The sequence below is a fragment of the Erwinia persicina genome (assembly GCF_014838825.1).
Lineage (GTDB): Bacteria > Pseudomonadota > Gammaproteobacteria > Enterobacterales > Enterobacteriaceae > Erwinia > Erwinia persicina_A.
This window is the reverse complement of sequence record NZ_JACYMO010000001.1, coordinates 1,087,964-1,145,240: the sequence shown is the minus strand read 5'-3', so window position 1 is coordinate 1,145,240 and position 57,277 is coordinate 1,087,964. Positions and strand designations below refer to the sequence as shown.

General features: G+C 57.9%; 49 protein-coding genes, 1 pseudogene and 1 riboswitch (2 of these 51 cut by a window edge). Of the genes and pseudogenes, 18 read left to right on the top strand and 32 right to left on the bottom strand.

What is annotated here, in order from left to right; all coding sequences use genetic code 11:
* On the bottom strand, positions 1 to 809 hold the 5' portion of the coding sequence (gene nfo / locus IFU29_RS05195; RefSeq protein WP_191932946.1) for a deoxyribonuclease IV. Its footprint begins 40 nt before the window's first position; the window shows 809 of its 849 coding nt (coding positions 1-809); the start codon lies at positions 807 to 809; the stop codon falls past the left edge of the window.
* 64 nt (positions 810 to 873) lie between these two features.
* A complete protein-coding gene (locus IFU29_RS05190; RefSeq protein ID WP_191932945.1) occupies positions 874 to 1,935 on the bottom strand; it encodes a YeiH family putative sulfate export transporter in 1,062 nt (353 codons plus the stop codon).
* Positions 1,936 to 2,094: 159 nt separating this feature from the next.
* On the opposite strand from IFU29_RS05190, the gene yieE reads away from it, so the two are divergent.
* The 4 genes from yieE to IFU29_RS05170 all read left to right on the top strand — a co-directional run bounded on the left by yieE (position 2,095) and on the right by IFU29_RS05170 (position 6,664).
* Positions 2,095 to 2,961: a DNA-binding transcriptional regulator YeiE gene (gene yieE, locus IFU29_RS05185; protein WP_191932944.1), complete on the top strand. Its 867-nt coding sequence runs from the start codon at positions 2,095 to 2,097 to the stop codon at positions 2,959 to 2,961.
* Between the two features lie 234 nt (positions 2,962 to 3,195).
* Entirely contained in the window at positions 3,196 to 4,662 is a 1,467-nt protein-coding gene (locus tag IFU29_RS05180; protein WP_191932943.1) for an amino acid permease, read from the top strand.
* 134 nt (positions 4,663 to 4,796) lie between these two features.
* Positions 4,797 to 5,879 (top strand): FecCD family ABC transporter permease, encoded by a 1,083-nt coding sequence (locus tag IFU29_RS05175; RefSeq protein WP_191932942.1) that lies wholly within the window; start codon positions 4,797 to 4,799, stop codon positions 5,877 to 5,879.
* Positions 5,879 to 6,664 (top strand): ABC transporter ATP-binding protein, encoded by a 786-nt coding sequence (locus tag IFU29_RS05170; protein WP_191932941.1) that lies wholly within the window; start codon positions 5,879 to 5,881, stop codon positions 6,662 to 6,664. Before IFU29_RS05175 ends, IFU29_RS05170 begins: the two co-directional genes overlap by 1 nt.
* A 78-nt stretch (positions 6,665 to 6,742) precedes the next feature.
* Here IFU29_RS05170 and fghA read toward each other — a convergent pair whose 3' ends face one another.
* The 3 genes from fghA to ptrR all read right to left on the bottom strand — a co-directional run bounded on the left by fghA (position 6,743) and on the right by ptrR (position 9,664).
* The gene (fghA, locus tag IFU29_RS05165; protein WP_191932940.1) at positions 6,743 to 7,585 is read right to left on the bottom strand and encodes an S-formylglutathione hydrolase; all 843 of its coding nucleotides are present in this window, start codon (positions 7,583 to 7,585) and stop codon (positions 6,743 to 6,745) included.
* 11 nt (positions 7,586 to 7,596) lie between these two features.
* Positions 7,597 to 8,724: an S-(hydroxymethyl)glutathione dehydrogenase/class III alcohol dehydrogenase gene (locus tag IFU29_RS05160; protein WP_191932939.1), complete on the bottom strand. Its 1,128-nt coding sequence runs from the start codon at positions 8,722 to 8,724 to the stop codon at positions 7,597 to 7,599.
* Between the two features lie 61 nt (positions 8,725 to 8,785).
* A complete protein-coding gene (gene ptrR / locus IFU29_RS05155; protein ID WP_191932938.1) occupies positions 8,786 to 9,664 on the bottom strand; it encodes a putrescine utilization regulator PtrR in 879 nt (292 codons plus the stop codon).
* Positions 9,665 to 9,764: 100 nt separating this feature from the next.
* Between ptrR and IFU29_RS05150 the strand changes: the two genes are divergently transcribed.
* The 7 genes from IFU29_RS05150 (at position 9,765) to mglC (ending at position 18,122) form a co-directional block, all read left to right on the top strand.
* Entirely contained in the window at positions 9,765 to 10,898 is a 1,134-nt protein-coding gene (locus IFU29_RS05150; protein WP_191932937.1) for a YbfB/YjiJ family MFS transporter, read from the top strand.
* A 127-nt stretch (positions 10,899 to 11,025) separates the two neighbouring features.
* On the top strand, positions 11,026 to 11,691 hold the full coding sequence (gene folE / locus IFU29_RS05145) for a GTP cyclohydrolase I FolE (protein WP_062742877.1): 666 nt from the start codon (positions 11,026 to 11,028) through the stop codon (positions 11,689 to 11,691).
* A gap of 118 nt (positions 11,692 to 11,809) precedes the next feature.
* Positions 11,810 to 12,988 carry a DUF418 domain-containing protein YeiB gene (yeiB, locus tag IFU29_RS05140; protein WP_191932936.1) on the top strand — a complete coding sequence of 393 codons (1,179 nt, stop codon included), beginning with the start codon at positions 11,810 to 11,812 and terminating at the stop codon, positions 12,986 to 12,988.
* Between the two features lie 135 nt (positions 12,989 to 13,123).
* On the top strand, positions 13,124 to 14,164 hold the full coding sequence (gene galS / locus IFU29_RS05135; RefSeq protein ID WP_191932935.1) for an HTH-type transcriptional regulator GalS: 1,041 nt from the start codon (positions 13,124 to 13,126) through the stop codon (positions 14,162 to 14,164).
* Between the two features lie 319 nt (positions 14,165 to 14,483).
* Positions 14,484 to 15,479, top strand: a complete 996-nt coding sequence (mglB, locus tag IFU29_RS05130) for a galactose/glucose ABC transporter substrate-binding protein MglB (protein WP_062742875.1) — start codon at positions 14,484 to 14,486, stop codon at positions 15,477 to 15,479.
* A 92-nt stretch (positions 15,480 to 15,571) separates the two neighbouring features.
* Positions 15,572 to 17,092: a galactose/methyl galactoside ABC transporter ATP-binding protein MglA gene (gene mglA, locus IFU29_RS05125; RefSeq protein ID WP_062742874.1), complete on the top strand. Its 1,521-nt coding sequence runs from the start codon at positions 15,572 to 15,574 to the stop codon at positions 17,090 to 17,092.
* Between the two features lie 19 nt (positions 17,093 to 17,111).
* Positions 17,112 to 18,122, top strand: coding sequence for a galactose/methyl galactoside ABC transporter permease MglC (gene mglC / locus IFU29_RS05120; protein ID WP_191932934.1), 1,011 nt, complete (start codon positions 17,112 to 17,114; stop codon positions 18,120 to 18,122).
* Between the two features lie 121 nt (positions 18,123 to 18,243).
* Here mglC and sanA read toward each other — a convergent pair whose 3' ends face one another.
* From sanA to metG, 6 genes and pseudogenes are all read right to left on the bottom strand, one after another.
* The gene (gene sanA, locus IFU29_RS05115) at positions 18,244 to 18,957 is read right to left on the bottom strand and encodes an outer membrane permeability protein SanA (RefSeq protein WP_191932933.1); all 714 of its coding nucleotides are present in this window, start codon (positions 18,955 to 18,957) and stop codon (positions 18,244 to 18,246) included.
* A gap of 144 nt (positions 18,958 to 19,101) precedes the next feature.
* The gene (locus IFU29_RS05110) at positions 19,102 to 20,799 is read right to left on the bottom strand and encodes an NAD-dependent malic enzyme (protein ID WP_191932932.1); all 1,698 of its coding nucleotides are present in this window, start codon (positions 20,797 to 20,799) and stop codon (positions 19,102 to 19,104) included.
* A gap of 127 nt (positions 20,800 to 20,926) precedes the next feature.
* A complete protein-coding gene (gene cdd, locus IFU29_RS05105) occupies positions 20,927 to 21,817 on the bottom strand; it encodes a cytidine deaminase (RefSeq protein WP_191932931.1) in 891 nt (296 codons plus the stop codon).
* Between the two features lie 126 nt (positions 21,818 to 21,943).
* Positions 21,944 to 22,636, bottom strand: coding sequence for a CidB/LrgB family autolysis modulator (locus IFU29_RS05100; protein WP_191932930.1), 693 nt, complete (start codon positions 22,634 to 22,636; stop codon positions 21,944 to 21,946).
* A complete protein-coding gene (locus IFU29_RS05095; protein ID WP_191932929.1) occupies positions 22,629 to 23,024 on the bottom strand; it encodes a CidA/LrgA family protein in 396 nt (131 codons plus the stop codon). Before IFU29_RS05095 ends, IFU29_RS05100 begins: the two co-directional genes overlap by 8 nt.
* A gap of 114 nt (positions 23,025 to 23,138) precedes the next feature.
* A pseudogene (gene metG / locus IFU29_RS05090) lies at positions 23,139 to 25,250 on the bottom strand (methionine--tRNA ligase); the annotation flags it as partial.
* Positions 25,251 to 25,418: 168 nt separating this feature from the next.
* On the opposite strand from metG, the gene apbC reads away from it, so the two are divergent.
* Complete coding sequence (apbC, locus tag IFU29_RS05085) at positions 25,419 to 26,531, top strand: iron-sulfur cluster carrier protein ApbC (protein ID WP_191932927.1); 1,113 nt, start codon at positions 25,419 to 25,421, stop codon at positions 26,529 to 26,531.
* Positions 26,532 to 26,573: 42 nt separating this feature from the next.
* Here the strand turns inward: apbC and IFU29_RS05080 are convergent, their stop codons facing one another.
* The 5 genes from IFU29_RS05080 to IFU29_RS05060 all read right to left on the bottom strand — a co-directional run bounded on the left by IFU29_RS05080 (position 26,574) and on the right by IFU29_RS05060 (position 29,703).
* Entirely contained in the window at positions 26,574 to 26,822 is a 249-nt protein-coding gene (locus IFU29_RS05080) for a hypothetical protein (protein WP_194710584.1), read from the bottom strand.
* Between the two features lie 32 nt (positions 26,823 to 26,854).
* Positions 26,855 to 27,472 (bottom strand): trimeric intracellular cation channel family protein, encoded by a 618-nt coding sequence (locus IFU29_RS05075; protein ID WP_191932926.1) that lies wholly within the window; start codon positions 27,470 to 27,472, stop codon positions 26,855 to 26,857.
* A 106-nt stretch (positions 27,473 to 27,578) separates the two neighbouring features.
* Positions 27,579 to 28,001 (bottom strand): GNAT family N-acetyltransferase, encoded by a 423-nt coding sequence (locus IFU29_RS05070; RefSeq protein WP_191932925.1) that lies wholly within the window; start codon positions 27,999 to 28,001, stop codon positions 27,579 to 27,581.
* A 105-nt stretch (positions 28,002 to 28,106) separates the two neighbouring features.
* Positions 28,107 to 28,703 carry an NAD(P)H:quinone oxidoreductase gene (wrbA, locus tag IFU29_RS05065; protein ID WP_191932924.1) on the bottom strand — a complete coding sequence of 199 codons (597 nt, stop codon included), beginning with the start codon at positions 28,701 to 28,703 and terminating at the stop codon, positions 28,107 to 28,109.
* A 115-nt stretch (positions 28,704 to 28,818) separates the two neighbouring features.
* On the bottom strand, positions 28,819 to 29,703 hold the full coding sequence (locus tag IFU29_RS05060) for a pirin family protein (protein ID WP_191932923.1): 885 nt from the start codon (positions 29,701 to 29,703) through the stop codon (positions 28,819 to 28,821).
* Between the two features lie 143 nt (positions 29,704 to 29,846).
* On the opposite strand from IFU29_RS05060, the gene IFU29_RS05055 reads away from it, so the two are divergent.
* Entirely contained in the window at positions 29,847 to 30,773 is a 927-nt protein-coding gene (locus tag IFU29_RS05055) for a LysR family transcriptional regulator (RefSeq protein ID WP_191932922.1), read from the top strand.
* On the opposite strand, the gene IFU29_RS05050 is transcribed toward IFU29_RS05055, so the two are convergent.
* On the bottom strand, positions 30,770 to 31,093 hold the full coding sequence (locus IFU29_RS05050; protein WP_191932921.1) for an AzlD domain-containing protein: 324 nt from the start codon (positions 31,091 to 31,093) through the stop codon (positions 30,770 to 30,772). The two genes, IFU29_RS05055 and IFU29_RS05050, sit on opposite strands and share 4 nt — an antisense overlap.
* On the bottom strand, positions 31,093 to 31,752 hold the full coding sequence (locus IFU29_RS05045; RefSeq protein ID WP_191933132.1) for an AzlC family ABC transporter permease: 660 nt from the start codon (positions 31,750 to 31,752) through the stop codon (positions 31,093 to 31,095). Before IFU29_RS05045 ends, IFU29_RS05050 begins: the two co-directional genes overlap by 1 nt.
* Before the next feature lie 105 nt (positions 31,753 to 31,857).
* On the opposite strand from IFU29_RS05045, the gene IFU29_RS05040 reads away from it, so the two are divergent.
* Positions 31,858 to 32,406, top strand: a complete 549-nt coding sequence (locus tag IFU29_RS05040) for a helix-turn-helix domain-containing protein (protein WP_191932920.1) — start codon at positions 31,858 to 31,860, stop codon at positions 32,404 to 32,406.
* A 206-nt stretch (positions 32,407 to 32,612) separates the two neighbouring features.
* Here the strand turns inward: IFU29_RS05040 and IFU29_RS05035 are convergent, their stop codons facing one another.
* A complete protein-coding gene (locus IFU29_RS05035) occupies positions 32,613 to 33,491 on the bottom strand; it encodes an aldo/keto reductase family oxidoreductase (protein ID WP_191932919.1) in 879 nt (292 codons plus the stop codon).
* Between the two features lie 122 nt (positions 33,492 to 33,613).
* On the opposite strand from IFU29_RS05035, the gene IFU29_RS05030 reads away from it, so the two are divergent.
* The 4 genes from IFU29_RS05030 to fbaB all read left to right on the top strand — a co-directional run bounded on the left by IFU29_RS05030 (position 33,614) and on the right by fbaB (position 37,564).
* Positions 33,614 to 34,546, top strand: coding sequence for an AraC family transcriptional regulator (locus tag IFU29_RS05030; RefSeq protein WP_191932918.1), 933 nt, complete (start codon positions 33,614 to 33,616; stop codon positions 34,544 to 34,546).
* Between the two features lie 91 nt (positions 34,547 to 34,637).
* Positions 34,638 to 34,734, top strand: a riboswitch (TPP riboswitch).
* Positions 34,735 to 34,769: 35 nt separating this feature from the next.
* Complete coding sequence (thiM, locus tag IFU29_RS05025; protein ID WP_191932917.1) at positions 34,770 to 35,558, top strand: hydroxyethylthiazole kinase; 789 nt, start codon at positions 34,770 to 34,772, stop codon at positions 35,556 to 35,558.
* Positions 35,558 to 36,358 carry a bifunctional hydroxymethylpyrimidine kinase/phosphomethylpyrimidine kinase gene (thiD, locus tag IFU29_RS05020; RefSeq protein ID WP_191932916.1) on the top strand — a complete coding sequence of 267 codons (801 nt, stop codon included), beginning with the start codon at positions 35,558 to 35,560 and terminating at the stop codon, positions 36,356 to 36,358. The genes thiM and thiD overlap by 1 nt, the downstream gene beginning before the upstream one ends.
* 153 nt (positions 36,359 to 36,511) lie before the next feature.
* Positions 36,512 to 37,564 carry a class I fructose-bisphosphate aldolase gene (gene fbaB, locus IFU29_RS05015; RefSeq protein ID WP_191932915.1) on the top strand — a complete coding sequence of 351 codons (1,053 nt, stop codon included), beginning with the start codon at positions 36,512 to 36,514 and terminating at the stop codon, positions 37,562 to 37,564.
* Positions 37,565 to 37,662: 98 nt separating this feature from the next.
* Here the strand turns inward: fbaB and IFU29_RS05010 are convergent, their stop codons facing one another.
* The 13 genes from IFU29_RS05010 to IFU29_RS04950 all read right to left on the bottom strand — a co-directional run.
* A complete protein-coding gene (locus tag IFU29_RS05010) occupies positions 37,663 to 38,349 on the bottom strand; it encodes a GntR family transcriptional regulator (protein ID WP_191932914.1) in 687 nt (228 codons plus the stop codon).
* 92 nt (positions 38,350 to 38,441) lie between these two features.
* Positions 38,442 to 39,905, bottom strand: a complete 1,464-nt coding sequence (locus IFU29_RS05005) for a mannitol dehydrogenase family protein (protein WP_191932913.1) — start codon at positions 39,903 to 39,905, stop codon at positions 38,442 to 38,444.
* A gap of 48 nt (positions 39,906 to 39,953) precedes the next feature.
* Positions 39,954 to 41,237, bottom strand: a complete 1,284-nt coding sequence (locus IFU29_RS05000) for an MFS transporter (RefSeq protein ID WP_191932912.1) — start codon at positions 41,235 to 41,237, stop codon at positions 39,954 to 39,956.
* 92 nt (positions 41,238 to 41,329) lie between these two features.
* Complete coding sequence (locus tag IFU29_RS04995) at positions 41,330 to 42,340, bottom strand: Zn-dependent oxidoreductase (RefSeq protein ID WP_191932911.1); 1,011 nt, start codon at positions 42,338 to 42,340, stop codon at positions 41,330 to 41,332.
* 9 nt (positions 42,341 to 42,349) lie between these two features.
* Entirely contained in the window at positions 42,350 to 43,564 is a 1,215-nt protein-coding gene (gene manD / locus IFU29_RS04990; RefSeq protein WP_191932910.1) for a D-mannonate dehydratase ManD, read from the bottom strand.
* A gap of 176 nt (positions 43,565 to 43,740) precedes the next feature.
* Positions 43,741 to 44,640 carry a lipid kinase YegS gene (gene yegS, locus IFU29_RS04985; RefSeq protein ID WP_191932909.1) on the bottom strand — a complete coding sequence of 300 codons (900 nt, stop codon included), beginning with the start codon at positions 44,638 to 44,640 and terminating at the stop codon, positions 43,741 to 43,743.
* Positions 44,641 to 44,939: 299 nt separating this feature from the next.
* On the bottom strand, positions 44,940 to 46,322 hold the full coding sequence (gene trhP / locus IFU29_RS04980) for a prephenate-dependent tRNA uridine(34) hydroxylase TrhP (protein WP_191932908.1): 1,383 nt from the start codon (positions 46,320 to 46,322) through the stop codon (positions 44,940 to 44,942).
* Positions 46,323 to 46,547: 225 nt separating this feature from the next.
* Positions 46,548 to 47,261: a two-component system response regulator BaeR gene (gene baeR / locus IFU29_RS04975; protein WP_423244803.1), complete on the bottom strand. Its 714-nt coding sequence runs from the start codon at positions 47,259 to 47,261 to the stop codon at positions 46,548 to 46,550.
* 15 nt (positions 47,262 to 47,276) lie between these two features.
* Positions 47,277 to 48,662 carry a two-component system sensor histidine kinase BaeS gene (gene baeS, locus IFU29_RS04970; protein ID WP_191932907.1) on the bottom strand — a complete coding sequence of 462 codons (1,386 nt, stop codon included), beginning with the start codon at positions 48,660 to 48,662 and terminating at the stop codon, positions 47,277 to 47,279.
* On the bottom strand, positions 48,662 to 50,068 hold the full coding sequence (gene mdtD / locus IFU29_RS04965) for a multidrug transporter subunit MdtD (RefSeq protein ID WP_191932906.1): 1,407 nt from the start codon (positions 50,066 to 50,068) through the stop codon (positions 48,662 to 48,664). Before mdtD ends, baeS begins: the two co-directional genes overlap by 1 nt.
* A 4-nt stretch (positions 50,069 to 50,072) precedes the next feature.
* Positions 50,073 to 53,147 (bottom strand): multidrug efflux RND transporter permease subunit MdtC, encoded by a 3,075-nt coding sequence (mdtC, locus tag IFU29_RS04960; RefSeq protein ID WP_191932905.1) that lies wholly within the window; start codon positions 53,145 to 53,147, stop codon positions 50,073 to 50,075.
* The gene (locus IFU29_RS04955; protein WP_191932904.1) at positions 53,144 to 56,260 is read right to left on the bottom strand and encodes an MdtB/MuxB family multidrug efflux RND transporter permease subunit; all 3,117 of its coding nucleotides are present in this window, start codon (positions 56,258 to 56,260) and stop codon (positions 53,144 to 53,146) included. The genes mdtC and IFU29_RS04955 overlap by 4 nt, the downstream gene beginning before the upstream one ends.
* Positions 56,260 to 57,277, bottom strand: partial view of an MdtA/MuxA family multidrug efflux RND transporter periplasmic adaptor subunit gene (locus tag IFU29_RS04950; protein WP_191932903.1) — the 3' portion only. 227 nt of this gene lie beyond the right edge of the window; the window shows 1,018 of its 1,245 coding nt (coding positions 228-1,245); the start codon falls outside the window, past its right edge; its stop codon occupies positions 56,260 to 56,262. The genes IFU29_RS04955 and IFU29_RS04950 overlap by 1 nt, the downstream gene beginning before the upstream one ends.

The window sequence follows — 57,277 nt, the reverse complement described above, 5'->3', positions numbered from 1 at the left end:
TCTTTCCAGATATCCGGATTGACCGTCTCCAGAATCATCGGGATACCGTCAAAACGCGCATCCTTCATCAGCCAGCTGAACACCGTTTTACCGATATTGCCTTCACCCAGGCTATGGTGGCGATCGACCCGGCTGTTAAATTCGCTTTTCGCATCGTTCAGGTGCATGCCGCGCAGATACTGAAAGCCGACAATGCGTTCAAATTCCGCAAAGGTCTGCACACACTCTTCTTCACTACGCAGATCGTAACCACCGGCAAAGGCGTGGCAGGTGTCAATGCAGACGCCAACGCGGGATTTATCTTCCACGCCGTCGATAATGGCGGCCAGATGCTCAAAGCGGAACCCGAGGTTACTGCCCTGGCCAGCGGTATTTTCAATCACTGCCGTCACGCCCTCGGTTTTGTCCAGCACGATATTGATCGACTCAGCGATGCGCTTGAGACACGCTTCTTCACTGATCTGGTGCAGATGGCTGCCGGGGTGGAAGTTAAGCAATGTCAGCCCCAGCTGCATGCAGCGCGTCACCTCATCATGAAAGGCCTCACGCGACTTCTCCAGCGCTTCCGAAACCGGATGGCCAAGGTTAATCAGATAGCTGTCGTGAGGCAGGATCTGTTCTGGCTTGAAGTGATGCTTTTCACAGGCGGTACGAAAGGCCGAAATCACTTCATCAGTCAGCGGGGCCGCGCGCCACTGGCGCTGGTTTTTGGTAAAAAGCGCGAAGGCCGTGGCTTCCAGCTCCACGGCGCGTAGTACCGCCTGATCCACACCGCCAGCCGCGCTGACGTGGGCACCGATATATTTCATGCCGTTCTCCTGTTGATGATCTGCTCAATGGCAGGCGGGTCATCATAACCGGAAAGTGCGGAAATTATGCCATCAAATGCGCAACCAGCAGGTTGATCGCACCGCCCCCGACGATCAGCCAGACAAACAGGATCAGCCCCAGCAGGATCGGACGCAGGCCGGCGTGCTTCAACTGTCCGATCTGCGTGGTTACACCGAGTGCCGCCATTGCCATTGCCAGCAGGAAGTTGTCCAGTTGGTTAATGGCGCTGACGGTCGCTGCCGGCAGCAGGTGCAGAGAGTTAAACAGCGCCACGAAGATAAACAGCAGGGCAAACCACGGGAACGAGAGGGCGCTTTTTTTCGCGCCTTCTGTCACCGGCTGAGTACGTTTCATCCACCAGCCGAGGGTGACCAGAAACGGAGCCAGCATCATTACGCGCAGCATTTTAGCAATGACCGCTGCGTTTTCAGTTTCCGGGCTGATGGCATGCCCTGCGGCCACCACCTGGGCAACTTCATGCATGGTTGACCCTGCGTAGACGCCATAGTTTTCCGCCGTTACCCAAGGAAACAGCTGCACAACCAGCGGATAGAGAAGCGGATAAAGGAAAATCGCCACGGTACCGAAGATCACCACGGTGGCAATCGCCACGGCAACCTTTGACGCCTCGGCTTTCAGTACCGGTTCGGTAGCCAGCACGGCGGCGGCACCACAAATGCTGCTGCCCGCGCCAATCAGCCAGGCCGTATCGCGGTCAAGTCCGAGCACGCTGCGCCCCAGCCAGCAGGCCAGCATAAAGGTTGAGCTCAGTGTCAGAACGTCGATGATAATGCCGCTTGCGCCGACGTCCGCAATCTGCTGAAAAGTTAAGCGGAAACCATAAAGAATGATGCCCAGTCTGAGCAGCTTCTGTTTAGCAAAGATAATCCCGCCATCGCAATACTGAGAAATGTGTGGATACAGCGTATTGCCCGTGACGATCCCCGCCACGATAGCCAGGGTCAGTGCGCCCAACCCCAGCGAGGCAATTTCAGGGATGCTGGCGGCCCAGATAGCCAGGGCAGAAATCCCTGCGGCCAGCGCCACACCTGGAATAAAATTCCCGATCGGATGGTGTTGTTTATTGAGCACGATATCAGCCATATCTCTTCCTCCATTAATGACAGGAACAGAATGAAAGATGTTTGCTTAAAAGTGAAATTGATTATATTTTTATAATTAACAACTATAAGTGTTAAGGGAATGGCCGCTGCGTAGCATCTTGACGGGCCACATGAAGAATGATTTGTCAGGGGAAGGACCATGCATATAACGTTGCGACAGCTGGAAGTGTTTACCGAGGTACTGAAGAGCGGTTCAACCACTCAGGCGTCTCAGGTACTGTCGTTATCGCAGTCCGCGGTCAGCGCGGCGCTGGCCGATCTGGAAGGTCAGCTTGGCGTACAGCTATTTGACCGGGTAGGCAAGCGTCTGGTGATCAACGAGCACGGGCGACTGCTGTATCCGCGTGCCGTCGGTCTGCTTGAGCAGGCGCTGGAAATTGAACAACTGTTCCGCGAGGACAACGGCGCGCTGCGTATCTCAGCCAGCAGCACCATCGGCAACTACCTGCTACCGGGGATGATCGCCCGCTATCGCCGCGATTACCCGCTGTTGCCGCTGGAGCTGAGTGTGGGCAACAGCCAGGACGTCATCACTGCCGTAGCCGACTTTCGCGTCGATATTGGTCTGATCGAAGGCCCCTGTCACATGGCCGATCTGGTGACTGAACCCTGGCTGGAAGATGAACTGGTGGTCTTCGCCGCCCCGGGGGCAGAGATCCTCAGAAAACCGGTGTCGTTACAGAGCCTGGCGGCTGCGCCCTGGATCCTGCGTGAGCATGGTTCAGGCACCCGTGAAATTGTCGATTATCTGCTGCTCTCCCACCTGCCGCAGTTTGATCTGGCGCTGGAACTGGGGAATTCAGAGGCGATCAAAAACGCAGTGCGGCACGGCATGGGGATCAGCTGCCTGTCCCGCCGTGTGATTGCCGAGCAGCTGGAAATGGGCACGCTGGTCGAAGTGGCGATCCCACTCCCTTCGCTGAAGCGAACGCTGTACCGGATCCATCACCGTCAGAAGCACCTTTCTAAAGCATTGAGTCGCTTCCTCAGTTACTGCACGGAATAAAACAGCAGGATCGTCACACACCGTCAATCTGTCTCAGGCAGGGGGCGATCTTTTTTTCGCTCCCCGTCCCCGTCCCCGTCCCCGTCCCCGTCCCCCGTCCCCCGGCCTCACCACGCCGCGCTAATAATTCGCCGCCGATTATGAAGCTAACTTATAACGTGGTGTTATCGCTATACGACCCCGGGCAGGTTGCTATAATCGCGCCTTATTTTTTGCAAGGCGCAGCGTTTAAACATGGATCATGACACAAAAACAACACAACCCCCTGGGTTAAGACGGGCTCTGAAAGCGCGTCACTTAACGATGATCGCCATAGGCGGATCGATTGGTACCGGCTTATTTGTCGCTTCTGGTGCCACCATTTCACAGGCCGGGCCCGGCGGAGCACTGCTCTCCTATATGCTGATCGGCCTGATGGTGTACTTCCTGATGACCAGCCTCGGTGAACTGGCGGCTTTTATGCCTGTTTCAGGCTCCTTTTCTACCTACGGCGCAAAATACGTCGAAGAAGGCTTTGGTTTCGCCCTGGGCTGGAACTACTGGTACAACTGGGCGGTCACTATCGCCGTTGACCTGGTGGCGTCCCAGTTGGTGATGACCTGGTGGTTCCCGGATACTCCAGGCTGGATCTGGAGCGCGCTGTTCCTCTGCCTGATCTTCCTGCTCAACTACATCTCGGTAAAAGGCTTTGGTGAGGCAGAATACTGGTTCTCCCTGATCAAAGTCGCGACCGTGATCATCTTTATTATCGTCGGCGTCGCGATGATCGCTGGCATTATGCGCGGTGCAGAAAGTGCGGGCTGGCATAACTGGGAAATCGGCGATGCGCCGTTCTCCGGAGGCTTTGCAGCAATGATTGGCGTGGCGATGATCGTCGGCTTCTCGTTCCAGGGCACCGAGCTGATTGGCATTGCAGCCGGTGAATCCGAAGATCCGGCGAAAAATATTCCGCGTGCGGTGCGTCAGGTATTCTGGCGTATCCTGCTGTTCTATGTGTTTGCCATCCTGGTGATCAGCCTGATCATCCCGTATACCGACCCCAGCCTGCTGCGCAACGATGTCAAAGACATCAGCGTCAGCCCGTTCACGCTGGTATTCCAGCATGCCGGTCTGCTGTCGGCGGCGGCAGTGATGAATGCCGTGATCCTGACGGCAGTGCTGTCAGCGGGGAACTCCGGTATGTATGCCTCAACCCGTATGCTTTATACCCTGGCATCGGAAGGTAAAGCGCCGCGCATCTTTGCCAGACTGTCGAAGGGCGGAGTGCCGCGTAACGCGTTGTATGCCACCACGGTGGTGGCCGGGCTGTGCTTCCTGACCTCGATGTTCGGCAATCAGACGGTTTATTTGTGGCTACTGAATACCTCCGGGATGACCGGCTTTATCGCCTGGCTGGGCATTGCCATCAGCCATTATCGCTTCCGTAAAGGCTATATGGCACAGGGACGCGACCTGGCAGATCTGCCGTACCGTTCAGGTTTCTTCCCGCTGGGGCCAATTTTTGCCTTCGTGCTCTGCCTGATCATCACTCTGGGCCAGAACTATCAGGCATTCCTGTCGGATACCATTGACTGGGGTGGTGTGGCGGCGACCTACATTGGCATTCCGCTGTTCCTGATTATCTGGTTTGGCTTTAAACTGACGCGCAAAACGCGCTTTGTGAAGTACAGCGAGATGGAGTTCCCGACGTTCGATAAGTAACGGGCGGCAGGGTAAAGAGAGGCGCGCATCCCGCGCCTTTTTTTACGTTACGAAAAAGACTCAAAATATTACTGATAAGTATTATCATTTGCTTTATTTTAAGCGGCATTACAGACACTGAACAGGTATTGAGTATGAGCTTAACCCAGGAACCCGTGCAGCACGCGGGCAAGGTACCGCCTGAGGGCGTCATGGGCCGTTATCACCAGCTACTGCGCCATCGTCTGTTGATCATGGCGGTACTGGTGGTGGCGATCCTGGCCTCACTGGTGCTGGACTTCACCCTCGGCCCGTCAGGGCTGTCATTGCCGGTGCTGTGGCAAACCCTGCTGTCGCCGGAATCGGTGGATGCCGGCACGCGGGTCATCGTCTGGGACATCCGGCTACCCTATGCGCTGATGGCGGTGATCGTCGGCCTGGGGCTGGGGCTGGCCGGTGCAGAGATGCAGACCATCCTCAATAACCCCCTCGCCAGTCCGTTTACGCTGGGTGTTTCCTCTGCGGCCGCCTTTGGCGCGGCGCTGGCGATCGTGCTGGGCATTGGTATCCCCGGCATCCCCGATCAGTGGTTTATTTCAGCCAACGCCTTTGTGTTTGCGCTGATTGCCGCCCTGATGCTGGATGCGGTCACGCGCTGGACGCAGGTGTCCACCTCCGGGGTGGTGCTGTTTGGTATCGCGCTGGTCTTCACCTTCAATGCGCTGGTTTCCATGATGCAGTTTATTGCCAGTGAAGACACCCTGCAGGGCCTGGTGTTCTGGACGATGGGCAGCCTGGCGCGCGCCTCGTGGGAAAAACTCGGCGTGCTGTGCGTTGCCCTGCTGATTCTGGTGCCGTTCTCCATGTTAAGCGCGTGGAAGCTTACCGCGCTGCGCCTGGGCGAAGATCGTGCGGTCAGCTTCGGGATTGACGTGCGGCGTCTGCGTCTGATGACCCTGCTGCGCATCAGCGTGATCTCTGCGCTGGCGGTAGCATTTGTCGGCCCGATAGGCTTTATCGGCCTGGTTGCACCGCATATTGCGCGAATGATATTTGGCGAAGATCACCGCTTCTACCTGCCGGCCAGCGCACTGACCGGGGCGCTGGTGCTGTCGATGGCGTCGGTGGTGTCGAAGAACCTGATCCCGGGCGTGATCATTCCCGTCGGCATTGTCACCTCGCTGGTGGGTGTGCCGTTCTTCCTGAGTATTATTCTGCGCCATCGGGGGAGTGTCTGATGCAGGGACTGAAAATAAGCGGCTTTCATGCCGGGTATCCAAAACGTCAGGTCATCGATAATCTTAACGTACCGCTGCTGCCACAGGGAAAAATCACCGTTCTGCTGGGCCCTAACGGCTGCGGGAAATCAACGCTGCTGCGTTCGATGGCCGGGCTTAACCGTGCCAGCGGCGAGCTGTGGCTGAACGGAGAAGACCTGATGGCGCTGCCGTTCGCTCGCCGCGCGGCGCGCGTGGTGTATCTGCCACAGTCGCTGCCCGCGGGCGTACACCTGCACGTGCTGGAGTCGATTATCGTGGCACAGCGGGCCAGCGGCGGGCGCAGCAATGCCAGCAGCGAAGCTGAAGTGATGGCCCTGCTGGAGCAGCTGGGTATTGCGCATCTTGCCCTGAGCTACCTTGATCAGCTCTCCGGCGGGCAGAAGCAACTGGTCGGTCTGGCACAGTCGCTGATCCGCCGCCCGGAGCTGTTACTGCTGGATGAACCGTTAAGCGCCCTGGATCTGAATTACCAGTTCCACGTGATGGATTTAGTGCGCCGCGAGACCCGCCTGCGCAATATCGTGACGGTGGTGGTGGTGCATGATATCAACATCGCGCTGCGCCACAGTGAACATGTCCTGATGCTGCAAAACGGTGAGCTGATAGCTGACGGATTACCGGAAGAGGTGATTACGCCGGACAGTCTGGCGCGGGTATACGGGGTGAAAGGGCGGATTGAGCGCTGTTCGCAGGGCGTGCCGCAGGTACTGATTGACGGCCTGGTGGAAGCGCCAGCGTTCTGATGCAGGGGCGACCGTAACAGAAGGTCGCCTTGCAGACAGCCTGATGTAAGGGCCGACCTTTTTGGGTCGGCCTTTTCTTTACACCAGCAGATGCTGCGCGTGGAAGCGCAGATGATCTTCCACAAAGCTGGCGATAAAGAAGTAGCTGTGGTCGTAACCGGGCTGAATACGCACGGTTAACGGGTAATTCAGCTCTGTCGCGAGGGTTTCCAGCCGTTCCGGACGTAACTGATCGGCCAGGAACTGATCGCTGTCACCCTGATCGACCAGCATCGGCAGCACCGCGCCGCCGTTACGCATCAGCCAGCAGCTGTCATACTGCTTCCACGTGCTGACATCCTCTCCCAGATAGGCGCAGAAAGCTTTCTGTCCCCAGGCCACTTCCAGCGGGTTAACGATCGGCGCGAATGCCGAGGCGGAACTGAATTTTCCCGGGTTGCGCAGGGCAATCATCAGTGCCCCGTGGCCGCCCATGGAGTGACCCATGATCGCCTGACGATCGCTGACGTTGAAATTACCGGCGATCAGGGCGGGCAGTTCGCTGTTGATGTAATCATACATGCGAAAATGGTCTGCCCACGGCGCTTCGGTGGCGTTGAGGTAGAATCCGGCTCCCTGACCCAGGTCATAGCCGTCATCGTTTGCCACGTCATCGCCGCGCGGGCTGGTGTCCGGCATTACCAGCACCAGGCCCAGTTCGGCGGCGACGCGCTGCGCACCGGATTTGACGCTGAAATTTTCGTCACTACAGGTCAGGCCCGCCAGGAAGTACACCACCGGAGGGGGCATGCTGCCCTTAGGCCCGGGTAAAAAAATACTGAAGGTCATCGCGCAGTTCAGGCTGGCAGACTGGTGGCGATAGCGCTGCTGCCAGCCGCCAAACAGGCGATGTTCTTCAAGCAGTTCCAGAGTTGATGGCATCCTTTCCTCTCTTATTTTTTCGCGAAATGCACCACGGAACGGATCGACTTCCCTTCGTGCATCAGGTCGAACGCCTCGTTAATCTCTTCCAGCGGCATGGTGTGGGTAATAAAGTCATTAAGCTGGAACTCACCGTTCATATAGCGATCGACAATACCCGGCAGCTGTGAGCGGCCTTTTACGCCACCGAAGGCGGAACCCCGCCATACGCGGCCGGTGACCAGCTGGAACGGACGGGTGGCAATCTCTTCACCGGCACCGGCCACGCCAATAATCACGGATTCGCCCCAGCCTTTATGGCAGCATTCCAGCGCTGAACGCATCACGTTCACGTTACCAATACATTCGAAGGAGAAGTCCACGCCGCCGTCGGTCATCTCCACGATCACATCCTGAATCGGCTTATCGTAATCTTTCGGGTTGATCAGGTCGGTCGCGCCCAGCTTACGGGCCAGATCGTATTTGCTGGTATTGATATCAATCCCGATGATACGGCCCGCTTTCGCCAGTTTTGCCCCAATGATCGCCGACAGCCCAATACCGCCCAGGCCGAAGATCGCCACGGTATCGCCTTCTTTTACTTTCGCCGTATTGGTCACTGCCCCCATGCCGGTGGTGACACCGCAGCCGAGCAGGCAGACTTCTTCCAGCGGCGCTTCTTTGCTGATTTTTGCCAGTGAAATTTCCGGGATCACGGTGTATTCAGAGAACGTTGATGTGCCCATATAGTGGAAAATCGGCTGGCCGTCTTTGAAGAAGCGGGTGGTGCCGTCCGGCATCAGGCCTTTCCCCTGGGTAGAACGAATGGCCTGACACAGGTTTGTTTTGCCGGACAGACAGAATTTACATTTGCCGCATTCCGGGGTGTACAGCGGGATCACATGGTCTCCGACGGCGACGCTGGTGACGCCTTCGCCCACGGCTTCCACTACGCCACCGCCTTCATGGCCCAGTACCGCCGGGAACACGCCCTCAGGATCTTTGCCCGAAAGGGTATAAGCATCGGTGTGGCAAACGCCGGTGGCCACGATACGGACCAGCACTTCTCCCTTCTGCGGAGGCATCAGGTCCAGTTCTTCAATTTTTAGGGGTTCACCGGCGGCCCAGGCGACGGCGGCACGGGTTTTAATCATCTGCATGTGTTGCTCCTGTCATTCGGAATAGTGTAATAAGCGTAACCAGGCTTGACGAAAACAGCTGTTAATCGCTGGACTTCTCATCAAATTGTTCAATAATCAGGTACTTCAGCGCCTCGACATTCGGTGTGAAGGCATCGCGACGCCACACCAGTCGGGTCTCGGTATCGCGCAGTTCGGGCGGCAGTGGATGCTGACGCACACGAACATGGCCGGGCATCTGCGCCAGTAGCGCCGCCGGCAGTAAGGCCACTCCCCCTCCGCTGGCGACGCAGGCCAGCATGGCGTGGTAAGACTGGATTTCCATTACGTTACCCGGCTGAATGCTCGCAGCACGGAACCAGTTTTCAAAACGTACGCGGTAGGAGCAGCCGGGACGAAAGGCAAACAGCGTACAGCCTGCGGCATCCCCGGGCGTCACAATCGACGGATGCTCCAGGCTGGAGATCAGTATCATCTCTTCCTGAAACGCCACGCAGCTGTTCAGTTCGTCGCCGTTAACCGGACCATCGGCGAGCGCAGCGGCCAGGGTGCCGATACGCACTCTTTCAATCAGTTCGGCGGAAGTGCCGGTGCTGAGCGCCAGGTTCACGGCAGGGTAGCGCTGGTGAAACTCCGCCAGCAGAGACGGCAGCCGTGTTGCAGCGGTGCTCTCCATTGAGCCCAGCGCAAAGTTGCCTGCGGGTTTGCCTCCGTGCGCCATATTCAGCGCCTCTTCACTCAGCGTGAGAATGCGTTGGGCATAGCAGAGGAAATTGTGGCCCATCGGTGACAGCCGCAGACGCTGCTTCTCGCGGATAAACAGATCGGTACCCAGCTCTTCTTCAAGCTGACGCAGGCGCGTTGTGAGGTTTGATGGCACCCGGTGCAGCTGCTCGGCAGCCCGCACCAGCGAACCGCTGTCGGCAACGGCGCAGAACATTTTTAGCTGGGTCAGATCCATTTATTCTCTTATCGTAAGCAACTTAGTTAGTATTATTCACTTTCCGTGATTCTAACCATCACGCATGCTGATGGCAACTAAAATAGGGCAGGAGTTAAAAATGGCGGTTCGTGTTGCTTTGTGCGCTTTTCTGACGCTGGTGGTGGCCATGGGAATAGGGCGCTTTGCCTTTACGCCACAGGTGCCATTAATGATAGCCGAACATCAGCTGTCGCTGACCAGCGCTGCCGTGGTGGCGGCCTTTAACTACCTGGGCTACCTGTGCGGTTCCTTTGATGCGATGCGGGCGACGCGGCGGGTGGAGTGGCGTCTGCAGGCGGGCGTCTGGGGGGCGGTGATACTGACGCTGATGTCGGCGTGGGCCTCCGGCCCGTGGCAGCACGGGCTGGTTCGCTTTCTGGTGGGCTGGGCCAGCGGCTGGGCGATGGTACTGATTGCGGCGTGGAGTAATGAGCAGCTGCACCGCTACCAGCGGCCCGGATTGAGTGCCGCGGTGTTTGCTGGCCCGGGTACCGGGATTTTCATCAGCGGCATGCTGGCGGTGTGGCTGCACAGTCAGCAGGTCAGTGCCGCCTGGGCCTGGTTTGCCTACGGCGTGCTGGCCCTGATCCTGGTAATGCTGATAGCGCGAACACTGCCGCGTACCGGTCAGCTGCATCGCCCGGAAACGGCCCCGGATCCCCTGCGTCTGACCTCCGGCCTCCGGCGGTTGGTATGGAGCTACAGCCTGGCCGGTTTTGGCTATATCCTTCCCGCGACGTTCCTGGCGCAAATGGCGACCACGCGCTTTCCCGGCCTGATTAGCCAGTTTGTCTGGCCGGTGTTTGGTGGGGCGGCGGTGGTCGGCATCATCATTGGTATCCTGACCCGCCACCTCGGCAGCAGCCACCGTCGTCTGGCCCTGGTGCTGTGGGTGCAGGCGGTCGGGGTATTTGCCTCTGATATGATCCCGGGCCTGGGCGGGCTGGCGCTGGGATCGGCACTGGTTGGCGGCGGGTTCCTCTGCGTGGTGCAGCTTTCCCTGCAGTATGCGCGCGAACTGGCCCCATTGCATACGCGCTATCTGGCCGGATTACTGACCACCGGTTATGCGGTAGGGCAGCTGGTGGGGCCGTTGCTGTCGGCACTCTCTACCGCGCTGACGCACCGGCTGGAACCGGCGCTGTATGTGGCGGGGGCCGCCCTGGTGGTTGCGGGTGCGCTGGTGTGGCGGCGTGAGCCTGCGGCGGAGTGACAGGGTTTCAATGACAAATACGCTGATTCACTGGATCGGACACCAAATGTGTACCAAAATAGCGCCTCAGAAATTCCACCGGGTTGCATTAACCTGGTCAGTCACACCAGCCGGAGAAGAGAAAAACATGGCGACGTTAAGTCAGGAAGCCACACAGGTTCATGAGGCACTGGTTGCCCGTGGCCTGGAAACCCCGCTGCGCGCACCCGCACGTGAAATGGACGATGACACTCGCAGGCAGCTGATCGCGGGTCATATGACCGAAATTATGCAGCTGCTCAATCTTGATCTGGAAGACGACAGCCTGGCGGAAACGCCGCAGCGTATTGCTAAAATGTATGTGAATGAGGTCTTTTCCGGACTGGATTATGCCAACTTCCCGAAAATCACGCTGATTGAAAATAAAATGAAAGTGGACGAGATGGTCACCGTGCGGGATATCACGCTGACCAGTACCTGCGAACACCATTTTGTGATTATCGACGGCCGGGCGACCGTGGCGTATATACCAAAAGATAAAGTCATTGGCCTGTCGAAAATTAACCGTATCGTGCAGTTCTTCTCTTCGCGCCCGCAGGTTCAGGAGCGCCTCACTCAGCAGATCCTGCTGGCGTTGCAGACCCTGCTCGGGACCAATAACGTCGCGGTCTCTATCGATGCCGTTCACTACTGCGTGAAAGCCCGGGGTATTCGTGATGCGACCAGCGCCACGACCACTACGTCGCTCGGCGGGTTGTTTAAGTCCAGCCAGAATACGCGCCAGGAGTTTCTGCGCTCGGTACGCCATCGTTAACAGGGCCTGACGCGGGCGGGTCCCTCGGGGCCGGCTTTGCGCCAGCCATTATCCCCTGTCGGGGCGGACCCTTTTTCGGTCCGCCTTCTTGCCGCAGCGTCGTTGTGGGGAACCTTTTATGTCCCGTATTCTTCCTCTGGATTTTATTCGCGGGCTGGCCATTCTCGGCATTCTGCTGCTGAATATTACCGCCTTTGGCCTGCCGAAAGCGGCCTACCTTAATCCTGCCTGGCAGGGGTTGCCCTCGCTGTCTGATTTCGCCGTATGGGCGGCCATGGATCTCTTCGCCCAGGCAAAATTCCTGACGCTGTTTGCCATCCTGTTTGGCGGCGGGCTGCAACTGCTGCTGCCGCGTGGCAAGCGCTGGATACAGTCACGCCTCTCCTGGCTGGTGATCCTGGGCTTTCTGCACGCGCTATTGCTCTGGGAGGGGGATATTCTGCTGGCCTACGGCCTGACCGGACTGATTGCCTGGCGCATGATCCGCGACGTGCCCGGCACGCGGCAGCTGTTTAATACCGGCGTGATGCTCTATCTGATTGGCAGCGGGGTGCTGGTGGTACTGGGTATGTCCTCCGGACACACGCCTAACAGCTCCTGGCTGCCGGGAGCGGCCGACGTCCAGTATGAAACGTTCTGGCGCACTCACGGCGGTTGGGAGGCGGTGGCCAATCGTCTGGATATGCTGGGTTCCTCGCTGATGGCACTGGCGGCACAGTATGGCTGGCAGCTTGCCGGGCTGATGATGCTGGGGGCGGCGTTAATGCGTTCGGGCTGGCTGCGCGGCAGCTGGAGTCTGCAACACTACCGTCGAACCGGAATACAGCTGGTGATCCTCGGGATGCTGATTGAGGCCGCGTCAATTGCGTTACAGTGGTACGTCAAATGGGACTTTCGCTGGGCCGGATTCTTCCTGCAGGTACCGCGGGAGATCAGCGCACCCCTGCAGTCGCTGGGCTATGCCGCGCTCTGCTTTGGCTGGTGGCCACAGCTGCAGCGCTGGCGTCTGACGCTGAGTGTCAGTGCCGTCGGCCGTATGGCGCTGAGCAATTATCTGTTACAGACGCTGATTTGCACCACGCTGTTTAACCACTTTGCTTTGTTTAACCACTTCAACCGCCTGCAGTTATTGCTGATCGCGCCGCTGATTTGGTGCGTTAACCTGCTGTTTTCTCACTACTGGTTACGGACTTTCCGTCAGGGGCCGGTGGAGTGGCTATGGCGGCGTCTGACCGCTGCCGGACTCTCTGCGGAACAGAAACCCCCGGCGGAAGATGATATACATCACAAACGTTAAAAAATTGTATGTAACCGTTTTCAAGCCTGTGACGGAATTCACGCAGCACACGGCTCCCGCCTGACAGAATAGACGCCAGAATGCGTTTGGGTCAGGAAGAGCTATGCAAAAAATATGCTTCTGTGGTGATTGCTCATGATTACCATACGTGATGTCGCCCGTGAGGCGGGTGTTTCTGTTGCGACGGTCTCGCGGGTGCTGAATAACAGTGCGGCGGTGACCGGCGATACCCGTGAGGCGGTGCTGAAAACGGTTGCCCGTCTTGGCTACCGGCCCAACGCCAATGCTCAGGCGCTGGCCACTCAGGTCAGCGATACCATCGGTGTGGTGGTCATGGACGTGTCCGATCCCTTCTTTGGCGCACTGGTGAAAGCGGTAGACACCGTGGCCCAGCGCCTGCAAAAACATGTGTTAATCAATAACTCCTATCATCAGGCGGAAAAAGAGCGTCACGCCATCGAGGTGCTGATCCGCCAGCGCTGTAATGCCCTGATTGTGCATGCAAAAGCGCTGGGCGATCAGGAGCTTGCCTCGCTGATGCAGCAAGTACCTGGCATGGTGCTGGTCAACCGTATTATCCCCGGTTTTGCCCACCGCTGTGTCTGTCTTGACAACGTGAGCGGGGCGCTGATGGCGATGCGTATGCTGCAGCAGCACGGGCATCAGCGTATCGGCTATCTTGGCTCGGTTCACCCCATCGAAGATAACGACCAGCGGCGCGATGGCTGGTCACAGGCGTTAAGCGAGCAGGGCGTCACCCCCGTGGAGAGCTGGTGTGCAGCAGGCGAGCCGGATCTGCAGGGCGGTGAGGCGGCCATGGTCGAGCTGTTAGGCCGTAACCTGCATCTGACGGCGGTGTTTGCCTATAACGACAGCATGGCCGCAGGCGCGCTGGCCGCGTTGAAAGATAACGGTATTGCCGTGCCACAGCAGCTTTCGGTAGTGGGCTTCGACGATATACCCATCTCCCGTTATACCGATCCACAGCTAAGTACCGTTCGCTACCCGATTGTTTCTATGGCAAAACTGGCCACGGAACTGGCGTTGAAAGGCGCGGCGGGAGAGCTGGACAGCAGTGTCCGTCACTGCTTTATGCCAACGCTGGTCCGCCGTCATTCCGTGGCAACCCGGCAAAATGTGGCGGCCGTCACTAACTCAGGTGAATCTGAGATGTAACCGTTTCCAATCTGTGAGTAAATTCACAGTTAATTAACAACGCCTTCTCTATGATGACAGCGTCCTGCAGGGTTTGAAACATTATGTAACGGCAGCCAGGCCCCATTTCATGGTGACGTTGCCTCCCTGTGAAACAGTTTCACACACAGCATTCAGGAAGCATTCCGTACAGGGAAGTCGGGTTTAATGTGATCCATTGTCGGCGAAGCAGATCGTAAAATTAACATTTACGCCTCGCCGTCACCCCACTGATCGCCCCGTGCCCGGTCATCTGCCGGTACGTGGCGTTGAGTACTACCCTATAAAAACCGGAGATACCATGAATAAGAAGGTTTTCACTCTCAGCGCCCTGGTTGCCACCATGCTGTTTGGCGCAACTGCTCAGGCAGCAGATACCCGTATCGGCGTCACCATTTATAAATACGACGACAACTTTATGTCGGTTGTGCGCAAGGATATTGAGAAAGAAGCCAAGAATAACCCGGGCGTGCAGCTGCTGATGAATGACTCGCAGAACAGCCAGTCTACTCAGAACGATCAGGTGGACGTCCTGGTCGCTAAAGGCGTGAAAGCCCTGGCGATCAACCTGGTTGACCCGGCAGCAGCGGCAGTGGTGATCAGCAAAGCCAAAGCAAACGACATCCCGGTGGTATTTTTCAACAAAGAGCCAACGGCAAAAGCCCTGGCCAGCTATGACAAAGCTTACTATGTCGGTACCGACTCGAAAGAGTCTGGCGTGAAGCAGGGCGAGCTGATTGAGAAACACTGGAAAGCTAACGCGGCCTGGGACCTGAACAAAGACGGTCAGATTCAGTTCGTGCTGCTGAAAGGCGAGCCAGGACACCCGGATGCGGAAGCCCGTACCAAATACGTGATCGACACGCTGAACAAAGACGGCATCAAAACGCAGCAGCTGCATCTGGATACCGCGATGTGGGACACTGCACAGGCTAAAGATAAGATGGACGCCTGGCTGTCAGGTCCAAACGGTAACAAAATTGAAGTCGTTATCGCCAACAACGATGCGATGGCGATGGGCGCTGTCGAAGCCCTGAAAGCCCACAACAAATCCTCGGTACCGGTATTTGGTGTCGATGCCCTGCCAGAAGCGCTGGCGATGGTGAAATCTGGCGCAATGGCCGGCACCGTGCTGAATGATGCGAAAAACCAGGCAAAAGCCACGCTGGATATGGCGATTAACCTGGCGGCGGGTAAACCTGCCACCGAAGGCACCGACTATAAACTGGACGGTAAAGTTGTCCGTGTTGCCTATGTACCGGTAGATAAAGACAACCTGGCAGACCTGCCTAAATAAGTACAACCTGATACGGGTGCTGACTGTCAGCACCCTTTTTCAGGTGTTGAGTCAGGGTGACCTGACTCCACACCACTCAGCCGGGTAGAGATATGGGCAGCGATAACGTGCAAACACAGCGCGAATTTTTACTGGAGATGACCGACGTCAGTAAGTCATTCCCCGGGGTTAAAGCGCTCGATAATGTTAATTTAAAAGTCCGTCCACATTCAATTCACGCCCTGATGGGGGAGAATGGTGCTGGAAAATCAACACTTTTAAAGTGCCTTTTTGGCATTTACAGTAAAGATACGGGGAGCATTCTTTTTCAGGGTGAGGAAGTTAATTACAAGAGCTCTAAAGAGGCGCTGGAAAATGGCGTGTCGATGGTGCATCAGGAATTAAACCTGGTCCTGCAACGTACCGTAATGGATAACATGTGGCTTGGCCGCTATCCGAAGAAAGGCTTTTTCGTCGATCAGGAGAAAATGTATCGCGATACCAAAGCGATCTTCGACGAGCTGGATATTGATATTGATCCACGAGACAAAGTGATTTCACTGTCTGTTTCGCAAATGCAGATGATTGAAATTGCCAAGGCGTTTTCTTATAACGCTAAAATCGTGATTATGGATGAGCCGACTTCCTCCCTGACGGAAAAAGAAGTCAACCATCTGTTTACGATTATTCGTAAGCTGAAGGATCGCGGCTGCGGGATTATCTATATTTCGCATAAAATGGAAGAGATTTTCCAGCTGTGTGATGAAATCACTATTCTGCGTGACGGACAGTGGATTGCCACTCAGCCCCTGGAAGGGCTGGATATGGACAAGATCATTGCCATGATGGTGGGCCGTTCGCTGAATCAACGTTTCCCGGATAAGAGCAACGTGCCGGGCGAGACCATTCTGGAAGTGCGTAACCTCACCTCCCTGCGCCAGCCGTCTATTCGCGATATCTCCTTTGACCTGCGCAAGGGTGAAATTCTCGGGATTGCAGGCCTGGTCGGTGCCAAGCGTACTGATATTGTGGAAACCTTGTTTGGTATTCGCGAAAAGTCAGGCGGCACCATTAAGCTGCACGGCAAGGCGATTAATAACCACAGCGCCAACGAAGCGATTAACCACGGTTTTGCCCTGGTGACGGAAGAGCGTCGTTCCACCGGGATTTATGCCTACCTGGATATTGGTTTCAACTCGCTGATATCTAATATCAGTAAATATAAGAACAGCATTGGCCTGCTGGATAATAGCCGGATGAAAAGTGATACCCAGTGGGTGATTGACTCTATGCGGGTTAAAACACCGGGACATCACACGTCGATTGGCTCCTTATCAGGCGGTAACCAGCAGAAGGTGATTATCGGTCGCTGGTTATTAACTCAGCCAGAAATATTGATGCTCGACGAACCGACGCGCGGTATTGACGTTGGGGCGAAATTTGAAATCTATCAGTTGATTTCAGAACTGGCGAAGAAGGGAAAGGGGATCATTATTATCTCTTCCGAAATGCCAGAGTTGTTGGGCGTTACCGATCGTATCCTGGTAATGAGTAATGGCCTGGTAGCAGGCATTGTCGAAACGAAGACAACCACGCAAAACGAAATATTGCGTTTGGCATCGTTGCACCTTTAATGATGTAAGGGCTGTTACTATGAAAGCAGTGAATAAGAAAAGTGCACTCACCTGGCTGAAAGAGGGTGGGATTTATGTGGTGCTGATGGTATTACTGGCCATCATTATTATCCAGGATCCAACGTTCTTAAGTTTAATGAACCTGAGTAACATCCTGACCCAGTCCTCAGTGCGTGTCATTATCGCCCTGGGCGTTGCCGGTCTGATTGTCACCCAGGGAACAGACCTGTCAGCTGGCCGTCAGGTTGGTCTGGCTGCGGTGGTCGCGGCGACGCTGTTGCAGGCGATGGATAATGCCAACAAGGTGTTCCCGCATCTGGAAACCCTGCCAATTGCGGTGGTGATCGCCATTGTCTGTGCCATCGGTGCGCTGATTGGGCTGATCAACGGCGTGATCATTGCCTACCTGAAGGTGACGCCATTTATCACCACGCTGGGTACCATGATCATCGTTTACGGCGTTAACTCGCTGTACTACGACTTCGTTGGGGCTTCTCCGGTGGCAGGCTTCGATGAGAAGTTCTCCACCTTTGCTCAGGGCTTCCTGCGCCTGGGTGATTTCAAACTGTCGTACATTACTTTCTACGCGATTATCGCCATCTTTGTGGTGTGGATCCTGTGGAATAAAACCCGCTTCGGTAAGAATATTTTTGCCATCGGCGGCAACCCGGAAGCCGCGCGCGTGTCTGGCGTTAACGTGCCGTGGAACCTGATTCTGGTCTATGCCCTGTCCGGCGTGTTTTATGCCTTCGGCGGTATGCTGGAAGCCGGGCGCATCGGTTCTGCAACCAATAACCTTGGCTTTATGTATGAGCTGGATGCGATTGCGGCCTGTGTCGTCGGCGGTGTGTCGTTCGCGGGTGGGGTTGGTACGGTGGCAGGCGTGGTGACCGGGGTGATTATCTTCACCGTCATCAACTACGGTCTGACCTATATCGGCGTGAACCCTTACTGGCAGTACATTATCAAGGGCGGCATTATTATCTTCGCCGTCGCGCTGGACTCCCTGAAGTACGCCCGCAAGAAGTAATCCTCTGATGGCGTGGACAATCTCTGAAAGGTTGTCCACGTTTGACCGGCAGGCATTGCTTATCACTGACTTATCAGGATTGCCCTGATAAGTCAGTTTCAACTCTCCACCTACCGCTTCATTATTTTTTCTGCTGTAAATCCAATAGCTGCTCTGGCGTGACTGCCGGGTAACTCTGCGCATCTTCAGGCACTTCATACCGGGCCGGAATAGGCACCAGCGGGCCGAGGAAACGGGGTTCCCGCTTCATAATATACAGATCGGCCAGCGCACCCAGCCGCGCACCCACCTCACGCATGCGCACGCTCCACATATTTTTGGGTGAAGGCACGGCGTAACACTGGGCCTGGATGCCCATATGCAGAGCAATAAACAGCGCGCGCTCGCAGTGGAAGCGCTGAGTGATAATAATGAAATCGTTGGTATCAAATACTTTGCGGGTGCGCACTATCGAGTCGAGGGTGCGGAACCCGGCATAATCCAGCACGATATCCGACGGGTCGACCCCTGCGGCGATCAGGTCGCGGCGCATGGTCATCGGTTCGTTATAGCTCTGTTGGGCGTTATCGCCAGACAGCAGCAGATAATTGACCTTACCGCTGTTGTAAGCGTTAATCGCGCCCTGCATCCGGTAAAGGTAATACTGGTTAATCACACCGGTGCGGTAGTACTTGGCCGTACCCAGCACCACGCCAACCTGGCGGTGGGGCAACGCCTTCAGATCGTCGTAAACGTAGGGGGCCGTTTTCCAGCTGATCCAGCGGTCAAGCCCAAGTGCGGTCAGAACCACCAGGGTAATGATGATAATCAGACCATAAGTCAGGCGTTTCAACATGCTGAACGGTGCTCGGGTTGCAAGAGGGAAGTGGATTCAAGGCTACTTGAGCCAGAGGAGTGAAGCAAGTAACAGTGTGTTGAATGGGCTTTTTTCACACAAAACCGGCCCGACTCCCCGTGAAAGGAGCCGGGCGGTGAGCCGTCAGATAGAAGTACGACGGTAATTACGATACTGCGGCAGCCAGAAGTTGGCCGCGATGGCTTTAGAAAGCACATCTTCGGACGTCACGACCGCGACGCCGGCCAGTTGGGCCGCTTTGCCGACCGCCATGGCGATCAGTTTTGACACACCCTGGATATCTTTCACTTCAGGCAGTACCGGACCGGTACCGTCATTGGCCAGCGGTGAGCAGTCCGCCAGCGCGCGGCTGGCGGCCATCAGCATGCTGTCCGTCACGCGGGTGGCACCGGAGGCAATGACCCCAAGACCAATGCCCGGGAAGATATAGGAGTTGTTGCACTGGGCAATCGGATAGATTTTCTCTTTCCAGCTGACCGGAGAGAACGGACTGCCCGTGGCGACCAGCGCATTACCGTCGGTCCACGCCATGATGTCCTGTGGAGTGGCTTCCACGCGGGAAGTCGGGTTTGACAGCGGCATGATGATCGGGCGTGCGCAGTGCTTGTGCATTTCACGGACGATCTCTTCGCTGAACAGCCCCGGCTGACCCGAAACGCCGATCATGATGTTCGGCTGCACATTGCGCACCACGTCCAGCAGCGACAGGGAATCACTGCTGCTGTCCCAACCGGCCAGGTTTTCGCTTTTCTGCACCAGTTTGCTCTGGAAGTTCAGCAGGTTGGGCAGCTTGTCGGTCAGCAGACCGAAACGGTCAACCATAAACACCCGCGCACGCGCTTCCTCATCGCTCAGGCCTTCTGATTTCATCTGGGCGATGATCTGCTCGGCAATCCCACACCCGGCGGAACCCGCCCCGAGGAAGACCACTTTCTGCTCGCACAGCTTGCTGCCGGCGGCGCGGCTGGCAGCAATCAGCGTACCCAGCGTCACCGCCGCAGTGCCCTGAATATCGTCGTTAAAGCAGCAGACCTCATCCCGGTAGCGCTCAAGCAGCGGCATCGCATTTTTCTGGGCGAAGTCTTCGAACTGCAGCAGCACGTTAGGCCAGCGGCTCTTCACGGCGTGGATAAAGTCATTGACGAAGCTGTCGTACTCTTCGCCAGTGATACGTGGATGACGCCAGCCCATATACAGTGGGTCATTCAGCAACTGCTGGTTATTGGTGCCGACGTCCAGCACCACCGGCAGGGTGTACGCCGGGCTGATGCCGCCACAGGCGGTATAAAGAGACAGTTTACCGATGGGGATACCCATACCCCCGATCCCCTGGTCTCCCAGACCGAGAATGCGCTCACCGTCGGTGACCACAATCACCTTCACATTCTGTTTGGTGGCGTTTTGCAGCATATCTTCAATGTTGGCGCGGTTCGGATAAGAGATAAACAGGCCGCGCGCGCGACGATAAATTTCTGAGAAGTGCTCACAGGCGGCACCCACGGTTGGGGTGTAGATAATCGGCATCATCTCTTCCAGATGATTGTCGAGCAGGCGGTAAAACAGCGTTTCGTTAGTATCCTGGATGTTGCGCAGGTAAACGTGCTTGTCGTTATTGTTTTTGAAGTCCTGGAACTGACGCCATGCCCGCTCTGCCTGCTCCTCAATGCTTTCGACGGTTTCCGGCAGCAGACCATTCAGGTTGAAGTCGTTACGCTCTTCAATGGAGAACGCGCTGCCTTTATTCAGAAGGGGGAATTCCAGCAAGATGGGCCCAGCATAAGGGATGTATAGCGGTCGTTTACTTTCGTATTCGAGTTCCATGCAATTCATACTCTATTAGGATCGGGATGGTGTGGGGCCAATCCTAAAATAATTCATCTGAAAGTACAGCTTTTGTTAACACGCAATAACAAAAGCTGAGATCTTTCTCGAATTACAACGGGTTTTCTTACGACTTCACCAGGGGGAGAGTGCTGAATTGCGTGCATCCCAGCGCGGCCAGCGTGGCGGCGGTGGCGCTTTGCTGACTCAGTGTGGCATCCGGCGCTTCCGCCAGCACCCCACGCTGAATAGTGCTTAATGCGCGGCCGCTAAGATTGAGCAGGTTCAGCGCACCCTGCAACGGCGGCAGGCTGGGGTTGAAGGCGGCATTTTCTGCGTAGCTACCAGCAAAAAGGGCCCCGTCGCTGGTTTGCAGCGCCACGCCGCTCCATGCCTTACTGTAGGGCGCGTGGCTGCGGCTGGCGGCGGCCACGGCAGCCTGTTCCACGGCATCACCGCTGGCGACAAAGCCGTGATCAATCTTATCCATCAGCAGGGTGGTGATCGCCAGGTCACGCGGCCCGAAGGAGTCGGGCAGGTAGTGGCCCAGCGTGGCCGCTGCGCGGCCGGGCAGTTCAATGGTCAGCCCGGTGCCGCTGTTCAGCTCATTCATGAACTGACGGCAGTGGCCGCACGGCGTGTAGTTAACGGTAATACTTTCCAGCGCGCTTTCCCCCCTGAGCCAGGCGTGCGTCACGGCGCTCTGCTCGGCGTGTACGGTCTGCTGCATGGTCGCCCCGGCAAACTCCATGTTGGCACCAAACCACAGCGTGCCGCTTTTGCCGCGTGCTATCGCGCCCACTTTAAAGTCGGATAGCGTCGCTACCGCACAGGCGGCCGCCAGCGGTAGCAGGGCGAAGGCCAGTTCGCTGTCGCTGTAATTGCAATGTTTTTTCAGCGCCTGCGCCTGGCTGGCGGTGATAAATCCGGCAAAATCGTCTGCGGATAAAACCGGCTGCAACGCGCTCTGTAACAGGGTAGGTAGGGTGGCAAATGCCTGCTGATAACGTGGGTGCATAGTGGGGCCTCTTTCGCTGGATGCAGCCCATGGTAGCGGGCCGGCATCCAGTTATATGTGATCTGCGTCTCCCTATCAATGTAATAAATGAAATAGATCAGCAAAATGCGAGACTTATCGCAAGTTTTAGCCCCAGAGCGCCATCAGCAAAGGGAAAATGAACGGGGCCAGCAGTGAGGTAATGATGCCGCACAGCACCAGCGCCAGCGAGCTGAATGCCCCCTCCTGATAGTCGATCTCGGCGGCGCGCGCTGTGCCCAGGGCATGAGAGGCATTGCCGATGGCCAGGCCACGTGCCGATTTACTGCGCACCCGTAACAGGTTGAGCAGCATATGACCGAACACCGCCCCCAGTACGCCGGCCAGCAGTACGCAGATGGCGCTGATGGCCGGAATACCGCCCAGCGAACCGGAAACCGCCATGGCTATCGGCGTGGTCACGGACTTGGGCAGCAGGGTGGCAGCAATCTGCGGCGTGGCTCCCAGCCACAGCGCAATGGCCGTGCCTGAGACCATCGCCGTTATGCTGCCAACGAAGCAGACGCTGATAATAGACCGCCAGCGTGAACGGATCTGATGCATCTGCTCGTACAGCGGCAGCGCCAGCGCCACCACCGCCGGTTGCAGTAGATCGTTCAGCAGGGCGCTGCCCTGGAAATAGCGGGTGTAGGGCATCTGTAACAGCAGCAGAAGCGGAATGATCACCGCCATGGCAATCAGCAGCGGGTTAACGATCGACATTTTTACCCTGGCTGCCAGTTTACGCGCGCCCAGAAACACCAGCACGGTCAGCGGCAGCGACCACCAGATATCACTCATCCTGCGCTCCCGTGCGCCGCTGGTGGCGGTCGTTAAGACGTTGCGACATCAGCCCGATGGTCACCAGTACGATCAGCGTACTGACGACGCAGGAGACCACAATCGGACCAAACTGGGCGGTGAGAATATCCATATCGTTCATCACGCCAACGCTAATCGGCACGAACAGCAGCGCCATATAGCGGATCAGCAGGTGGCAGCCGGGCTTGACCCAGTGAACCGGCAGCAGCTGCGAGGCCAGGAGAGCAAACAGCATCAGCATGCCGAGAATACTGCCGGGGATCGCCACCGGCAGCAGGGCAGAAAGTCCGCGCCCGGCATACAGGCACAGATAGATAATGAGAAAAGCGCGGAGGTAGTGCCATAGCGTAACGAGGGCAGTAGGCATTCAGTGTCCTGAACAGTAGGGGGCGACCCTTTTACCGGCCGCCCCGTGCAGATGACTGACATCTTAACAACGGGTTGACCAGTACAGAAGGTCAACCCCTACACAGCATGAGAGTTACTTAACTTGCTGGCCCGGCTGTGCGCCGCTGTCAGGGCTGAGCAGGAAGATATCTGCTCCACCAGGACCGGCAGCCATGACCATGCCTTCGGAGACACCAAAGCGCATTTTACGCGGAGCCAGGTTGGCGACCATCACCGTCAGGCGACCCACCAGCACCGCCGGGTCCGGATAGGCTGCACGAATGCCGGAGAAGACATTGCGCTTTTCTCCACCCAGATCCAGTGAGAGACGCAGCAGCTTGTCAGAGCCTTCAACATATTCCGCGTTCTCAATCAGCGCAATGCGCATGTCGACTTTGGCAAAATCGTCAAAGCTGATGGTGTCCTGAATCGGATCGTCCGCCAGCGGGCCGCTGGCCGGGGCTTTCGCCGCCGCCGCATCTTCCTTTGAGGCTTCGATCAGGCCGTTCACTTTATCCATCTCAATGCGGCCATACAGGGCTTTAAAATTATTAATTTTGTGGTTCACCAATGGGTTGTGAATGCTATCCCAAGTGAGCTCGATATTTAAAAACTCTTCAGCCCGTTCTGCAAGTCGAGGAATCACTGGTTTTAGCAGAGTCATGATTACCTTGAACATATCTATGCCCATTGAACATACATTTTGTAGCTCGTTGAGTTTATTTACATCTTCACTCTTAGCTAGAACCCACGGCTCATAGTGATCAATGAATTTATTAGCTTCATCAGCTAATTCAGTGATTATTCTCATCACTTTTGCAAATTCACGTTTCTCATACAAATCCTCTATCTCAGTTTTCAAATCGTCACCATCTACGGGTGAATACAATTTCAAGAAACTGAATGGGAACTGAATCGAAGGGTATATATCCCCGGAAGCAGTTGAAGCAGAATCTCTGTCCATGAAATCTGAAAGATACCCGCCAAAACGCTTGTTAATAAAACCGGCATTGCGTGACGCCAGGTTAACGACTTTGTTGACGATGTCAGCGTTCACGCGCTGCACGAAATCTTCCAGGTTCAGGTCGATGTCATCAATGCGTGAGGAGAGCTTCGCCGCGTAGTAGTAGCGCAGGCTGTCGGCATCCAGATGTTGCAGCCAGGTGCTGGCTTTAATAAAGGTGCCGCGCGATTTAGACATTTTCGCGCCGTTCACGGTGACATAACCATGCACAAACAGGTTGGTCGGCTTACGGAAGTTGCTGCCTTCCAGCATCGCCGGCCAGAACAGGCTGTGGAAATAGACGATGTCTTTACCGATAAAGTGATAGAGGTCGGCATCAGAATCTTTCTGCCAGAAAGCATCAAAGTCGATATCGCCACGCTTGTCGCACAGGTTTTTGAACGAGCCCATGTAGCCAATAGGCGCATCCAGCCAGACGTAAAAGTATTTGCCCGGAGCGTCAGGGATCTCAAAGCCGAAGTACGGCGCATCGCGGGAGATGTCCCACTGCTGCAGGCCGGATTCAAACCACTCCTGCATTTTGTTCGCTACCTGCTCCTGCAACGCCCCGGAGCGGGTCCAGGCCTGCAGCATGGCGCTGAACTCCGGCAGGTCGAAGAAGAAGTGCTCAGAGTCACGCATCACGGGGGTCGCGCCGGACACCACGGACTTAGGATCGATCAGTTCGGTCGGGCTGTAGGTGGCCGAGCAGACTTCACAGTTATCACCGTACTGATCCGGTGCCTTACATTTCGGGCAGGTCCCTTTGACAAAACGATCGGGCAGGAACATGCCTTTTTCCGGGTCGTAGAGCTGGGAGATGGTGCGTTTTTTAATAAAACCGTTCTCTTTCAGTCGGGTATAGATCAGTGCAGACAGCTCACGGTTCTCTTCGCTGTGCGTAGAGTGATAGTTGTCGTAGCTGATATCAAAACCGGCAAAGTCGGTCTGATGTTCCTGACTCATATCGGCAATCATCTGTTCAGGCGCAATGCCCATCTGCTGAGCTTTCAGCATGATCGGCGTCCCGTGTGCGTCATCGGCACAGATGAAGTAAACCTGGTTGCCGCGCATTCGCTGGTAACGGACCCAAATATCTGCCTGGATATGCTCGAGCATGTGGCCGAGATGAATGGAGCCATTAGCGTACGGCAGTGCGCACGTTACCAATATTTTTTTCGCGACTTGAGTCATAGTAAGACTTAGCTCATACCTGTTGAAAAAGGGGGTTTAGATGGTAACCGATTGCCTGACCCTGCGTAAACAAGGGGTTCAACTCCTTGCGGTTTTTTCCCGGCCGCTAAGTTACCCCCGAACAGATCTGATATGCTTAAAGGCATAAATACAGAGTCGCCATATCAAGGAACCCAGATGACTTCACAATCCCAGGGGCATCACTCCCCCGAAGCGCTGCGCGCAATCGTGACGGGCGTGCTGACCACGTTTGAACACCCTACGCTGCACCATAACCTCACCGCTCTGAAGGCGCTGCATCACTGTGCGCTGATGGACAATACGCTGCATATTGAACTCAGCATGCCGTTCGTCTGGCAAAGTCCGTTCGAGACGCTGAAAGCCACGGTTAGCGCGGAGCTGCTGCGCCTGACCGGAGCGTCAGCGATTGCCTGGCGGTTAACACTGAATGTGGCCACGCTGCAGCGCGTGAAAAACCGCCCGGGCGTCAACGGGGTGAAAAACATTATTGCCATCAGCTCTGGCAAGGGCGGGGTGGGGAAATCCACGACCGCGGTGAATCTGGCGCTGGCGCTGGCGGCAGAAGGGGCGAAAGTGGGCCTGCTGGATGCCGACATCTACGGACCGTCAATCCCGGATATGCTCGGGGTGCAGGATCAGCGCCCGACCTCCCCGGACGGCACCCATATGGCCCCCATTATGGCGCACGGCCTGGCCACTAACTCCATTGGCTATCTGGTCACGGAGGATAATGCGATGGTGTGGCGCGGCCCGATGGCCAGCAAGGCGTTGATGCAGCTGCTGAACGAGACGCTTTGGCCGGAGCTGGATTATCTGGTGCTGGATATGCCGCCGGGAACTGGCGATATTCAGCTCACGCTGGCGCAAAACGTGCCGGTAACCGGTGCTATTGTGGTCACCACCCCGCAGGATATTGCGCTGATCGATGCGCGTAAAGGCATCGTGATGTTTGAGAAAGTGAATGTGCCGGTGCTGGGGGTGGTCGAGAATATGAGTATGCATATCTGCAGCCAGTGCGGACACCACGAGCCGATCTTCGGCACCGGTGGCGCGGCAAAACTGGCGGAACAGTATCATACCCACCTGCTGAGTCAGCTGCCGCTACACATCAGCCTGCGCGAAGATCTGGATAATGGAGAGCCCACCGTTATCCGCCGGCCCGACAGCGAATTTACCGGGCTGTATCGCCAGCTGGCGACGGAGGTTGCCTCCCGGCTTTACTGGCAGGGTGAGGTTATCCCGGAAGATATTGCCTTCCGCGCGGTGTGAGGCTGGCGTGCCGGCCCGTGACAGGGCCGGCCATGATTAGCCTTATGTCAACCGGACATGCCTCTGCTGAAAGCCATCCACCATCGAATAATCAAAATCGATTTTACCGGCATCAAACAGCTGGACGATCAGGGTGAAGTCATTATCGGGCGTTACGTTACAGCGATGGTTAAGCAAGGTGTCCTGAATCGTGAACGCCCGATCGCCACGGGCGATACGGGTCAGGTACTGCAGCATCTCGTAAGCTCGGGCACTGACGCCAGCTTGTTCATGTGGGGGTCTGCTTATCATCGGGAAAGGCCATTCTCTGTGCTAAAACGTTATTATAATCCGTTGTGTTTAATCAACGGCAAGCCGATTTTATATTTTAATGCCATCAGACGCAGCAGCGTGCAGCCCGTAATGGCCAGCCAGGCACTCCACATCTGCGGAATCAACCCGGCCGACCCGGTCAGTTCAATGGCTGCCCCCACCAGCGCTGCACTGGCATAAATATCCTTGCTGAAGATAGCCGGGGGCCTGCCGGTTAACAGGTCGCGCAGACAGCCGCCGCCCACCGCACTGATACACCCCAGTAACAGCGCGAGCTCCACGCTGTGGGTGTGCTGCCAGGTTTTATTGGCACCAAAGGCGGCAAAAAAGCCCAGACCCAGCGCATCAAAAAACAGCGTGGCTTTCTCGAAGGAGAGGATCAGGCGCTGGAAGAAGGCGACGCAGAGGACGGCCACCACAATGATGACCAGATAGGCCAGGCTGACCAGTCCGGCCGGGGGCAGGCTGGCGATGCAGATATCGCGGATAACGCCGCCGCCCACCGCCGTCGTGGCGGCCAGCACAAACACGCCGAAGACATCAAAATCCTCCCGCACGCCTGCCGTGGCACCGCTGAGGGCAAAGGCCAGCGTGCCAGCCAGGTCAACCAGATGAAAGACATTCCACATGTCACAGTCCCTGATGAGCGTGAAAATGATTTTCCAGCGCAGGTAAAACGGCTACAGATAGCCCGTTCAGGGTACCGCGTCGTGAGCAGAAAATGCGCGGACAGCGTTACAGCACGTAGTGCATCAGCAGGTACTCCCCCTGATCGCTGTCTCCTTCAGCCACCACGCGCCAGCCGTGCATTTTGTAAAACCGCTGCGCCTGCACATTTTCCGCCAGGCACTTCAGTGCGCCGGTAGAGGTGAAGCTTTTCTGCACCGCCTGTAACAGGGCACTGCCGGCACCGCTGCCCTGGAAAGCCGGGTCGATAAACAGACTGTGCAGGAAGTTATCGTTATCCAGTACGGCGGCAAAACCGACACGATGACCGTCCTCCTCGGCAACCAGCACCCGCTCGCCAAGGGTGATCCTGTCGAAATCCTCCAGCTGCCACTGGCTGTCATCCAGCCAGGTCCAGTTTGCCTTGCGAGAGGCAAGAAACAGCGTGCGCAAAAAAGGCCGATCCGCTTCGGTAAAGGGACGGATTATCATGGTCATACTCCTGCTACAGATACGCCGGGTGGCTATGGCGCAGAGTGTAGCGCAAAAAAAAAGAGATGAACGCATCATCTCTTTTTTCTCACCCCGTTCGGGTGGTTACCGCATTTTACGTGCGATTTCCGCTACGTATTTACCCTGATGACTGGCAATAGCCAGCTCACGTTCGTCCGGCTGCCGTGAGCCGTCGCCGCCCGCCAGCGTTGACGCACCATAAGGCGTTCCCCCACCAACCTGTGAGATATCAAACAGCTCGGGAGTGCTGTAACCAATAGGCACAATGATCATCCCGTGATGGGCCAGCGTTGTCCAGGTGGAGGTAATGGTCATTTCCTGCCCGCCGCCGGTGCCGGTTGAGGTAAACACGCTGGCCACCTTACCGACCAGCGCCCCTTTCGCCCAAAGACCGCCAGTCTGGTCGAGGAAATTGCGCATCTGAGCGGACATATTGCCGAAGCGGGTTGGCGTACCGAAAATGATGGCATCATAGTCCGCCAGCTCTGCCGGGCTGGCAATGGCGGCGGGCTGATCGGTTTTACCGCCGTACGTTTTGAACGCCTCGCTATCCATGGTCTCCGGCACGCGTTTGACGGTGACCTCGGTGCCCGGGACGCTGGCTGCACCGGCAGCAACGGTATGAGCCAGGGTTTCAACATGGCCATACATTGAATGGTAAAGAACTAAAATCTTTGACATTTTATTTTCCTTATTGGGATGGATGGCATTTTCTTTTGGTGTAAAAAAGCGTGTTAAAAGACGACGTAACACAGTCACTGACAAGCACTCCGCTGAGGGCTAAAGATAAGCCACATTATTGATAAACCGGCACAGAACCCGACTGGGGCTTACCGCGCCTTGCGTCGCGCAGGCGATGACCGATCTCTTCAATTTTAGCCTCGCCTGCGCGTAATGCTGCTTCACTGGTGTGGACGGAGTAGTTGCCGAGTGACAGCGGCCAGGGATGATCGACGGCCGAGCCGATAACAAACCGCGTTTCTTCTTCTCCGGCCTGCAGGGTCACGGGCTTCGCGCCGGGGGTGAAGATGACCATCTCGCCCGTGGTTACCGCATCAGGGGTATGCAGCGTGCCATTACTGAGACTCAGCCACAGGCTGGTATGGTTTTCGGGGGGGATATAGTGCCAGGCAGTACGCGCAGGCAGCGTCACCAGCAGATAGTTGATCCCCTCCGGGGAACGAACCGGACTTTTGACGCCGTTATATTCGCCAAGGATGACCCGGGCCGGACCGGTTTGCGGCACCCACTGTGCTTCAAGATACTGGCTGTCGACAGGGCCGTTTTCCAGCGCCGGGGGCAGGGCCAGCCAGAGCTGAAAGCCTTCTACGCGGGCAGAATCCCCAGCCGACATCTCTTTACCGTGCCAGACGCCGCCGCCGGCACGCATCCATTCGACCCCGCCATAGCCAATGGTGCCCTGTCCCGCGTGCGGATCGTCAAAGCGCAGATCGCCTGCGGTAAGCACGGTGACCGTGGCGATGCCGGAGTGGGGGTGCAGGGGCATATGTTCGATCATCGTGCTGTCGCCGCTGAACCGATCGAGGAAAACGAACGGTTTGGCGAGGGTGCCGAAGTCAGAGGGGCTCATCAGACGAACGATCGGCCCCGTTCCCCGGCCGCGAGTCCGGTAGGCAATCTGGCGTGTAACGGCATGCTTATCGGGAGAAAACGAAGACATATCACTTCCTTATCAGGGAGGAAACGCAGACAAACGGCGGGTATGTCGGGCCGTTCATCACAGTCCTGTATCTTAATCCCCCGGACACGACATGATTAGAGGGTGTAATATCATTGCACTCATCCATTTTTGGACGTAATAGCATGCTCGATCTCAATGACGTTGCGATCTTTGTCCATATCGTTGAAACGGGCAGTTTTGCCGGGGCCGCGCGACGGCTGGGAATGCCGCCTAACACCCTGAGCCGGCGAATTAAGCAGCTGGAGGCGAGCCTCTCTGTGCGGTTATTTCATCGCTCAACCCGCAAGCTGACGCTGACCGGAGCCGGGCAGCGCCTGTACGAACACAGCGCGCAAAAAATCAGTGAGCTGAACGCCATCAGCACGCAGCTGGTGGCCGAAAATCAGGCCCCGGCCGGGCGTGTAAAAGTGGCGGCCCCGGCTGATTTTTTTGATCTGTTCTTGATGGAGTGGGTGGCTGATTTTCTGGCGTTATATCCCGGGGTACACCTGGATTTTGTCCTCAGCGACACGCATGCCGATGTGATCGGCGAGGGGATTGATGTGGCCTTTCGCGGGGGGCACCTCAAGGATTCCAGCCTGGTGGCGCGCAAAATCAGCACCGGACGCCGTCTGCTGGCGGCCAGTCAGTCTTACCTGAATACCTCTGGCGTGCCTGAGGATATCCACGCGCTGCAGCAGCATGCCTGTATTACTCACTGCCATGCTTCCGCGAGCACGGTCTGGCATCTGATGGGGCCGGAAGGCGGGGTGCAGGTTGACGTCAGCGGGCGTTTTTCTGCCAATACCGCGCAGGCGCAGCTCAAAGCGGCGCAAAACGGCCTGGGGATCTGTTTTTTACCGGAATCACTGTTGTATGACAGCATCAGACGTCAGCAACTTATCGCGGTACTGCCGGATTACGGGCAGCTTAATAACGATCTGTCGATCGTCTATCCCAGCCGTCATCATATCCCACTGGCCGTGGCGACCTTTGTGGAGCATACCGTCGCGCTGCTGCAGAAAACCATTCTGCAAAAGCACGCCTTGCATGCCGCCGGCAAAGGTTAGGGGATACCGATAAAACGCAGCAGGGCAGTCACCGCCGCCGCCGCAAGGATCACCGCAATCAGCGGCATTTTACGCCAGGCCAGTATGACGGCCACTGCGACGCCGGTGACGCGGGCGACCCCGGCAAAATGGGTGCCTTCGTAGAAGGTACTGGCCAGCGCAACCGCAAACAGCAGGGTCGTGGCCGCGTCAGACAGCAGCCTGCGGGCATCCTCCGACAGTGCCATGCGGGAGCCCAGTTGAGCGCCCGCAAAGCGCATCAGCCATGTGCCCAGCGCCAGAACGGCAATACCGCCAATTAACAGGGTGTTATCTGCCATTATTTTTTCCTCGCCAGCAGGCCGATCATGGAGAGTAGTACGGGCAGCCCGGTCGGGGTAAAGGGCACCGCCAGCAGGGAGATTGCTGCCCCGCTGGAGGCGCGCAGCAGCGTCGTGCGTGATTTCAGTGCAGGGATCACCAGCGCCAGTAAGATCGCCGGAAAGACGGCATCCAGCCCAATCATTTGCGTATCAGGCAGCAGCCTGCCAATCACGCTGCCCAGCACCGTCCCCAGCGGCCAGACCAGCGCCACGCCGAGGCCACACAGCCAGAAGGCGGCTTTGCGCTGTGCGGGCGTGGTCTGCGACAGCCCAAACACCACGCTTTCATCGTTCATGATATGGCAGCCCAGGACGGCGGAGAGGCGCGAACCGACGAGGTCGCGCACGGCAATACCAAAGGGAAAGTGGCGCGCATTGACCAGCAGCCCGGCGACGGCCGCCGCCAGGGGGTTGCCGCCTCCCGCGACGATAGCAATAAACATAAACTCCGAGGCACCGGCCAGCACAAACAGGCTGGAGAACAGCGGAACCCAGAGCGGGAAACCATAGGCGGTGGCCAGCGAGCCATAAGAAATGCCCACCACCCCGACCGCCAGACAGATCAGATAGATGCCTTTACGTGTGTCCGGGCTGAGTGAAGAAAAATGACGGGTCATCATGAAGTTTTACCATAACGAACGAAGTTTCCATTATAATGAACGCAGTGCAGAAAGAGATCAACCCGAACGTAGCGTTCGATTTAACGAACGATAAGGCCAAAAATGACCCAGCCCATTGCAGTAATTGCAGAAAGTTTGATCCGGGAGCGTACGCTGACCGGGCTGTCCCTGGCGGAAGTCGCCAGGCGGGCAGGTATTGCAAAATCGACGCTGTCCCAGTTAGAGGCGGGGAACGGTAATCCCAGCATTGAAACGCTCTGGGCGCTGTGCGTGGCGCTGAATATCCCTTTTGCCAGACTGCTGGAGCCTGAGCTGCCTAAAACCCAGGTGATCCGGCGCGGTGAAGGACCGAAAGTCGTCGCCGGGGAAGCGAACTATCAGGCGATCCTGCTGGCCAGCTGCCCGCCGGGCGCGCGGCGCGATATCTACCTGCTGATGGCGCAGCCCGGCGCTGACCGCCTTTCACAGCCGCACCCGCCGGGCTCGGTAGAGCATATTATTGTCACGCAGGGACGGGCGCTGGTGGGGTTGAAGGACGAAGCTGAAGAACTGGCACCGGGAGATTACATTTGCTATCCCGCCGATCGTGAGCATATCTTCAGGGCGCTGGAGCCCGACACGCTGGCGCTGCTGGTGGCCGAGCAGGGATAGTGGCGCTTTTTATGCAGCGGTAATACTTATTATTTCCATGTCCTGAAACAGCGCGTCTCTCCCGTCTTCTGCGTGTTGAGGGGAAATAACGAATGACAGCGCTACGTCCGCTGTTCACTCGCTACTGAGCGTGAGTCCTGCATCCTTTGCCTGCCCTCATTGTCTGTCCTGTTCCTGATCAGGCCTCGCCGAAAGAGGGTGAGGCTTTATAACGTATTGCTTCCGGTAATGCCGTTCAGTGCATTCAGGGCGTCATCCGGCAGGTGGAGTGACGCCGCTGCCAGGTTTTCCTGCAGGTGGGCAACGGATGATGTTCCCGGGATCAGCAGGATGTTAGGTGAACGGTGAAGAAGCCAGGCCAGGGCGACCTGCAGGGGTGTGGCGCTGAGCTGTTCGGCAACGCGGGTCAGCGTAGCAGACTGAAGCGGATTAAAACCGTTAAGCGGGAAGAAAGGCACATAAGCAATCCCTTCCCGGGCCAGCGCATCAATCAGCGCATCATCGGTGCGGTGTGCCAGGTTGTAATGATTCTGAACGCAGACGATCTCGCAGATTGCGCGGCCTTCGGCAATTTGCGCCGGGGTGACGTTGCTCAGACCAATATGCTTGATCAGCCCCTGTTGCTGCAGGGCGGCCAGCGCCGTCAGCGGTTCTTCAATGGAACCTTCCTGCGGGCGGGCGGTATTAAACATGATCCTGAGATTGACCACATCCAGCTGCGCCAGCCCCAGGTTTCGCAGGTTGTCATGGACGGCATTGACCAGCTCCCCGGGGGACATGGCCGGGATCCATCCGCCTTTTTTATCTCTCAGCGCCCCAATTTTGGTCACCAGCGTGAGGTCATCAGGATAGGGCGCGAGTGCCTCGCGGATCAGTTTGTTGGTGATATGTGGGCCGTAAAAATCACTGGTATCAATATGATTGACGCCGGCCGCCACTGCTGCCCTGAGAACTGCCAGCGCGCGGTCAGGATCGTTGGGCGGGCCAAAAACGCCGGGGCCTGCCAGCTGCATTGCGCCATAGCCGAGTCGTTTTACCTGACGCGAACCCAGAGAGAAGAGGCCGGATGTACGGATGTTGTGCATAGTCATTTCCTGAAGGAGAGGTGGGATAACATGGAACAGCGAGGTTTAATCTTAAGCCCGCGCATCACGTCCTATCCATGCTATAAAGTCCGTATTATCTTTTTAATCGTCCAAAATTAATCATGGATCCTCTTTCTGATATTCTCGCGTTGCTCAAGCCACAACGGTATGTTTCCGGCGTCCTCGACGTGGGCGGGGACTGGGCGGTGCGTTTTCCACCTAACGCGGGCATCAAGTGTTATTCAATGGTGTCGGGCGGCTGCTGGCTGTCTGTCAAAGGGGGACCCGACCCGGTACGATTGTCGGCGGGGGACTGCTTCCTGCTTCCTACCGGACGTCCCTTTGTTATGGCCAGCGACCTGTCACACCCGGCGACAGACTGGGCGGTGGTGTTTGCCGCCCCGCGCGCCGGCGGGGTGATCCGTCACAACGGCGGGGGAGACTGCCTGATGACCGGCAGCCGCTTCTTTCTGGACGGCCCCCACGCCACGATTCTGCTGACCATGCTGCCTGCGGTGATCCATCTGCGTGCGGAAAATGACCAGGCGACCCTGCGCTGGCTGGTTGCGCAGATGATGGCCGAGCTGGATGAACAGCGTCCGGGACATGCCCTGATCGCTGAACATCTGGCGCATATGATACTGATACAGGCGCTGCGGCAGCATATGGAGTCGGGCGGTAAAGGGCACGCGGTGGGCTGGCTGTATGCCCTGGCCGATCACCAGGTGGGTGCGGCGCTGCAGGCCATGCACGCCGATCCGGCTTATCGCTGGACGCTACAAACGCTGGCACAGCGTGCCGGTATGTCCCGCTCGGCCTTTGCGCTGAAGTTTAAAACAAAGGTCGGGTCATCAACGATGGATTATCTGACCCGCTGGCGCATGCTGCTGGCCGGGGACAAACTGCTGAACACCGACCTGCCCATTTCTGCGCTTGCTCCCTCGCTGGGCTATGAGTCCGAAAGCGCCTTCAGTACCGCCTTTAAACGCACGATGGGCTGTTCGCCGCGTGACTATGTGCGGCGTCATTCCCCGCCGGGGGGCAGATCGCGCTGAAGATACCCTGATGACCGACGGCAGGGCAGCACGGCCCGGGGCTTGCCAATGCTCTGCCACTTCCTTATGCTGGCACCGACTGTAAAAAATCATCACTGACTCGGGGTGCCCTTCTTTGTGAAGGCTGAGAAATACCCGTATAACCTGATCTGGATAATGCCAGCGTAGGGAAGTCAGATGCCCGACCGGCATCGCCTTCTTGATCGCCGGTTGGGAGCGAAGAATGATCCAACCTCAAGACCTCAGCCACACCGATATGGCGCATTCCCTGCGGCTGTATCGTCAGCATTCCCCTCTGACCCACTGTATGACCAATGATGTGGTACAGGCCTTTACGGCTAATGTGCTGCTGGCGCTGGGGGCTTCCCCGGCAATGGTGATCGATCCGCAGGAGGCGGCACAGTTCAGCCCTGTTGCCGATGCCCTGCTGGTGAATGTCGGTACGCTGACCCGCAGCCGCAGCGAAGCGATGCTGGCGGCCGTTAATGCCGCCAGGCAGGCCGGGCGGCCCTGGACGTTAGATCCGGTGGCCGTTGGCGCACTGGACTTCCGCACGGCCTTCTGCCAGCAGACGCTGGGACTGAAACCGGCCGCTGTCCGGGGTAACGCTTCCGAAATCATGGCGCTGGCCAGGCAGAGCGTCAGCGGCCGGGGCGTCGACAGCCGGCATGCCTCCACGGCGGCGCTGCAGGCGGCTGTTTCGCTGGCGCAGGAGACAGGCGCGATTGTGGCCGTCACCGGTGAAACCGATTTTATTACCGATGGCCTCCGTACCCTGAGCGTGGGCGGCGGCGACCCGCTGATGACGCGGGTGGTAGGGACCGGCTGTGCGCTGTCGGCGGTCGTGGCCGGCTTTGCCGCACTGCCGGGCGACCGCCTCACACATGTGGCCAGCGCCTGCCGCGTGGTGTCGCTGGCCGGTGAGCGTGCGGCCGCAGCGGTGGACGGGCCAGGCAGTTTCATTCCGGCCTTTCTTGATGCCCTGTACCGGCTGAACCCGGAGGTGCAGTGATGAAAAGGATTAACGCGCTGACAATTGCCGGTACTGACCCCAGCGGTGGGGCAGGGATCCAGGCTGACCTGAAAGCATTCTCCGCGCTGGGTGCGTATGGCACCAGCGTGATCACCGCGCTGGTGGCGCAGAACACCACCGGCGTGCAGTCGATCTGCCGCGTTGAGCCGGCGTTTGTTGCCGCGCAGCTGGATTCCGTTTTGTCGGACGTGCGCATCGACACGATTAAAATTGGCATGCTGTCAGAAAGCGCCATCGTAGAGGTGGTGTCCGGGCGGTTGAAACAGACCCGCGTTCCCTGGGTGGTGCTGGATACGGTGATGCTGGCCAAAAGCGGCGATCCGCTGCTGTCGCCCGAGGCGGTGAGTACGCTACGGGATCGGCTGCTGCCGCAGGTTTCGCTGATTACGCCTAACCTGCCGGAGGCTGCCGCACTGCTGGGATGTGCGCAGGCGCGCAACGAGGGGGAGATGCGCGAGCAGGGACGGGCGCTGCTGGCCCTCGGCTGCCAGGCCGTGCTGATGAAAGGCGGTCATCTCAGCGAGTCGGAAAGCCCGGACTGGCTGTTCACCCGTGAGGGAGAACAGCGCTTTACTGCGCCACGGGTGAACACCCGTAACACGCATGGCACTGGCTGTTCCCTCTCGGCGGCGCTGGCCGCGCTGCGCCCGCGCCACGATGACTGGCCCACGACCGTTCAGGCGGCCCGGCACTGGCTGCAGGGCGCACTGGAGCAGGCAGACTCGCTGGAAGTGGGGCACGGGCAGGGGCCGGTACATCATTTTCATCAGTGGTGGTAAGCCAGACACCCGCGCTTTTTTGTGCGGATCGTTCTGAAAAATGGAGTCAGCAATTTGCCTTAGTGCCGGTTTTGGGTTCACCCTGTTGAGGTCAGAAAAACTGACCCGCGGGCCGTGGCAGCATGGCCCCGACACCACTTAACAGGAGTTATCATGACGGACATCGTTCAGTTATTGGGCAAAGAAGCGGATTCTCTTTTGCAACATCGCTGCATGACTATTCCAGCGGACAACCTCTACCTGCCGGGAGCGGATTATGTCGATCGGGTGATGGTCGATAACAATCGTCCCCCGGCCGTACTGCGCAATATGCAAACCCTGTACAACACCGGACGTTTAGCCGGGACAGGTTACCTCTCTATCCTTCCGGTCGATCAGGGCGTGGAGCATTCCGCCGGAGCCTCTTTTGCGGCTAATCCGCTCTACTTTGATCCGAAAAACATCGTCGAGCTGGCCATTGAGGCAGGCTGTAACTGTGTCGCGTCGACCTATGGTGTGCTGGCATCGGTATCCCGCCGCTACGCGCATCGCATTCCTTTTATGGTCAAACTCAACCATAACGAAACTCTCAGCTATCCGACCCAGTATGACCAGACCCTGTATGCCAGCGTGGAGCAGGCCTTTAATCTGGGGGCGGTTGCCGTCGGGGCCACCATCTATTTTGGCTCTGAGCAGTCGCGCCGGCAGATTGAAGAGATCTCGGCAGCGTTTGAACGGGCGCATGAACTGGGGATGGTCACGGTGCTGTGGGCCTATCTGCGTAACGATGCCTTTAAAAAAGAGGGCGTGGACTATCATGCCAGTGCGGATTTGACCGGGCAGGCCAACCACCTCGCCGCGACCATTGGCGCAGATATCGTTAAGCAGAAGATGGCTGAAAATAATGGCGGCTATCAGGCGCTGAAATTTGGCCATACCGATGCCCGGGTTTACAGCACGCTGACCAGTGAAAATCCGATCGACCTGGTGCGTTACCAGCTGGCGAACTGTTATATGGGCCGTGCGGGTTTAATTAACTCCGGCGGAGCAGCAGCGGGCGAAACCGATACGGCAGAATCAGTGCGGACGGCGGTGATCAATAAACGGGCCGGCGGCATGGGTTTGATCCTGGGGCGCAAGGCGTTTAAGAAATCGATGAAGGACGGGGTGGCGCTGATCAATTCGGTGCAGGATGTCTATCTGGCGAAAAACGTCACCATCGCCTGACGGTAAAAAGGGCTGACCAATAAGGAAGGTCAGCCCCTGCATGACAGGGGACCCTGGCTCTGTCGGGGGCGACCTTTTTCCGGTCGATCCGCTATCGTTTAAAGCGTTTCAAACCATTCGCTGTTCTGCTCGGCAATCGGGGTAATGGAGAAAATCATCTCCTGCAGATGACGACGCAGCGCCTGTCCGGCGGCATCGGCATCTTTTGCGCACAGCGCCTGATAAATCTGCTGGTGCTGCTCAATCAGGCTCTCCGGGGGAGACACCTTACTCAGCGTCAGAAAGCGCACGCGGTCCATCGTCGCCTTGATATTCTCCACGGTCTGCCACGCCAGCTCACAGTCAATACTCTGCGCAATCAGCCGGTGAAATTCATCGTCCAGCAGCAGGAACGCCTGGCTGTCGTGACGATCGGCGGCCAGCCTCTGTAACTGCAGATTATGTTCCAGAGCCGCCAGCCCTTCAGGCGTGGCCTCTGTCGCTGCCCGGCGCACCACGGCAGCCTCCACGGCTTCACGTATAAACCGACCGTCAGCCACCCGTCGGGCGGAAATTTTACGCACAAAGGTGCCACGCTGAGGCAGGATCTGCACCAGGCCAGCCTCAGCCAGCTTGATAAAGGCTTCACGTACCGGCTGGCGGGAAACATCAAAGCGCGTGGAAACTTCTTTCTCGGACAGAAATGCGCCAGGGGGGATGACACAGGTAACGATATCCTGGCGCAGAAAACGGTAGATCTGCTGGTTGACCGGCTCACTGGCGGTAATGGTATAGACAGTCGACATTCGGCAACTTCCCTTTAGCGGCGGGGCGACAGCCCGCCCGCACGTGGCGTGAAAGCCTTCAGTCTAATCAGGCTGGCGCATCAGCGCCAGAGTTAAACGCGGGCAACCAGTTGATGCACGGTTTGTTTTGCACCCCGGGTTAACAACAGCTGGTAATAATGGTTCACCTGGCGCACAAAGGTGGCGTTGCCGGGCAGGTCGTCGCCGAAGATATTCTTTAACCCGAGCAGTGCCGCCACGCGCGGTTCTCCTTCTTCTGTCTCCGCTACGCGCTTCGCCAGCTCGTCACGGAGGGGATCGTTGATGGTAACCGGCTGGCCCTGCTCGTCGCGGCCGCTGACGTAGCGGATCCAGCCTGCCACCCCCAGCGCCAGCAGATCGAAGCGGCTGCCGTGGGCCAGATGCCAGCGAATACTGTCCAGCCAGCGCTGCGGCAGCTTCTGGCTGCCGTCGTTGGCAATCTGCGCGGTGCGGTGCTTAATGGCACGGTTGTTGTAGCGGGCGATCAGCGAATCCGCATAGGCCGTCAGATCAACGCCGGTGGCGCGCAGAGTGGGGGCCTGCTGATCGAGCATCAGCTGACGCGCCGCGTTTTTAAAGTGCGCATCGGCCATACAGTCGCTGATGTGCTGATAGCCAGCCAGGCTACCCAGATAGGCGAGGAACGAGTGGCTGCCGTTCAGCATGCGCAGCTTCATCTCTTCAAATGGCAGCACGTCGTCCACCAGCTCCGCCCCCGCTTTTTCCCAGGCCGGGCGGCCGCTGACAAAATTATCTTCAATCACCCACTGGAAGAAGGGTTCGCAGGCGACGGCAACGGGATCGTCACAGCCCAGCTTTTCAGTCAGTGCCCGATGGGTCTCACTGGTCATCGCCGGGACAATGCGGTCAACCATGGTTGACGGGAAGGTCACGTGCTGACCGATCCATTCCGCCAGCTCAGGGGACTGCTGGCGAGCCAGCCCGGTGACCACGTTGCGGGTGACATGGCCGTTTTCCGGCATATTATCGCAGGACATCACGCTGAACGGTGGCAGTCCCCGTTCTCTGCGGCGAAGAATGGCGGCCAGAATAATGCCAGGCAGGGACTGCGGCGCTGCCGGATGGGCCAGATCGTGGCGGATGGCGGGGTGGTCGGGATTTAATTCACCGCTGGCCGGATGATGACAGTAGCCTTTCTCCGTCACCGTCATGGAAACAATCGCCACATCCGGCTGACACAGCGCCTCCAGCACTGCTTCAATACCGTCGCTCTGGCCGTGCAGCGCGTCGGTGACGACCCCGATAACGCGCAGATTAAGCTGGTCATCGGCCATTTCGGCCACGGTGTAGCACAGCTGCTGCTGACGCAGGGCGGTAATAAGCTCCCCGCTGTTCAGGTTGATTTCGCAGTAGCCCCAGTCGCTGCCCTGTTCTGCGGCGAGTCGGTCGCAGCAGACGGCCTGGTGGGCGCGGTGGAAGGCACCAAAACCAATATGAACCATGCGGGTGCGCAGTGCCTGGCGGTTGTACAGCGGGCGCTGCACGTCGGGTGGCAGTGCATCGGTAGATAACATAACCCATCCTCGGGAATAAGCGGGCAGGGCAGACCCCACCCGCGATGATCAGACGGACACCGGAGTATCCAGTTTCTTCGGCGGCTTGATCACAAACAGCACCAGGAAGGCCCCCAGCGCGGCGACGACGCCGGCCAGGATAAAGGCACTGTCGAACTTGCCGGTATGCTGAACGATGTAGCCGGTCACAATCGGGCCGATAATCCCGGAAAGGCTGCCGATCAGATGGATAAACCCGCTGATGCTGCCGACGCGACTCTTGTGAACCACATCCTGAATAATCGCCCAGTAGATCGCCCCGGTGATATACAGGAAGAAGATGGAGATCGACATCAGACCGACTGCTGAAGTGACTTCTTTTACCGTACCGGCAAAGGCGACACAAACCGCCGCTGCCATTAACGAGACCACCAGCACAATTTTGCGCGACAGCAGCAGCTTACCAGTCATCTTAAAGATTTTATCTGAGATGATCCCGCCCAGCGCCAGGCCTACGAAGCCGACAATCCACGGGATCATGGTGGTGATACTCATCGCCTTAATATCCAGCCCGTGCGCCTGTACCAGGTAGGCCGGGAACCAGCTCAGGAAGAAGAAGAGAATATAGTTGTAGCAGAAGAAGGCGAAGGCGGTGACCAGAATAATCGGCTGGCGCAGGTAGTAGCCCAGTCCGTGCTGTGACTGTGACAGTTCCTCTTCCGGGCTGAGCTGCTCGTCTTTCAGCTGGGCAATCAGGGCGCGTTCACGTTCACTTATTAACTTGCTTTTCAGCGGGTTGTCGGCGGCAATAAAGAACCAGATGACCATCCAGACAATACCAATCGAACAGATAATGGCGAACGCGGGACGCCAGCCGAAGGCGAGGGCCAGGTAACCAATAATCGGACCGGCTACCGCGCCGCCGAGCGGGGACCCGGCGCTCAATAGCCCCATTGCCGTGGCTGCCTGCTTTTTGGGGAACCAGCCGTTAATCGCTTTGTTCGCCGAGGCGCAGATTGGTCCCTCAGCCATCCCGAACAGCACGCGCAGGATTAACATCGACCAGAAGCCGGTAGCCAGCGCGGTAAAGCCGCAGAAAATTGACCACATGCCGACGGCAACGCCCAGGGTGATTGTCGGGCCGAATCTGTCGGTGGCCAGCCCGCCGACAAAGTTAAAGATCGCATAGCCAAAGAAGAAGCTGCCGAATATCAGGCCAAACTCTTCTGCGTTGAGCATCAGGTCTTTTTCGATCATCGGCACGGTCAGGGACAGCGCTACCCGGTCAAGGTAGTTGATCATGTAAACAAGGAACAGAAGCAGGACGATCGTCCAGCGCAGGTTTTTAAACATGGTAGTGACTCCTTCCCCTTATAGCGGGGATTATAGGTAGAGGTATTATTGTTAACCGCAGGGCAGGGTCATTCCCCTGCGGCGTTCTGGTGTCAGTTAACCTTTAAAATCACTTTGCAGCAGCTGCGCGGGTCCTTCTCAAACAGCGTCATTGCCTGTTCAATCTGCGCCAGCGGCAGCGTATGGGTCACCAGCTTTTCTGGCTGAATCAGGCCCTGTTCCATCCAGTCGATCACCTGCGGGAAGCGGTGGCTGTTCAGGCGTGAGGTAAACAGCGACAGCTCTTTACTGGTCAGGCTCTGCTGCGTCAGGGTGCAGGGCTCGCTGGAGAAGCCCAGCAGGCCGATACGTCCGGCCGGGGAGGCCAGCGCCGCAGCTTCTGACAGAATCGCCGGGTGGCAGGCCGCATCAATGATCAGGGTCGGCTGTATGCCGTTTAGCTGTTCAGCCAGCGGCGTGGTGCTGTTGTTCAGCGCCTGGTCCGCCCCGTTGGCCAGCGCCATGGTCAGGCGCTCTTCCAGGCGGTCAGCGACGATGACCGTTTTCACCTTATAGACCCCTTTCAGCACCTGAATAGCCGTCAGGCCCATCGGACCGGCCCCGTAGATCAGGGCAATATCCTCAGGCTGTGGCCGGAGGAAGGCGCTGATATTGGCCGCGATGGTAAACGGTTCAACCAGGCTGGCCAGGCTGTCCGGGATCGCCGCCGGCAGGGGGTAGGCATTGGCGGCCGGTGCCAGCGTGTATTCACTGAAGCCGCCGTCAAGATGGACGCCTATCACCTGCAGGGTGCTACAGACGTTAGGGCGACCCACTGAGCAGGGATAGCAGTGACCGCAGCTGACGACCGGGTCTACGGCGACGCGCTCACCGACACGCTTGCTGTCAACGCCGCTGCCCACCGCATCGATCAGGCCGAAAAACTCATGGCCGATCACGCGTGGATAGCGTGCAAAGGGGTTGTGCCCGTGCCAGATATGTACGTCAGATCCGCAGATACTGGCGTATTTCACTTTGATTCTGACTTCCCCGGCCGCCGGCTCAGGCAAAGGGCGCTCATGTAAAAACAGCTCACCCGGACGTTCAATCACCACGCTTTTCATCGGATCTCCTTACCAGTTCCACAGGGTGCCGTCTTCCAGACGGGCGACAGGAAGATAGGCCGGCTCATAGGGGTATTTCGCCGCCAGCTTTTCATCGAACTCAATGCCCAGACCCGGTTTATCGCCAGGGTGCATATAGCCATTATCGAAGCGCCAGCTGTTCGGGAACACTTCCAGCATCTGTTCGGAGTAGCCCATATATTCCTGCACGCCGAAGTTTGGCACCCACAGGTCAAAGTGCAGCGCGGCCGCCATACAGATCGGTGACAGGTCGGACGGGCCGTGGGAGCCGGTGCGCACCTGATACAGCGAAGCGAAGTCGGCGATGCGGCGCATGCCGGTGATGCCCCCGGCGTGGGTGATGGTGGTGCGGATATAGTCGATCAGCTGTTCTTCGATCAGCTGCTTACAGTCCCAGATGCTGTTAAACACTTCTCCTACCGCAATCGGCGTCACGGTGTGCTGGCGGATCAGGCGGAAACTCTCCTGGTTTTCCGCCGGGGTCGGGTCTTCCATCCAGAACAGGCGGTAATCTTCCACGCTTTTTCCGAAGCGGGCGGCCTCAATCGGCGTCAGGCGGTGATGCATATCGTGCAGCAGATGTTCGTCAAAGCCGAACTTATCGCGAATGGCTTCAAACAGTTTCGGCGTGAAATCGAGGTATTTTTCGGTTGACCACAGCTGCTCTTCCGGGCGGGCACCTTTGGTGGCCGGCTCGTAGGCTTCGCCTTTGCCTTTGGCCATCCCGTAGGTGGTTTTCATGCCCGGTACGCCGCACTGCGCACGGATAGCTTTGAAGCCCAGCGCTTTGTGCTTTGCGTAGTCGTCCATCACTTCGTCAATGCTGTGACCGGTGGTGTGGCAGTACACCATCACGCCCGTGCGTGAAGCGCCGCCCAGCAGCTGGTACACCGGCATATTCGCCGCTTTGCCCTTGATGTCCCACAGCGCCTGGTCGACAGCGGAAATGGCTGACATGGTGACCGGGCCGCGACGCCAGTAAGCGCCCTTATAGAAGAACTGCCAGATATCTTCAATCTGATGGGCATCGCGCCCGATAAGCTGCGGGCAGACGTGATCTTTCAGGTAAGACGCCACTGGCAGTTCACGCCCGTTGAGCGTGGCGTCGCCCACGCCGGTCAGCCCCTGATCGGTAGTGATTTTTACCGTGACAAAGTTTCTTCCGGGGCAGGTCACGAATACTTCTGCTTTTACAATTTTCATTCTGAATCGCCTTGTGCGCCAACAATGATGAAAAAATACGCTGATAACGTACTACCATACAAGTTGCATCTGCAGGATTCGCGAGAGGGATCACATTAGTATCGACAGAGGCGGGGTGGGATGAAGACGAATCCTGGCGTTCAACGGCCAGGATTCATGGGGCTGTTATCGACGGATTACGCCAGCAGTTCACAGGAGGGCGGCAGACGGCACTCCAGTGCAGAGGGCATCACTTCAATACGAAACTCGGTGCCGGTTAACGGTTCGCCATCGAGATTAAAGGTCATCTCATTGGGCGCACGGATGGTCAGCCACGGCAGGGAGGCGGTGATCAGATTAGGATTTTCTTCGTCACTGGTTAACTTATGCACCAGCGCCTGAAGCAGTTCCTGTGAGGTCGCGATACTGAGCTCCAGCTTGCCGTCGTTAATCAGCGCGGTTGGACAGAGGCGCTGCCCGCCCCCCGCCTGGCGGCCATTGCCGATGCCGATCACCAGCGCATCACCCTGCCAGTGAAAATCCGGTCCTTCCAGCGTGCAGCTGTCGGCTTTCAGCGTATCCATCCGCATCAGTCCGTGAATAAAGTAGGAGACGCCACCCAGCGCTGACTTGAGTTTTTCCGGCGTTTCGGTGGTAATGCGTGTGCCAAAGCCGCCGGTGGCCATATTGATAAAGTAACGGTCATTATTGACGCGTGCGAGGTCAATGGCGCTGGCTTTGCCCTGAATAGCCAGGCGCAGTGCATTGTCCATCTCCAGCGGGATGCCCGCGCTGGTGGCGAAATCATTGGCGGTGCCGAGCGGCACAATCCCCAGTACCGGCCGACGTTCAGGAGATAACCGCGCCAGGGCGGTCGCCACTTCATTGATTGTGCCGTCACCTCCGGCAGCGATCACTGTTTGTGCCTGCAGTTCAACCGCTTCCTGCACGTAGCGCTCACCGTCACCGTATTCCCAGGTGACGCGGATTTCCAGCGGGAAACCTTCCTCGCGTAGCGCAGCAACGGCTTCGCGCAGCGCCTCATTGCCGGCGCTTTTACCATTTAAAATGGCCAGCGTAAGTGAATGTTTTTCCATTTTTAATCCCTGAAAGCCAGTGTGATTTGCATCAAGATATAGCATACCCTGGGTAAGAAGGTGAGCCACGGGTGAAAAAGCGGAAAGTTTTCTGAAAAGCGCCCGGTGGGGAACCGATAAAAAAAGAAATGGCCCGCACGGGGGAGCCGTGAGAGCCAAATGAGGTGATACAGATCATTCATCATTCAGGCAGAAAGTTGAATGGATCATAACGCTATTTGGAATTATTCGTTAGGAGCGCGGGCATCATAGCGAGGAATCCCACACGGTAATGTGATCGCATTCTAAAATCAGTTACATCACGTAACTTCTTTTGCCAGAACGGCTCCATGAGGGTCCCGGGTGGTGGTCCCCGGCAGGTTGCGCATCAGCAGGGCATACTGTACATCCATCTCTTCCGGCAGGGGGAGCCAGACCAGATGCCCGTTGCCGGGTGCGACGTCAACCGGTTGCGCTTTGCCATTTTCCATTTGCGTCAGGGTGAAGTTGATATTGCCGGAAGGGGACATCAGTTCCAGGCTGTCACCGACGCTGAATTTGTTCTTCACATCGACCTGCGCCAGCGAACCGCGCCGTTCACCGGTAAACTCGCCAACAAACTGCTGGCGGTCGGACACCGAGTAGCCGGCATCATAGCTCTGATAGCTGTCGTGCGTGTGGCGGCGCAGAAAGCCTTCGGTATAGCCCCGATGCGCAAGCCCTTCCAGCGTTTCCAGCAGCGCGGGATCGAAAGGCTTGCCAGCGGCGGCATCGTCAATCGCCCGGCGATAGACCTGGGCGGTACGGGCGCAATAGTAAAATGACTTAGTGCGTCCTTCGATTTTCAGGGAGTGGATACCCATCTGCGTCAGACGTTCAACGTGTGCCACGGCCCGCAGATCCTTCGAGTTCATAATATAGGTGCCGTGCTCATCCTCAAAGGCGGTCATATACTCGCCGGGGCGCATTGCTTCCTCAATCATAAACACTTTGTCCGTTGGCTGCCCTTCGCCCAGCGTCGGTTCCACATTCTGAACGGCAATCGGTGCCTGACGGTGTACAATATTGCCGACCGCGTCCTCTTTGCCTTCCTGCACGTTATATTCCCAGCGGCAGGCATTGGTGCAGGTCCCCTGGTTCGGGTCACGCTTATTGATATAGCCGGACAGCAGGCAGCGCCCGGAATAGGCCATGCACAGCGCACCGTGGACGAAAATTTCCAGCTCCATCTCCGGCACCTGTCGGCGAATTTCGCCGATCTCTTCCAGCGACAGCTCGCGTGACAGGATCACCCGCGTCAGCCCCATCTGCTGCCAGAATTTTACCGTCGCCCAGTTCACGGCATTGGCCTGCACCGACAGGTGAATGTCCATCTGGGGAAAGGCTTCGCGCACCAGCATAATCAGGCCCGGGTCGGACATGATCAGCGCATCCGGCTGCATATCCACCACGGGTTGCAGATCGCGAATAAAGGTTTTCAGTTTGGCATTGTGCGGGGCGATGTTAACCACAACATAGAATTTTTTACCGAGCGCATGGGCTTCATTGATGCCCGTCGCCAGGTTCTCATGGTTAAATTCATTATTGCGAACGCGCAGGCTGTAACGAGGCTGACCGGCATACACGGCGTCTGCGCCATACGCAAAAGCGTAACGCATGTTTTTCAGTGTCCCGGCCGGAGAAAGCAGTTCCGGTTTGTTCATGGTGTCTCAGTCTGATGTCAGGTCAGACCCGTCATAATTCACGCTGCAGAGGCGTTGGCGGCACCCGTTCACCCTGGTCACAGCGTTCTTTCTGCTTCCAGGGCTTATGAGCCTCATCCGGGAGGCTCACCCAGCGGGCCTGCCGCCTGCCTGCAACGTGAATTAATCAGGGTTAATTCGGTTTTGCGGGGGATTGTAAGGCGGCGGCAGGTTGAGGAAATTGATCTAAATCAAACGACAGATGTCTGCTTCCCAGCGATAACCCATGCCGTACACGGCGCGGATAAACGGCTGGTCGGCATCCAGCGACTCCAGCTTGCGGCGCAGGTTTTTTATATGGCTGTCGATGGTTCTGTCGGTGACCACGCGGTAGTCGTCATACAGATGGTTCAGCAGCTGTTCGCGGGAAAACACCTTACCGGGTTCCTGCGCCAGGGTTTTCAGCAGGCGAAACTCTGCCGGAGTCAGGTCAAGGGGCTTCTCATCCCAGCTGGCGTGGAAGCGCTTTTCATCGACTTTAAGCAGGGAGACCTGCCGGGCTTCCTCGGGGGTGCGCTGGCAGCGTTTGAGAATGGTTTTTACCCGCGCGACCACTTCGCGCGGGCTGAACGGTTTACAGATGTAATCATCCGCGCCGATCTCCAGGCCCAGCAGGCGGTCAATCTCTTCAATTTTCGCCGTGACCATGACCACCGGCAGGTCGGAAAAGCTGCGCAGCTCACGGCAGACGGACAGTCCGTCCAGCCCGGGCAGCATCAGATCCAGCAGCACCAGGTCCGGAGAGTATTGTTTCACCCACGGCAGCACTTCATCCCCGCGCAGCAGATGGTGCGTGCGGAAATTCGCCGCCTGCAAATAATCGATCATCAGCTGGCCCAGCTTCGGTTCGTCTTCAACGATTAAAATCAGCGGTGCGGGCGTATCCATATCCAGAGTCATCGTATTACAACCATGTCAGTGAGTCTTATAGGGTAAGTGTACCGTAATTCTCACGCCACCTGCATCGGAGTGCTCCGCAAGGATGGTGCCGTCGTGGGCTTCAACGATGTTCTGACAGATAGCCAGCCCCAGACCGGAGCCGCCGCTGGCGCGGTTGCGCGAACCTTCCGCCCGGTAGAAACGCTCAAAAATTTGCTGCCGCTGCTCGTCGCTGACGCCGGGCGCACTGTCATCAAAGTGCAGCACGTTGCCGCTGGCGCGCGGATGCAGGCTGATATGCAGGCTGCCGCCGGGGTCGGTGTAGCGCAGGCTGTTTTCCATCAGGTTGGTAAACAGCTGCATCAGGCGGTCGGGGTCACCAAACTGCGGGGCCTGATCCGGTAAGGTCAGCGTCAGGGCTAAGGGATGCTGCCCGAAGCGGTGGCGGAAGTTACCGGAAACCAGCTCCAGCAGCGGGACGAGGTCGGTCTGGCTTTTGCGGTAGGCCAGAGCCCCTTCATCAGACATCGAAAGCTGGTGCACGTCGTCAACCAGCTTGGTCAGCGTGGCCACCTCGCCCTGTAATGAAATGATAGATTCCGGGGTCAGCTTGCGCACGCCGTCCTGTATGGCCTCCAGCTCACCGCGCAATATCGCCAGCGGCGTGCGCAGCTCATGCGAGATATCAGCCATAAAGGCGCGGCGCATTTTCTCATTTTTTTCCAGCGTGCTGGCAAGGCGGTTAAAGTCCTGCGCCAGACGGCCGAGCTCATCACGGCTGGAGGCCTGTACCCGGCTGGTAAAATGCCCGGCTGCCAGGTGATGCGTGCCTTCTACCAGTCGCTTAACCGGGGCCAGCAGCCCGCGGGACAGCAGCCAGGTGACCGCAGCGGCCAGCAGCATGGTCAGGCCAACAATCATCCAGCTGGTGCGTTTCTGTTGCTGGTCAAAGTTGATGTCGGCACTGCGCGTCAGGCGTTCCGACGGTGAGCCAATCACCCAGCCAACCACTTTACCGTTGCTGGTGGTAATGCTGCGTCTGGACCCTTCCTGCGGGACGGGCGCGCGCGGGCCAATCATCACGCGGTACTGCTGGTCGATGATCCAGAACTGGGTACGCCAGCCGTGCGGCGGCAGCTGGTTACTGGCATCCGGGTTCTGCTCCAGCGAGCGCAGAATATTGAAAACCAGCTTGTTGTTATTGCGCAGGAAATCCCAGTTGCCGTGCTGTTCGTACTGGTCAGCCAGCGCATCTCCCAGCATCGTCAACCGCTGCTCGTTGCCGCGTTTGATGTAGTCAATAAAACCGTGCTCAAAGCTGAGTCGCACCCCCCAGTGCATGGTAATCAGCACCAGCATGCAGGTAGAAAAAATCGCCGCGAACAGCTTGGCGGTGATGCCGATACGTAATTTTGCCAACATTAAGGCTTTCTCCTGCGCGCCAGCAGCGCATTGGGGTGGGGCTCTTTAGGAACACGCCAGAAAACGAAGACCGGCAGGGCAATCACCAGTGCCATACACAGCCAGGTATACATAAAGGCTTCGGTCATCTGGGGGCTGCCGGTCAGCGTCTGGTGGGCGAAGGTACCCAGCAGCAGCCCGGCCACGGTGACGCCGATGCTCATCGACAGCTGCATCACCATCGACAGCAGGCTGTTACCGCTGCTGGCCAGATCGTCCGGCAGCGTTTTCAGCGTCAGGGTGTTCATGGCGGAGAAACGGATAGCATTGACCATTCCCTGCAGGAACAGCACCACCGGCAGCAGGGCAAACCAGCCCATCATCGCCACGGCGGGAAACAGCAGCACCACCAGCGCCAGCGCCAGGGTCGAGCCCACCAGCACGTTGCGGTAGCCAAAACGGTTAACAATCTGCACCACAATGCGCTTCATGCCCATATTGCCCAGCACCATCGGGATCATCATCAGTCCGGCGTGGAACGGGCTGTAACCCATGCCGATCTGCAGAAAAACAGGGGTCATAAACGGCAGCATACCGCTGCCGATACGTCCGGTCAGGCTGCCCAGCAGGCCGATGGCGTAAATGCGGTTATCGAACAGCTTCAGGCTGAACAGAGCGCCCTCGTTATGCCGGGCGTGCAGCAGATAGAATAACAGGCTGAAGACGCCGCAGAGGATCAGCAGACACAGCAGCAGGGGAGACATACCGCTCCCGCGCTGGCCGTCCAGTGCCAGGGTCAGGGTCGCCATGCCCGCAGCCAGCAGCAGATAGCCGGTAAAGTCAAAGCGTCGGGTTTGCAGGGTGAAATTGGACATCAGCATCAGGGTGGCGATGGCCCCGACGATCCCGACCGGGATATTGATCAGGAAAATCCAGTGCCAGCTGGCGTACTCCACCAGCACGCCGCCCAGCGCCGGACCGAGCAGCGGGCCAATCTGGCCCGGCAGGGTCACAAAGGTCATCGCCGCCATATATTCAGCCCGAGGCACCAGCTTCATCACCGTTAAGCGTCCGACGGGCACCATCATCGCCCCGCCAATCCCCTGCAGCACGCGTGAGAGGATCAGCTGGTCCAGCGTGGAGGAGAGCGCACAGCAGAGCGACCCGGCGCTGAACAGCACAATGGCGCTGAAAAACACGTTGCGCACCCCGAAGCGGTCTGCCAGCCAGCCGCTGATCGGCAGCATAATGGCGACGGTCAGCACGTAGGAGACGATCACCGAATGCATATTCAGCGGGCTTTGTCCCAGGCTGGCCGCCATTGAGGGCAGGGCCGTATTGACGATGGTGGTGTCCAGCGTCTGCATAAAAAAGCCGAACGCGACGATCCACAGTTGCCAGCGTACCGAAGCAGGAGAGGCAGTCATGGCATCAGCGTTCCTCTGTGGCGGCCATTAAGCGTGGTTTACGTCGCAGTTTATCCATGTACAGATAAACCACCGGGGTGGTGTACAGCGTCAGCAGCTGGCTCATCACCAGACCACCAACGATGGTGATCCCCAGCGGCTGGCGCAGCTCTGCCCCGTCACCGCTGGTCAGCACCAGCGGCAGTGCGCCAAACAGCGCGGCGAGCGTGGTCATCATAATCGGCCGGAAGCGCAGCAGGCTGGCCTGGAATATGGCGTCGCGCGCCGTCATTCCTCCGTTACGCTGGGCGTCGAGAGCGAAGTCGACCATCATTATGGCGTTTTTCTTCACGATGCCGATCAGCAGCATTATGCCTATCAGGGCGATCAGGCTGAATGGCGCACTGAACAGCTCCAGCGCCAGCAGCGCGCCCACCCCCGCGGAAGGCAGGGTCGAGAGAATGGTCAGCGGATGAACGTAACTTTCATACAGGATCCCCAGGACGATATACACCGTGGCGATGGCAGCGACGATTAGCCACAGCTGGCTGCTCTGCGTCTGCTCAAACACGGCGGCGGTTCCGGAGAAGCTGCCGCGCACGCTGGACGGCACGCCCAGCGACGTAATGCTGCGGTCAATCGCGGCCGAGGCCTGCGACAGCGACACCCCTTCCGGCAGGTTGAAGGAGACGGTAGAGGCCGCAGACAGGCCCTGATGATTCACTGATAGCGGTGAGTTCGCCGGCTGCCAGTGGGCAAACGACGACAGCGGAATGGACTTACCCTCGCTGTTAATCACAAACATCTGCGTCAGGGCGCTGATATCCTGGGTGTATCGCGGGTCTACCTCCATCACCACTTTGTACTGGTTCAGCGGCTGATAGATGGTGGAAATCTGGCGCTGGCCGAAGGCATTATTCAGCAGATTATTGGCATCGGCAACGTCAATTCCCAGTCGCGACATGGTGGCGCGATCGTAGGTCAGCGCCATCTCAGCCCCTTTATCCTCCTGGTCAGAATTGACGTCCGCCAGCTCCGGCAGGGCGGCAAAGGCACGGCGGATTTTGGGCTCCCATTCGCGCAGGTCGTCAAGGCTGTCTGACAGCAGCGTATACTGATACCCGGCGTTGGATTCGCGACCACCAACGCGGATATCCTGCACCGCCATCAGGAACAGGTTGGCGCCAGGTTCTTTTGCCAGCTTGCCGCGCAGGCGGGCAATCACCTGCTGCGCCGTGTCGCTGCGCTGGTTCAGCGGTTTGAGCGAAATAAACATCGAGCCGCTGTTGGTGCGCGACCCGCCGGTGAATCCCACCACGCTGGCGACCGCTGGATCGGCATGGACGATGCGCATAAAGTCTTCCAGCTTGCCGCGCATTGACTGGAACGAGATGCTCTGGTCGGCCTGGATAAAGCCCATCAGCCGCCCGGTGTCCTGTTCCGGCATAAAGGTTTTAGGAATGGAAATATAGAGGTAAACGGTCAGCCCGATGGTGGCCAGGAACACCAGCAGCGTCCAGCGCGCATGGTCCATCACGCGGTGCAGCGTGCGGCCATACCCCTGCTGAACCGCCAGCAGTATCCGGCCAAACCCGCGAATACGCGGCTGGGTGTGCCTGGGCTTATTGCGCAGCAGCAGCGCGCACATCATGGGCGTCAGAGTGATGGAAATCACCAGCGAAATAGCGATGGCCACCGACAGCGTGACGGCAAACTCCTTGAAGAAGCGGCCAATGATGCCGCCGAGCATCAGAAGAGGGATAAACACCGCGATCAGCGAGACGCTCATCGAGACGACGGTGAAGCCGACCTCGCGTACCCCCTGCAGTGCCGCCTGCAGCGGCTTCATCCCGGCTTCGACATGACGAGAAATATTCTCCAGCACCACAATGGCATCGTCGACCACAAAGCCGGTCGCCACGGTCAGCGCCATCAGCGACAGGTTATTCAGACTGAAGCCGCACAGGTACATCGCGGCAAAAGTACCGATCAGCGACACCGGCACGGCCACCGCCGGGATCAGCGTGGCACGGCCGGATCGCAGGAAGGCGAACACCACCAGGATCACCAGACCGACGGAGATGGCCAGCGACTGCTCCACCTCATGCAGCGAGGCGCGAATGGTCGGTGAACGATCCTGGGCGACCTCCAGGTGAATCGACGCGGGAATAATGTTGTTCAGTTCAGGCAGCTCACCCCGGATGCGGTCAACCGTATCAATAATGTTGGCCTCAGGGGCCTTACGGATCAGCAGCAGGATCGCCGGTCGGGCGTTGGACATCCCGGCGTTACGCACGTCCTGCACCGAGTCGGTCACGCTCGCCACGTCCTGCAGGCGCACCGCAGCGCCGTTATGGTAATGCACGATCAGCGGCTGATATTCAGCGGCGGTCTTCAGTTCATCGTTGGTCTTCAGCCACCAGCGCTGGTGGCGATCTTCAATCGCCCCCTGCGGCTTGCGCACGTTGGCGCTGGTGATGGCCGTACGCACCGCATCCAGCGAAACGCCCTGGTTAAACAGCGCCTGCGGATTGAGCGCCACGCGCACCGCCGGCAGTGAACTGCCGCCGATGCTGACATCGCCGACGCCGTCGATCTGCGACAGTTTTTGCGCCAGCTGCGTCGAGGCATAGTCATACAGCTGCCCCGGGGAGTAGGTGTCTGATGTCAGCGTCATGATCATGATCGGCGCATCTGACGGGTTTGCTTTACGGTAGGTGGGGCGGCCGGGCATCCCGGTGGGGAGCAGGCTCTGGGCGGCGTTAATGGCCCCCTGCACATCGCGCGCGGCACCGTTGATATCACGTTCAAAATCAAACACCAGGATGATGCGCGTACTGCCGAGCGAGCTGGTCGAGGTCATCTCGGTGATCCCGGCGACGCGGCCCAGCGCCCGCTCCAGCGGGGTCGCCACCGAGGAGGCCATGGTTTCCGGTGAGGCACCCGGCAACGAGGCGCTGACCATGATCACCGGGAAGTCCACCTGCGGCAGCGGGGCCACCGGCAGGAGCCGGAAGCCCAGGATCCCTGCCAGCAGGATCGCCACCGTTAGCAGCGTGGTGGCGACAGGCCGGTGAATGAACAGGGCGAAGAATTTCACTCGGCCTCCCGCTTCACCAGGCGACGCGTTGCCCGTGACAGACGGTCAAACAGCAGGTAGATCACCGGCGTGGTAAACAGCGTCAGCACCTGGCTGACCACCAGGCCCCCGACCATTGCCGTTCCCAGCGGGCGGCGCAGCTCCGCGCCAACGCCGGTACTGAGCATCAGCGGCAGGGCACCGAACAGCGCGGCCAGAGTGGTCATCAGGATCGGACGGAAGCGCAGCAGGCAGGCCTGGTAAATGGCCTCGTACGGGGTCATCCCTTTTTCGCGCTCGGCCGCCAGGGCGAAGTCGATCATCATGATGGCGTTCTTTTTCACGATACCGATCAGCAGAATAATGCCGATGATGGCAATCACATCCAGCTCGCTGCCGCTGATCAGCAGCGCCAGCAGGGCACCCACCCCGGCGGTAGGCAGCGTGGACAGGATGGTGACCGGATGAATAAAGCTCTCGTAGAGCACGCCCAGCACGATATACATCGCCACCACGGCGGCGACAATCAGCCAGACAGTGCTGGACAGCGCGGCCTGGAAGGCGAGCGTGCTGCCCTGGAACTGCGTCATGATCTCCGACGGCATGGCAAGGGATTGTTCTGTCTGGCTGATGGCATTGACCGCCTGCTCCAGCGAGTATCCCTTATTCACATCAAACGAGAAGGTGGTGGAAGGGAACTGGTCAAGGTGGTTAATCGTCAGGGCCGTGTGGCGCTGCTCTACGCTGGCAATCGTACTGAGCGGCACGCTGCCGCCATCGGTGCTTTTCAGCCGGATGCTCTGAAGCGTAGCCAGGCCCGGGGTCCGGGTCGTGTCATGTTCCAGCACCACGCGGTACTGATTGGCCTGGGTATAAATTGTTGATACCAGACGCTGGCCGAAGGCGTTATACAGGGCGTTGTCGACGTCAGACAGCGAGATGCCCAGGCGGCTGGCAACATCCCGGTCAACGCGGATATAGGCTTCCAGCCCCTGATCCTGCCAGTCGCTACTGACGGATTTCAGTTCGGGACGGGTGGCCAGCTTCGCCTGCAGTTTGGGCACCCACAGGCTGAGGGATTCAAGCGAACCGGCCTGTAGCGTGAACTGATACTGCGTCCGGCTGGCCTGGGTATCAATCGTCAGGTCCTGTACCGGTTGCAGCCAGAGGGTAATACCGGGCAGGTTGTCGATCTGCGCCTGCAGACGGGCGATCACCGCCGGAATGCGGTCAGCCCGCTCATCCAGTGGTTTAAGGTTAATCTGCAGTCGCCCGCTGTTCAGCGCGGCATTGGTGCCATCCACGCCAACAAAGGAGGTCAGGCTCTGTACCGCCGGATCTTTCATAATGATCGAGGCCACTTCCTGCTGGCGCTGTGCCATATTGCTGTACGAAACTGACTGAGGGGCCTGTAAGGTTCCCTGAATAATGCCGTTATCCTGCACCGGGAAGAAACCTTTCGGGATCGCCAGCCACAGCAGTACCGTCAGTGCCATGGTGCCGATCGCCACACCCAGCGTCAGCCACGGATGGCGGAGGACTTTTTGCAGCATGCGGCCATAGCGGGCAATCACCCGTTCAAACACCGCTTCGCTGGCGCGGGAAAAGCGGTTCTGCTTGCGCAGGGACTCGGCGCTTAACATGCGTGCGCACATCATCGGCGTCAGCGTCAGTGACACTATCGCTGAGATGAGAATGGCCACCGCCAGGGTAATGGCGAACTCGCGGAAAAGACGGCCGACGATGTCACCCATAAACAGCAGCGGGATCAGGACCGCAATCAGCGAAAAGGTGAGGGAAATAATGGTAAAGCCTATCTCGCCCGCGCCTTTCAGCGCGGCGGTCAGCGGTTTTTCGCCTTTTTCGATGTAGCGCGAAATATTTTCAATCACCACGATGGCATCATCGACTACGAAGCCGGTGGCAATGGTCAGCGCCATCAGGGTCAGGTTGTTCACCGAGAAGCCAAAGAAATACATTGCCGCGAAGGTGCCGATTAATGACAGCGGCACGGCGACGGCCGGAATAATCGTGGCCGCCACGTTGCGCAGGAACAGATAAATAATCATTACCACCAGCGCCAGAGCAAGCAGCAGCTCAAACTGCACATCATGGACGGATGCGCGGATATTGGTGGTGCGGTCGGTCAGCAGTCTGACTTCTACCGACTTGGGCAGAGAGGCGGTAAGGGCAGGCAGCATCTGGCGAATATTATCGGCGGTAGCAATGATGTTCGCCCCGGGCTGACGCTGAACATTCAGTACAATCGCCTGCTGCCGGTTGGCCCAGGCCCCGAGCCAGCTGTTTTCCGCGCCCTGTTCCACGCTGGCGACGTCGCCCAGCCGCACCGGTGCGCCATTCTGGAACGCGACGATCAGCTGCCGGTAACCCTCGGCGGTTTTAATCTGGTCATTGGCCGACAGGGTAATTGAGCGTTCCGGCCCGTCCAGGCTGCCTTTGGCCGAGTTGACGTTAGCATTGCTGATGGCAGTGCGCACGGTTTCGCTGGTGATATTCATCGCCGCCAGCGCCTGGGCATTGAGTTTCACCCGGACCGCCGGGCGCTGACCGCCGGAGAGGGTGACCAGGCCCACGCCTGTCACCTGGGAAATTTTCTGCGCGACGCGGGTTTCCACCATATCGGCGACCTGAGTCATTGGCAGGCTGGTGGTGGTGACGGCCAGGGTCATAATCGGCGGATCCGCCGGATTCACCTTGCTGTAAACCGGCGGGTTAGGCAGGTCAGACGGGAGCAGGTTGGTGGCGGCATTGATGGCAGCCTGCACCTCCTGTTCGGCCACGTCCAGCGGCAGCGCCAGCTGGAACTGCAGGGTGACGACCGAAGCGCCTCCAGCGCTTTGCGAGGCCATCTGTTTCAGGCCAGACATCTGGCCGAATTGACGTTCCAGCGGCGCAGTGATCGCCGAGGTGATCACGTCCGGGCTGGCCCCGGGATACAGGGTCACCACCTGAATCGTCGGGTAGTCGACTTCCGGCAGGGCAGAGACGGGCAGGGCGCGATAGCCGATAATCCCCGCCAGCAGAATAGCAATCATCAGCAGCGTGGTGGCTACCGGGCGCAGGATAAACTGGCGGGAGGGTCCGCCGCCGGGCGTTGGGGGCATCACCTGCATCAGTCGCTGGCTCCTCTGGCGGGCTGGGCACTTTTACCCGAGGTCAGCGGCGTGGCCTGCGGGGCGACCACTTCCACTTTTGCCCCTTCCGTCAGGCGGTCAATCCCGTCGGTGACCACCTTTTCCCCGGCTTCCAGTCCGGCTTTGATCACCGCTTTTTCGCTGTCCTGGAATTCGATGGTGATGATTTTTTTACTCACCTTACTGTCACTGTTGACCACCCAGACAAAGCTGCCCTCGTTGCCCATCTGCAGCGCTGCGGCCGGAATGACAATCGCATCCTGCAGTGTGCTGACTTTCAGGCGGGCGTTAACAAACTGGTTGGGGAACAGGCGGTCATCCTGATTGGTGAAGCGGGCTTTCAGCTTCACCGTACCGGTGGTGGTATCAATCTGATTATCCATACTCAGCAGCGTCCCCTGGGTCAGCAGCGTGCTGTTGCCGCGATCCCAGGCTTCGACCGGAACGGGCCCGCTTTTTTGCGCGCTGAGGATGGCAGAGATATCATTTTCCGGCAGGCTGAACACCAGATCGATCGGGTGGGTCTGGGTGATGACCACGATGCCGTTGGTGTCGCCGCTGGAAATATAGTTGCCGACGTCGACCTGTTTCAGGCCAACGCGACCGTCGATGGGGGCAGTGACCCGGCTGTAGGTGAGATTAAGCTTTGCGCTGGCGACGCTGCCTTCATCGGCTTTCAGCGTGCCCTGGCTTTCGCTGACCAGCGAGCGCTGGGTATCCAGCTCCTGCTGTGACACCAGACTGGTTTTAGCCAGCTTTTCATAGCGGGCGAGGTCGCGCCGGGCATTGGCCAGCGTAGCCTGACTTTTTGCCAGCTGCCCTTCGGCCTGCATTAGTGCTACCTGATAAGGACGCGGATCAATCTCTGCCAGCAGCTGTCCGGCTTTCACTTCCTGGCCTTCTGTAAAATGCAGCGCCATCAGGTCGCCGTCGACCCGGCTGCGCAGCGTAACGGTATTGGCTGCCGTGACCGTACCCAGCCCGGAGAGATACTGC

Excerpts from the sequence above, each read along its gene's own strand:
- mglC (WP_191932934.1), top strand. The coding sequence starts at position 17,112 with ATGAAAGCAGTGAATAAGAAAAGTGCACTCACCTGGCTGAAAGAGGGT.
- cdd (WP_191932931.1), bottom strand. The coding sequence starts at position 21,817 with ATGCACCCACGTTATCAGCAGGCATTTGCCACCCTACCTACCCTGTTA.
- yegS (WP_191932909.1), bottom strand. The coding sequence starts at position 44,640 with ATGGAAAAACATTCACTTACGCTGGCCATTTTAAATGGTAAAAGCGCC.
- ptrR (WP_191932938.1), bottom strand. The coding sequence starts at position 9,664 with ATGGATCTGACCCAGCTAAAAATGTTCTGCGCCGTTGCCGACAGCGGT.
- yeiB (WP_191932936.1), top strand. The coding sequence starts at position 11,810 with ATGTCCCGTATTCTTCCTCTGGATTTTATTCGCGGGCTGGCCATTCTC.
- IFU29_RS05075 (WP_191932926.1), bottom strand. The coding sequence starts at position 27,472 with ATGTGGAATGTCTTTCATCTGGTTGACCTGGCTGGCACGCTGGCCTTT.
- baeR (WP_423244803.1), bottom strand. The coding sequence starts at position 47,261 with ATGACTCTGGATATGGATACGCCCGCACCGCTGATTTTAATCGTTGAA.
- apbC (WP_191932927.1), top strand. The coding sequence starts at position 25,419 with ATGACTTCACAATCCCAGGGGCATCACTCCCCCGAAGCGCTGCGCGCA.
- mglA (WP_062742874.1), top strand. The coding sequence starts at position 15,572 with ATGGGCAGCGATAACGTGCAAACACAGCGCGAATTTTTACTGGAGATG.
- IFU29_RS05010 (WP_191932914.1), bottom strand. The coding sequence starts at position 38,349 with ATGTCGACTGTCTATACCATTACCGCCAGTGAGCCGGTCAACCAGCAG.
- IFU29_RS05005 (WP_191932913.1), bottom strand. The coding sequence starts at position 39,905 with ATGTTATCTACCGATGCACTGCCACCCGACGTGCAGCGCCCGCTGTAC.
- thiD (WP_191932916.1), top strand. The coding sequence starts at position 35,558 with ATGAAAAGGATTAACGCGCTGACAATTGCCGGTACTGACCCCAGCGGT.
- IFU29_RS05175 (WP_191932942.1), top strand. The coding sequence starts at position 4,797 with ATGAGCTTAACCCAGGAACCCGTGCAGCACGCGGGCAAGGTACCGCCT.
- IFU29_RS05150 (WP_191932937.1), top strand. The coding sequence starts at position 9,765 with ATGGCGGTTCGTGTTGCTTTGTGCGCTTTTCTGACGCTGGTGGTGGCC.
- wrbA (WP_191932924.1), bottom strand. The coding sequence starts at position 28,703 with ATGTCAAAGATTTTAGTTCTTTACCATTCAATGTATGGCCATGTTGAA.
- fghA (WP_191932940.1), bottom strand. The coding sequence starts at position 7,585 with ATGCCATCAACTCTGGAACTGCTTGAAGAACATCGCCTGTTTGGCGGC.
- mdtD (WP_191932906.1), bottom strand. The coding sequence starts at position 50,068 with ATGACTGCCTCTCCTGCTTCGGTACGCTGGCAACTGTGGATCGTCGCG.
- galS (WP_191932935.1), top strand. The coding sequence starts at position 13,124 with ATGATTACCATACGTGATGTCGCCCGTGAGGCGGGTGTTTCTGTTGCG.
- IFU29_RS05095 (WP_191932929.1), bottom strand. The coding sequence starts at position 23,024 with ATGCCTACTGCCCTCGTTACGCTATGGCACTACCTCCGCGCTTTTCTC.
- trhP (WP_191932908.1), bottom strand. The coding sequence starts at position 46,322 with ATGAACAAACCGGAACTGCTTTCTCCGGCCGGGACACTGAAAAACATG.
- manD (WP_191932910.1), bottom strand. The coding sequence starts at position 43,564 with ATGAAAATTGTAAAAGCAGAAGTATTCGTGACCTGCCCCGGAAGAAAC.
- IFU29_RS05080 (WP_194710584.1), bottom strand. The coding sequence starts at position 26,822 with ATGATAAGCAGACCCCCACATGAACAAGCTGGCGTCAGTGCCCGAGCT.
- sanA (WP_191932933.1), bottom strand. The coding sequence starts at position 18,957 with ATGTTGAAACGCCTGACTTATGGTCTGATTATCATCATTACCCTGGTG.
- IFU29_RS04955 (WP_191932904.1), bottom strand. The coding sequence starts at position 56,260 with ATGCAGGTGATGCCCCCAACGCCCGGCGGCGGACCCTCCCGCCAGTTT.
- IFU29_RS05045 (WP_191933132.1), bottom strand. The coding sequence starts at position 31,752 with ATGACCCGTCATTTTTCTTCACTCAGCCCGGACACACGTAAAGGCATC.
- thiM (WP_191932917.1), top strand. The coding sequence starts at position 34,770 with ATGATCCAACCTCAAGACCTCAGCCACACCGATATGGCGCATTCCCTG.
- IFU29_RS05000 (WP_191932912.1), bottom strand. The coding sequence starts at position 41,237 with ATGTTTAAAAACCTGCGCTGGACGATCGTCCTGCTTCTGTTCCTTGTT.
- IFU29_RS05070 (WP_191932925.1), bottom strand. The coding sequence starts at position 28,001 with ATGATAATCCGTCCCTTTACCGAAGCGGATCGGCCTTTTTTGCGCACG.
- IFU29_RS05190 (WP_191932945.1), bottom strand. The coding sequence starts at position 1,935 with ATGGCTGATATCGTGCTCAATAAACAACACCATCCGATCGGGAATTTT.
- mglB (WP_062742875.1), top strand. The coding sequence starts at position 14,484 with ATGAATAAGAAGGTTTTCACTCTCAGCGCCCTGGTTGCCACCATGCTG.
- baeS (WP_191932907.1), bottom strand. The coding sequence starts at position 48,662 with ATGTTGGCAAAATTACGTATCGGCATCACCGCCAAGCTGTTCGCGGCG.
- IFU29_RS05055 (WP_191932922.1), top strand. The coding sequence starts at position 29,847 with ATGCTCGATCTCAATGACGTTGCGATCTTTGTCCATATCGTTGAAACG.
- yieE (WP_191932944.1), top strand. The coding sequence starts at position 2,095 with ATGCATATAACGTTGCGACAGCTGGAAGTGTTTACCGAGGTACTGAAG.
- IFU29_RS05170 (WP_191932941.1), top strand. The coding sequence starts at position 5,879 with ATGCAGGGACTGAAAATAAGCGGCTTTCATGCCGGGTATCCAAAACGT.
- IFU29_RS05100 (WP_191932930.1), bottom strand. The coding sequence starts at position 22,636 with ATGAGTGATATCTGGTGGTCGCTGCCGCTGACCGTGCTGGTGTTTCTG.
- IFU29_RS05060 (WP_191932923.1), bottom strand. The coding sequence starts at position 29,703 with ATGTCTTCGTTTTCTCCCGATAAGCATGCCGTTACACGCCAGATTGCC.
- IFU29_RS05030 (WP_191932918.1), top strand. The coding sequence starts at position 33,614 with ATGGATCCTCTTTCTGATATTCTCGCGTTGCTCAAGCCACAACGGTAT.
- IFU29_RS04995 (WP_191932911.1), bottom strand. The coding sequence starts at position 42,340 with ATGAAAAGCGTGGTGATTGAACGTCCGGGTGAGCTGTTTTTACATGAG.
- IFU29_RS05180 (WP_191932943.1), top strand. The coding sequence starts at position 3,196 with ATGGATCATGACACAAAAACAACACAACCCCCTGGGTTAAGACGGGCT.
- IFU29_RS05160 (WP_191932939.1), bottom strand. The coding sequence starts at position 8,724 with ATGCAGATGATTAAAACCCGTGCCGCCGTCGCCTGGGCCGCCGGTGAA.
- folE (WP_062742877.1), top strand. The coding sequence starts at position 11,026 with ATGGCGACGTTAAGTCAGGAAGCCACACAGGTTCATGAGGCACTGGTT.
- IFU29_RS05035 (WP_191932919.1), bottom strand. The coding sequence starts at position 33,491 with ATGCACAACATCCGTACATCCGGCCTCTTCTCTCTGGGTTCGCGTCAG.
- IFU29_RS05040 (WP_191932920.1), top strand. The coding sequence starts at position 31,858 with ATGACCCAGCCCATTGCAGTAATTGCAGAAAGTTTGATCCGGGAGCGT.
- IFU29_RS05050 (WP_191932921.1), bottom strand. The coding sequence starts at position 31,093 with ATGGCAGATAACACCCTGTTAATTGGCGGTATTGCCGTTCTGGCGCTG.
- IFU29_RS05110 (WP_191932932.1), bottom strand. The coding sequence starts at position 20,799 with ATGGAACTCGAATACGAAAGTAAACGACCGCTATACATCCCTTATGCT.
- fbaB (WP_191932915.1), top strand. The coding sequence starts at position 36,512 with ATGACGGACATCGTTCAGTTATTGGGCAAAGAAGCGGATTCTCTTTTG.